Below are 54,443 nucleotides of genomic sequence, written 5' to 3'. Positions count from 1 at the left end.
TTTCCGTTCCGGTGCCAGCGGACAGTTGATTCCTCTGGAGTTCCAGCAGGCCGGGCAGGTGCGCCATGTGCCTCTGCCGGCAACCGTACGGGTATCCGGCGCAGATGCCTTCCTGGGGGCGGCACTGGCGGGGCTCGGCATCATCCAGGCGCCGCGCTACCGGCTGGATCCCTATATCGAACGTGGTCAGTTGCTGGAGTTGCTGGCGGAATCGCCGCCCACACCCAGCCCGTTGAGCCTGGTTCACCCGCGCAACCGCACGCCGTCGCCGCGGTTGCGGGTATTCATCGACTGGATTGCCGGCGTGTTTGCGCCGGACCGCTAGCGCCCGGCAGGGCCAGCTCGAACACGGTGCCCGATGCGTCGGAGACCACGCTCACCGATCCACCATGGGCCTGCACGATGGCGCGGGTGATCGCCAATCCCAGCCCGGCGCCCTCGTGCCGGCCGCGCTCGCCGCGGAAGAACCGGTCGAACAAGCGGGGCAGTGCCTGCATGGGAATCGGCGGACCGAGGTTGTGGACAGCAATCCGGCTCGTGGGCCCGGTGCCGTCCAGCCGCACCACGATCTCCGTACCCGGCGTGGCGTGCTGCAGGGCGTTGGAAAGCAGGTTGGCGACCGCCCGGTGCAGCATCAGGCGGTTGCCGTTGGCCTCTGCGCTGCCTTCCCGCCGCAGCGTGAGCTGGCGCTCCTCGGCCAGCAGATCGTAGAACTCCAGCAGCGCATCGACCATCGCATCCAGCGCCACCCCCTCGCGCGAGGGCAGGGCGCCGGGTGCTTCGGCCTGGGCCAGATAGAGCAGATCGCCCACGGTCTGTGCCAGCCGTTGCAGCTCTTCCGCGCAGGAGAGCAGCGTCTCGCGATAGGACTCGTTGCTGCGGGGGTGCGCGAGCACCACCTGCACCTGGGTCAGCATGTTGGTGATCGGCGTACGCAGTTCGTGGGCGAGGTCTCCGGAGAACCCGCTGAGGCGCTCGAAGTCCTGTTGCAGCCGCGCCAGCATCCCGTTCAGGCTCTGCGCCAGCTGTTCCAGTTCGACGGGCACGTGCTCGGCCGTGAGCCGGCGCTGCAGTCGTCCGGCGGTGATATGGCGGGCCTCGTCGGCCAGCGTGCGCAGTGGGCGCAGCGTCTGCCGCACGACGTAGCCCCCCAGCAGGCTGCTGGCCACCGCAGCAGTGACCAGAGCGACGGCCAGCAGGTGGCGGAAGCGCTGCAGGAAGTCGGCATGGCGCGCATCGTCGATCGCCAGCAGGGTGGCCAGGCGGCTGCCATCGGCCAGCGTCTGCCGCAGATTGAGGGCGTGCAGGCGGCTTCCGTCGGCCAGCGTCCAGTCATGGCGGCGCGGTTCAGTGTCGGCGGGTTGGGTCCGCGCATGCGCGCGCAAGGCCTCCGGCGCGGTGGAGAAGAGCACGCCGCCCTGCTCATCGACGATGTGGAAGGCGATATCGGGATGGTGGCGCAGCGCATCGCCCAGGCGCTGGGCGCGCTCATCGGACGTGCCGCTGCCGGCGAGGTCGGCGATCAACGCGGCCTTGTTCTCCAGTTCGGCGAAATCCTGTGCGACCAGATCATGGCGCGCGCTCAGATAGATCGCCACGCCCAGTGCAGCCAGCACCAGCGTACCGACCGTGGCGAACAGCACGGTGAGGCGGACGGCAATGGAGCGTGGCAGGCTCATTGCGGTTGCGCTGCTTCGGCCTCGGGTGCCTCCAGCACGTAGCCCATCCCGCGCACGGTGACCACCAGCTTTTCGGCGAAGCCATCGTCGATCTTGGCGCGCAGGCGGCGTATCGCCACATCGATGACATTGGTGTCGCTGTCGAAATTCATGTCCCACACCTGCGAGGCGATCAACGAGCGTGGCAGGACCTCGCCGCGCCGTCGTGCCAGCAGCTCCAGCAGCGCGTATTCCTTCGGGCTCAGTGTGATGCGCTGGCCACCGCGCTCCACGCGCCGGCGCAGCGTATCCACCACCAGATCGGCGACGACGATGCGGTCAGGCTGAGACTGGCCCTGGCCGCGTCGCAGCAGGGTACGCACGCGTGCCAGCAGCTCGGCGAAGGCGAAAGGTTTGGCCAGGTAATCATCGGCACCCAGTTCCAGCCCCTGCACGCGGTCGGCAATGCTGCTGCGCGCCGACAGGAACAGCACCGGCACCTGCCACCCCGCATCGCGCAGGCGCGACAGGACGTTCCAGCCATCGAGACCGGGCAGCATCACATCGAGGATGACCAGCTGGTACTCGCCGCTTGCCGCCAGATGCAGGCCGTCCACGCCGTCGCAGGCGAGATCGACCACGTAGCCCGCTTCGATCAGGCCCTGTCGCAGGTAATTGCCGGTCTTGGGCTCGTCTTCGACGATCAGCAGCTTCATCGTGTGCATGCCGGCCCGCGCAGCGCCGCCCTCATGCCAGCGGGTCCAGCGTGCCGAGCACGGCCACGCAGGCCAGTACCAGCAGCCCGAGTGCGGCCTCGAAGGTGAGGCTGTGACGCAGCGAGCGCAGCGGGCGGAACTGCCAGCCGCCACGGATGGCGGTGGCGAGTGCCGGCACCAGCCGCCAGCGGTGCAGCGCGGCCAGGCCGAGCATGCCCGCGACCAGGGCCAGCTTGAACAGCAGCCAGCGCCCGTGCGCGGTGTTGAACAGGGTCTGCAGCGAGCCCTGCAGATCCACGTAGGTATAGGTGCCGGTCATCGCCAGCAGGGCCACGATTACCGTACCGGGCAGGGCGAAACCATGCGCCACCTGCCAGAGTTCATGGGTGCGTTCACGCAGGGAAGGGCCCTGGGTGCGCAGGGCCAGATGCAGCACCGCGGCGATCGCGCCGACCCATGCGCCTGCGGCGAGCAGGTGGACGGTCCCGGCCGCCAGGCGCAGCGCACCGCGGATGCCGTCGCCGGCGGCGGCGTGGCCGTTCCAGGCCAGGCTTGCCAGGGCGACCGCCGAGAGCGGCAGCAGGATGACACGGCGTGCCCCGGCCACTTTCGCGCTTGCGGCAAGCAGCGGCAGCATTGCCAGCAGCGCCAGCGCACGCACCAGTGCCGCTTCGCCGACCGGTGTGGCGGTGGCGAACCATGCGACGGTCGCTTGATCGACCGCGGCAAGCGGAAGCCCCAGCACGCCTGTCACCCGCACCGCCGCGTCCAGCAGCACGACTGCCAGCGCGATCACGGCCAGTGGCAGGAAGATACGACGCGCAGGCGCAGGGCGGATGAACAGCATCCTGCCGAACAGCAGCATCAAGGCCAGGTACAACGCCAGCCGCAGGGCATAGGGAGACAGTTCGATCACCACCGCAGCTTACTTCACGCTGAAACGATAGTCGCCGGTGACGGGATGGCTGTCCTGGCCGACGGCGCGCCACTGCAGGCGATAGTCTCCGGCAGGCAGCGGCTTGGCGAAACTCACGACCAGCCGGTGACCATCGTCCGACACCTGCTGGGAAAGGGCAGGCATCGCCATCAGGGTGCGGCCATGGGCCATGCTCAGTTCGATGCGGGTGGCGCGCGGCATCACCCGCTCGCTGAAGGTCAGCTCGATGCGGTTGGCAGGCGCGACGCTGGCATCGGCGGCGGGCGTTGCCTTCACCAGGCTGGGGTGTGCAAGGGCCAGCGGAGCGGCGGCGACGCCCGGCAGCAGCAGGAGCAGAGCGGCGGAGCGGCGGAGCGAAGACGACATGGTGGGTGCCTGCAGGAATGGGGCGCTCAGGCTGACGGCGGGCACCTTTCGTGGCCCTGACCCGGACATTACCGATCTGTCAGGTTGGCCGGTGCCGGGCCGACCCGCCCTTCCCATCATCGGCGCGCGCGTGGGCAGGCACGCAGGGCGCGGCGGTTGCACAGGTGGGCCATCGCCAGCAGCGCACCGCCGCAGGCGGTGGCCATGCCGTGCCAGAGCAGCGATTCCTTCAGCGGTGGATACAGCGATGCGGACAACAGCAGGCCAGCCCCAGCCAGGGCCAGTCGCATCGGCAGCCAGTGGCGGTGCCGGCGCAGGCCCGCAGCGGTGCTGGCCAGCGCCAGCAGCGAGGCGAGCAACGCGAACGCCCACTCCCAGCGTGACATCAGCAGCAGGGTGGTCATCAGGGCATGGCCGGGGTGCTGGAACGAGCGCAACGCCATCATGGCCGCCGGGACGAAGGCCAGCAGCAGCGGCAGCGCGATGCAGTGCGCTGCGCAGGCCAATGACAGCCCTGCGCCGGCCAGATCGAAACGGGGATGCCAGCGTGCCGATGCTGGCGGCTGTGGCAGACCCCTTGCAGGAACGGTGGGGATGTGGTCCATAATGTTACATAGTAACACTAACGGTACCCTCATGAAGCTTCCCGCCACGTTTCTGCTGCTGCTTTCTGCGGCGTCCGCCCACGCCCATGAGGTGCGCCAGCAGGGCGCGCATGTGCATGGCCAGGCCACGGTCGATGTGGCGCTCGAACGGGGAACACTGGACCTGGCAATGCAGGCCCCCGGTATCGGCCTGCTCGATTTCGAGCGACCGCCCGCCACCCCGCAGGAGCGCGCCGCGCTCGCACGTGCGAAGGCACTGCTGAAGGAAGGCGCATGGGTCACCCTGCCGACTGCGGCCCAGTGCCGCCTTGCCGCCAGCAGCGTGGCCGCCGACGGATTCGCTGCAGACCCGATGCACGATGCCGGGCACCACGGCCACGCCGGCTTCAGTGCCGGACTGCGTTTCCAGTGCGCGCATCCGTCCGCGCTGCGGGTGCTGGTGGTCCGCCTGCCGGTGCTGTTCCCTGGCCTGCATGAGGTCATCGTCAACAGCACCACGCCCGCCGGACAGGCACGGCACGTGCTGACCGCCGAGACTCTGCGCGTGGTACTTGCGCCGTGAGTGCGGCGGTCATCGATGTGCAGGACCTGCGCTTCGCCTACGGCGATCGCCCGGTACTGGAGATTCCGGCATTGCGCGTCGATGCGGGCAGCAGCGTGCTGCTGCGCGGTGCCAGTGGCGGTGGCAAAAGCACCCTGCTGGGTGTGCTGGCCGGCGTGCTGCGCGCTCGCCAGGGCCGGGTCGACGTCGCCGGACACTCCCTGCATGCGATGAACGGTCCGGCCCGCGACCGCTTCCGTGCCGACCAGCTGGGCGTGATCTTCCAGCAGTTCAACCTGCTGCCGTTCCTCAGCGTGCGCGAGAACATCGCGCTGGGTCTGCGCTTCTCGCGGCTGCGCAGGCAGCGCGTCGGCGCAGCGCTGGACGAGGAGATCGCACGGCTGCTGCAGTCCCTGCAGATCGACCCGACGCTGATGGGCCGTCCGGCGGGCAGGCTCAGTGTCGGCCAGCAGCAGCGCGTGGCAGCAGCACGCGCACTGATCGGGCGGCCGCAGGTGCTGCTTGCCGACGAGCCCACCTCGGCACTGGACCGGCACGCGGCGGACGCGTTCGTGCGCTTGATGACGCGGCAATGCCAGGCCTGCGGCACCACCGCACTGGTGGTCAGCCACGATGAAAGCCTGCAGCCTCTGTTCGACCGGGTCATCGTCCTGGCCGAGATCAATCATGCCGGAGCTGCCCATGCTTGAACTTGCCTGGGCCAGCCTGCGCAGCCGCGCGCTCAGTGTTGCCCTCACGGTGCTGGTGATCGCCCTCAGCGTGGTTCTGCTGCTGGGCGTGGAGCGGGTCCGCACGCAGGCGCATGAAGGTTTTGCCAGCACAGTGTCCGGAACCGATCTGATCGTGGGTGCGCGCTCCGGACCGGTGAACCTGCTGCTCTATTCGGTGTTCCATATCGGTGATCCGACCAACAATGTCTCCTGGCAGTCCTATCAGGCGCTGTCGGCGCTGCCGCAGGTGAAGTGGTCGGTGCCCCTCTCGCTGGGCGATTCCTGGCGGGGCTACCGCGTGGTCGGCACCACCGGCGGCTACTTCGAGCATTACCGCTACGGTGCCGGTCATGAACTGGTCTTCGCACAGGGCGGGCCCTTCTCGGACCTGTACGATGCGGTGATCGGCGCGGAGGTGGCGCAGGCGCAGAACATCACGCCGGGCGACCCGATCGTGCTGGCGCATGGCACCGGGGCGGTGCCCCTGGCCACGCATGCCGACAAGCCGTTCCGCGTGGTGGGGATCCTGCATCGCACCGGAACACCGGTGGATGCGTCGGTACTGGTATCGCTGCCGGCGATCGAAGCCATCCACATCGACTGGCGTTCCGGCGTGCAGCTGCCCGGCCAGCATGTCAGCGCGGAGCAGGCGCGGCGGCTTGATCTGACCCCGACCAGCATCACCGCCTTCATGCTTGGCCTGAATACCCGCATCGCGACGTTCTCCGTGCAGCGCACGATCAATGACTATCCGGAGGAGGCGATGCTGGCGATCCTGCCGGGCGTCACCCTGCAGCAGTTGTGGCAATCGTTGGGCACGGCCGAGCGGGCACTGCGGTTGATCAGCGCGATGGTGGTGCTGCTGGGAATGGTCTCGCTGGTGGCGCTGCTGGTATCAACCCTGCAGGAGCGGCGCCGCGAGATGGCGGTGCTGCGCGCGGTCGGCGCGCGTCCGCGCTACATCGCCGGTCTACTGGTGGTGGAGGCGGTGGCGACCAGCGCGCTGGCGTGCGGGCTGGCACTGGCGGCGCTTGTGCTGGCCAGTGCCGTGGGACGCAGCTGGGCGCTGGCGCAGTATGGCCTGTCGATCACCCACGTCTGGCCGGATGCGCGCGAGCTGGGCTGGGTGGCGGGCCTGCTGCTGGTCAGCGCCGTGGCGGGCCTGCCGCCGGCCGCGCTGGCCTACCGGCGCACGCTCGCCGACGGTTTGGCGTCGCCGGGATGAGCATGCGCCGGCTGGGTGGCTTGCCAGTGTTGCTGATGCTGGTTGCCTGCGAGCGGCCGGTCGACACCGGCGTGCAGGCGCTGCCGCCATCGGTGGCGGATCAGGGCGCAGCGACCGTGGAAGAGCAGGAGCTGGACTGGCTGCAGATGATGCCCGCCGACGAGCTGGCGGCGCTGGAACGTGGCGAAGGCCCTGAGGTGGAACACAACGGCAGCCGACGCATGCCGCAGTTCGGCACGTTCCGCACCGTCGACGCCGTGCTGCAGCGGCCGGTGCGCCTGCCGGGCTACGTGGTGCCGCTGGCCAGCACTGCGGAAGGACGGCTCAGTGAATTCCTGTTCGTCCCGTACTACGGCGCCTGCATCCATGTGCCACCACCGCCGCCGAACCAGATCGTGCACGTGGTACTGGAACGGGCAATCGAGATGCCTGACATGTACGCTCCGTTCTTCCTGGCCGGAAACCTGCACGCCGAGCGCCTGGACGATGAGCTGGCAGGCTCTGCCTACAGCATGCGCGATGCACGGCTGAAACCCTATGCGCCGTGATTGCCTTGCATGGCTCGCTGGATGCGCGCTGCTGGCCGGATGCGCCCGCGTGCCCGACGGTGCCGGACAGCACCCTGCACCGTTGCCGGCGGCGGCGCCGTCTCCGTCGGCACGCCCGATCGACCGCTGGGACGCCCTGATGCCGGACGAGGACCGTTTCCAGCGACCGCCGCCGCAGATCGGCCTGTCACGCGACGGCATGGCCGGCGTCGGTGGCCTGATTGACGACAGCGGCGCCGGCACGCCGCCCGGTCAGGCGATCGACCACTCCCGTCTGGAGCGCGCCCGGCAGTTCGGCTCTTCGCGCGTGGTGGCATCGGTGGATGGACGTGCGGTGGACCTGGACGGTTACGTCGTGCCCCTGGGCACCACCGACGACGGACGCGTGGACGAGGTGCTGTTCGTCCCGTTCTATGGTGCCTGCATCCATGTACCCCCACCACCGCCGAACCAGATGATCCACGTGACGTTGGCCACGCCGATCACGCTGGGTGCGCTGTGGGACCCCTATCGACTCGCCGGGCGGGTGCAGGTCAAGCGCTTCGACGCCGACATCGCCAGCGCTTCCTACGATGTGGCGGCCGCCACACTGACGCCGATCCACAACTGATGCGCGGGCGTCCACTACTGGCGATGGCGCTGCTGGCGGTGACGGCCACGGCGGTCGGGTGGCTGTACCTGCGGACAGCGCAGCCGAAGCCGCCGCAGGCCACTTCCGTGGCGCCCACCGATGAGATGCGGCAGCGGATCGAGCGGCGGATGGGGGACGATGCGGCCTTCCGCAACGACGTGGCATTCCTGCTGGTGGCAACCCTGCGCGACCGCTGCCGGCCGGCAGAGGCAGGGCTGCTCGCGCGCATGGCCAACCGTGCCGCGCTGCCGGTACTGGCCGCGGTGAGTGCGGTGACTGCGGAGGATCCAGGCCTTGACCGTCCCATCTACCGTTACATCCAGCACCGGGCCGACAGTGCCCGCTGCACGGATCCGCTGCCCCTCGCAGCGGCCGGTGGCCGCGTGCTGCAGGTCGATATCGAGCAGTATGCACGCACCTTCCCGGACAGCTACTTCGATCCCACGCGCAGCAGGGCGCCGCGGGATTTCGGTGGGCATACGCTGCGCGAGCGGGCCTCCAACGCATGCAACAGCGTGGTTTATTCGGTACTGCCGCTCGGCGACGCGGACTGGCGCTGTGCGTCGCTGCGGGCGAACGCGCGGGCCCGGGTGCGTAGCCTGTGCGAGGACGAGCTGCGGCGCCAGCACGGTGACATCGCGGGCGAACTCGACATGGCCGTGGGGCAGGGCATGCAGGAACAGGTGGTCGCGGCGGTGGCGGCGTTGCCGGTGGACTGCAGGTAGCACCCGCGGCGCCTGCCAGGGCTGAACAGCGCCTGGGTCGAAACCTGAACGTGTCGCTGCAGGGCTATAACTATACAGGATATCCGGTATAGTTAATGGAACCTTCTTGCCCAGGTTTGTTCCCCATGGCCTTGTCCCAGTCCTTGGCCGATGCTCCGGCCCTGTCCCGTGCCCGGCGCTGGTCGCTGTTGTTCACGGTGGCCGCCGGCCTGCTGCTGGTGACGCTGGACAACTCGGTGCTGTACACGGCGCTGCCCACGCTGACGGCAGAACTTTCCGCCAGCGTGGGTCAGGCGCTGTGGATCATCAATGCCTATCCACTGGTGATGGCTGGCCTGCTGCTCGGTGCGGGCACGCTGGGCGACCGCATCGGTCACCGTCGCATGTTCCTGATCGGCCTGGTGGTCTTCGGCGTGGCTTCGCTGGCGGCAGCGTTCTCTGTCACCGCAGCGCAGTTGATCGCTGCCCGTGCGCTGCTCGCCGTGGGCGCCGCGGCGATGATGCCGGCCACGCTCGCGCTGATCGGCCTCAGCTTCCATGAAGAGCGTGAGCGCAACATCGCCATCGCGATCTGGGGCTCGGTGGCGATCGTCGGCGCCGCACTCGGACCGATCATCGGTGGCTGGCTGCTGCAGCATTTCTGGTGGGGATCGGTGTTCCTGGTCAACGTGCCGGTGGTGATCGTGGCCTTCGTCGCGACGCTGCTGCTGGCGCCGGAGGGGCAGCGCGACACGTCCCGGCCGTGGGATCTGCTGTCCTCGCTGCTGGCGCTGGCGGCGCTGTCGGGGCTGGTGCTGGCGATCAAATCGCTGATAGCCACGCCGCCTTCCTATGGCCTCGGCGCGGCGGCATCGGTGCTGGCGCTGGCGGCGGGCGCCGCGTTTGCCCGCCGCCAGCAGCGCCTGCCGCATCCACTGCTGGACTTCGCGATCTTCCGCAATCCGGCATTCCTGGCCGGTACGCTGTCTGCGGTGTTCACCCTGTTTGCGATGGCGGGCCTGCAACTGCTGACCACCCAGCGTTTCCAGCTGGTCGCCGGATTCACGCCATTGCAGGCGGGCCTGCTGGTATCGGTGGCGGCGCTGGGCAGCCTGCCCAGCGCGCTGCTCGGCGGCAGCATCCTGCACCGCGTCGGCCTGCGTCCGCTGATCTGCGGCGGACTGGCCGCGGGGGCACTGGGAGTGGGCGTGGTCGCGTTCGGTTTTCCGCACGGACTGGGCTGGGTCGTCGCCGGCATGGCGATCACCGGGTTCGGCATGGGCTCGGCAATCTCGGTCGCATCCACCGCCATCCTCAACAACGTGCCTGCGCACCGTGCGGGCATGGCGTCCTCCGTGGAGGAGGTCTCCTACGAATTCGGCGGCCTGCTGGCGGTGGCGATGCTGGGCAGCCTGGGCGCAGCGATGTACGGCGCCTTCCTGCCGGTATCGGCGGATGTTCCGGCACTGGCGCGGGAAGGATTCGCCCAGGCGCAGCAGGTCGCCCGCGAAGCCGGCCCGGGCGAGTGGTTCGCCGGCGCCACCGCCGCCTATGACCGCAGCTACCAGATCGTGCTGCTGGTCATCACCGCGGTGCTGGCCGTGGGTGCAGCGCTGATCGCGCGCCTGCTGCGCGGGCGGGCGGGGAGCCGCGAGGGAGCGGCCGATCGCGTAAAGTAGTGCGATGAGAACCAGCAAGCGCCAGCGCATCCTCGATGCCGCCGTCAACGTGATCAATCGAGACGGCGTGCGCGCGGTGACCTTCGAGTCGGTGGCGGCAGAAGCCGGCCTCACGCGCGGCGGCCTGCTGTATCACTTCCCGTCGCGCGAGGCACTGCTGCGCGGCATCGACGAGCACCTGGTGCACAACTGGGAGGCATCGATGGAAGCGCTGCTCGGCAAGCGTGCCAGCGAGGCCACGGCGCTCGAGCGCTATCAGACCTTCGTCCGCGTGTCGGCGCAGAGCGCGACGCGCGCCGAGCTGATGTTCATGCTCGAATCGGTGGACCCGGAGGCCGGTGAGCGGCCATGGAGCCCGGCCGTGCAGCGCTGGGCGCCATCGCCGCCGCCGGCCGGCGTGGTTGATCCTGCGGCGCTGGACAATTTCGTGGCACGGTTGGCGGCCGATGGGCTGTGGATCTACGAGGCCATGTACGAAGGACAGCTGGACGACGCGGTGCGCGCCCAGGTGGCCGAGCGCATCGCGGGCCTGTTGTCACCCGGCCGATGATGGGGGTTGCCCACTGACGATGGCGGGTCCCGCCATGGCCGCGTTCATGCCGTTGGCATGTCTTCCGGCCGCAACCGCTCTGGATGGGTGTACACATTGAATCCACTGCCGCGGGCGAAGCCGACCAGGCACAGCCCTGCGCTGCGCGCCAGATCGATCGCCAACGCCGTTGGCGCGGACACGGCGGCCAGTACGCTGGCACCGGCGCGCACTGCTTTGCTGACCATCTCGTAGCTGGCCCGGCTGGAAATCAGCAGCAGTCCACCGTCGATGGCGTGCTCGTTGTGATGCAGGGCGCCGATCAGCTTGTCCAGTGCATTGTGGCGGCCCACGTCCTCGCGCACCCAGCCGATGCGCCCGTTGGCGTCGGCCCAGGCGGCCGCGTGGGTGGAGCCGCTGGCCGCATTCATCGGCTGGTGCTGCGACAGCGTGGCCAGTGCCCGCTGCAGGGCCGCCGGCGCGTAGGTCCGTCGTTCGCGTACCGGGGGCAGGGGCCGCAGCACATCCTCGAGCTGCCGTGTTCCGCACAGGCCGCAGCCGCCACGGCCGGGCAGCAGGCGGCCATCGGCCGGATCCAGACCGGCGCCCGGTGCCTCGGCGGCAACCGTCATCCGCAGTTCGATGCCTTCCAGCTGCGGCGCCACATCGATCGAGAGCAGCTGCGTCGGCGTGGTGATCAAGCCCTCGCTGAGCGAGAAACCGAGCGCAAAGTCCTCCAGGTCACAGGGCGTGGCCATCATCACCGCGAACACGGTGCCGTTGTAGTGCAGCGCTACCGGCACCTCTTCGGCGACCACGTCGGCCTGCGCCTGCACCTGCAGCCCGCCCTCACGCCAGCGCTGCAGCGTGCGCTGCGCGGTGCCGGCAGGCGGAGAGGGCGGCGGGGGCGAGTCAGCCATGCAGAGTGTCCGGACAGAGTGAGCGTGTCATGGGCCGTTCGCCCACCCCCCGGAGGATAGCGCAGTGCGTCCGTGGCGATGCAGCAGCCACCGGCGCGCCGAAGAGGGCGCGCTGGGAGATGCGGGGCGGCTCTGGCGAAGTGGTCCCGGCCGTGCTTGACTCTGTCTGTCGTGCCCTTCGCAGTCTCGTCTCCTGGCGCCAGGTCTTCGAACATGTCCGAGCAGAAACCACCCCGTTACAAGCCCTACAACCAGCCCGCAGGCGGCTGGGGTGCGGCCGGCGCCACCGCCCGGGTTCTGCTGCAGCAGAGCGTGATCGGCAACGGCTCCAGGGCACTGCTGGCGATGAACCAGCCCGCTGGCTTCAAATGTCCCAGCTGCGCCTTCCCCGACGCCGACGAGCGCAGGAAACTGGAGTTCTGCGAGAACGGGGCCAAGGCACTGGCCTGGGAGGCGACCCGGTTCCGGGCGGATCGCGAGCTGTTCGCGCGTTATACCGTCAGCGAGCTGATGGAGCGGACCGACTACTGGCTGGAAATGCAGGGGCGGCTGACCGAGCCGATGCGTTACGACGCAGCCACCGACCACTATGTGCCATGCAGCTGGGACGAGGCGTTCGCACTCATCGGCCGTCACCTGCGGTCACTGGACAGCCCGCATCAGGCCGAGTTCTACACGTCGGGCCGCACGCCGAACGAGGCGGCGTTCCTGTATTCGATCTTCGTACGCGAGTTCGGCACCAACAACTTCCCCGATTGTTCGAACATGTGCCACGAGCCGACCAGCCGTGGCCTGCCACCTTCCATCGGTGTGGGCAAGGGCACCATCGTCCTGGAGGATTTCGAGCACGCCGAGGCGATCTTCGTGATCGGCCAGAACACCGGCACCAATTCGCCGCGGATGATGGGCAACCTGGTCGAGGCGCGCAGGCGCGGCGTGCCGATCGTGGCGGTCAACCCGATGCCCGAGCGCGCCCTGATCCGGTTTGCCGAGCCGCAGGATGTGGTGCAGATGGCGACCTTCGGCTCCACCGAGATCAGCAGCGAATTCGTGCATATCCGCATCGGCGGTGATCTGGCGCTGATCAAAGGCATGATGAAGGTGATGTTCGAGCGAGAGGCACAGGGCCAGCGCGTGCTCGACCATCGGTTCCTGGATGAACATACGGTCGGCCTGGACGCCTTGCGCGCGGACGTGATGGCGCAGGACTGGGACGACATCGTCAGGGTCTCCGGCATCTCGGAGGCGCAGATCCGGCGCTGCGCCGAGATCTACATCCGCTCCAATGCCACGGTGATCTGCTATGGCATGGGCCTGACCCAGCACCAGTATGGCTCGCGGCTGCTGCAGCAGGTCGCCAGTCTGCTGATGCTGCGCGGCAACTTCGGCAAGCCGGGGGCGGGGATCGGCCCGATCCGGGGTCATTCCAACGTGCAGGGCGATCGTACCGTCGGCATCGACGAGAAGCCGGCGGCAGCGTATCTGGATCGCCTGCAGGAGGTGTTCGGTTTCAATCCGCCGCGGGAGCACGGGCATCATGTGGTCGAGTCGATCGAGGCCATGCTCGATGGCAGCGCCAGGGTGTTCGTCGGGCTGGGCGGCAATTTCATCCATGCCGTGCCGGACACGCCCCGGGCCTACGAAGCCATGCGCAGCCTGCAGCTGACGGTGGGTATCGCCACCAAGCTCAACCGCGGGCACCTGGTGCATGGGCGCGATGCGCTGATCCTGCCGGTGGTGGCGCGCTCGGAACGTATCGTCACGCCCGCAGGCGAGCAGTTCGTGACGATCGAGGATGCGATGTCGAACGTGACCGCTTCGCGCGGTGTTCTTGAGCCGGCCAGCGACCAGCTGCTGCCGGAGGTCGAGATCGTCTGTCGCATGGCGATGGCGACGCTGCCGGACAGCAGGGTCGACTGGGCAGGTTGCAGGCATGACTATGCGCGGATCCGTGACCTGATCGCTGCCGTGTACCCGCAGATCTATGCAGGCTTCAATGAGCGCATCCGGCAGCCGCACGGCTTCCATCTGGACATTGCACCGCGCCGCCGGGTGTGGCCCACCGCCAACGGCAAGGCCAACATCCTTGTGATGCCGGGCCTGGATGTGGACGACCCGGTGGATGATCCTGACATGCTGCGACTGGCCACGGTGCGTTCGCATGACCAGTTCAACACCACCATCTACAGCTACAACGACCGCTATCGCGGCGTATACAACGATCGCAGGGTGGTGTTCATGAACATCGAAGACCGGCTGGCACGCGGTCTGGAGAAGGAGGCGCGGGTCAGCCTGGAGACGCTCAGCGCAGATGGCGTGCGGCGCCGCATCGACGGGCTGACCGTGCTCGACTACCCCATGCCACGGGGCGCGCTGGCGGGCTACTACCCTGAGTTGAATGCGCTGCTGCCGCTGGACTACTACGATCGCCTCAGCGGCACGCCTGCGGCGAAGTCGATTCCGGTACGCATGCGGGCAGACGCAGGCAGCGCGGACACCGCATAGGGTCGGGCGGCGGCCCAGCCTGCCACGCCCATCGGCTATGATGCCTGCGATGAATGCTGCTGCTCTCCTGCTGCGCTGGCTGTTGCTCGTTGCCCTGGTGCTGACCGCACCTGGGCTGGCGCGGGCTGCATCGGGCGACGGTGGACAGGGCGACACGGAATACTGCGCCGCGTCGCATGAGACGGCCGTGGATCGGGCCGGATGCTGCGGCGATCGATCATCGGGCGACTGCGCAGCCAGTGAGTGCCCGTGCCCTCCCGCGTGTACCGGCGTGCCGGCGACCTCCTCCGCCGTGGCGATCACACCCTGGCGCGAGGCGCCACGCGCTGCCCTTGCACGACGGCCTGTGCCGCCGCCCCTGACCGACGCGTTGCGACCTCCCATCGTGTGATGGCCTGCAGGCGCCAGCCGCCTGTTGTCCTGCCTGTCCCATTCCCGATTTTCCCGCGCCTTCGATGCGTGGGTCGCGGGCGTTTCGCCCGCATGCACAAAGGAACCAACACGATGAACCGTTCTCTCTCTCTCGGCCTGCTGCTGGCCAGCATTCTGTCCGGCGCCGGCTGCGCCCGTGCAGCCGAAGAGGTGGCCGCGGCGCCGGGCCATGCCCACGCAGCGGCCGATGCCGCCTCCGTCCCCGATGCGCAGCTGCCGACCGCCATCGTCCACAAGACCGCCAGCTGCGGTTGCTGTGGCGTCTGGGTCGAACACCTGCAGGCCGCGGGCTTCGCGGTGGACGTGCGGGATACCGATGACATGAACCCGATCAAGCGGCGCCTGGGTGTGCCGGTCGGCAAGGGGTCCTGCCATACCGCCGAGGTCGGCGGCTATGTGGTGGAGGGGCACGTTCCGGCCGAGGACATCAAGCGGCTGCTGAAGGAGCGTCCTGCGGCGCGTGGACTGGTGCTGCCGGGCATGCCGGCCGGTTCGCCCGGCATGGAGATGCCCGACGGTTATGTGCAGCCGTACACGGTGGAACTGGTGCGCGGTGACGGCAGCACCGAGCCGTTCGCCCACCACGGCCAGGGCGGCTGAGGGTCGCTGCTGCTGTGGCGGCTCACAGGCCGCCACGGCTTCAGTGCGCGTTGTCGCGTTCCCTGGCCAGCTGTGCCTCGAAACTGCGCTCGGCTGAATCCGCGTAGGCGCTGCAGCGCATCGCTGCAGCACTGGCCTTGGCGCCTGCGGCATAGTCCCAGCCGCTGGCGCCAGGATGCGGGGTCAACAGCACGTCGCAGGGCAGGCGGCGCACGGTCGCGAAGCTGCGGCGATAGTCCTCGACCAGGTGCGGATAGCGGGGATTGCCCTGCAACCGGTAGCCCGGCGCACTGAGGCTGTCCGCATAGGCAATGCGTACCGGCCTGCCATCGCGGGTGTCGTTCCAGGTCCAGGCGGTGCTGCCCGGTGTGTGACCCGGCATGAAATGCGCGGTGAAGTGCATTCCGCCCAGCGACACGACCTCGCCGTCCATCAGGATGCGGTCGGCATTGGTCGGAGGGAAGGTGATGCCATCGCCGAAGTGCAGATCGTTGCTGCCCCCGCGCGCCAGCAGGACGGCCGTTTCGGCGTTGCTGGCGATCTGCGCGCCGGTGCGGCGCTTGAGTTCGGCCACCGCACCGGCGTGGTCGGCATGGGCATGGCTGAGCAGGATCCAGCGCAGCTGCTGCGGTGCGACGCCGCGCTGCTGCAGGTTGGCCAGCAGGTGATCGGCCATCTGCGGCATGCCGCCATCGATCAGCACCGCGCCGTCGTCGGTCTGTACCAGCAGTGCGGTCAGGTTTTCGGTGCCGATCTGCCAGGTATGGTCGGCGATCTGCAGCGGCCTCATCGGCTGCAGCCATGAAGCATCCACCGTGTAGGCCCGCAGCTGGGGCAGGGGCGGCTCTGCTGCATGTAGCGGCGGGACCGCCACGGCAAGGACGAGGGCAGGCAGGAAAGAGCGCATCGTGAAGGTTCGCTGGGAGGAGGCGCAGAAACTAGCATGGGCCTCGTCGGCCGCGTTCCGCATAGATTTCATGGCTCCCATAAGGCTAGTCCAGCCCGGCCCGCAGCCGGTCGTACAGGCGGACCAGGTCGACCAGCGTGCGCGCGCCCATCTTGCGCATCACCTGGGCGCGGCGCACCTTCACCGTGATCTCGCTGACGCCCAGGTCCGCAGCGATCTGCTTGTTGAGCCGGCCCCGGACCACGCCATCCACCACGTCGCGCTCGCCGGCCGACAGCGACTCCCAGCGCTGCTGCAGGGCGCCCAGTTCGTCGCCTTCGCGGCGGCGCTGGCGATCGATGCCGATACCCTTGTGGATCGCATCCAGCAGTTCCTGGTCGCGGAAGGGCTTGGTCAGGAACTCGATCGCACCGTCCTTGATCGCGTTGACACCCATCGCGATGTCACCGTGGCCGGTGATGAACACCACCGGCAGGTGCAGGCCACGCTGGCGCATGCCGCGGTGGAATTCCAGGCCGCTCTGGCCCGGCATGCGCACATCCAGCACCAGGCAAGCGGGCGCATCCAGCAGCGGTTGTTCGAGGAACGCCTGGGTGGACGCGAAGCCCCGTACCTGCAGGCCCATCGAGGCCAGCAGATCCTCCAGCGCCGCGCGCACCGAGGGATCATCGTCGATCACGTACACGATGGGCGCCGGCTCGACGGCCGGTGCAGTGGGTCTACGCATGGCGGTCCCCGATGGCAACAGGCAGGTCGAACACGAAGCAGGCGCCACCGCCGGCAACGCGTTCCGCGCGGATGTGGCCGTCATTGGCCTCGATCATGGAGCGGCTCAAGCTCAGGCCCAGGCCGAGTCCGCTCGACTTCGTGGTCCAGAACGCCTCGAACACGCGCTCCGGCTGTTCCGCCGGCAGGCCGATGCCACGGTCGCGCACGCTCAGGGTGATCCGTTGCCCGTCGCGCCGGCTCAGCAGTGACAGCCGGCGTTCGGCCACCGCTACGCCTTCCATCGCATCGACGGCATTGAGAATCAGGTTGCCGATCACCTGCTGCACCTGCACGCGGTCGGCCTGCACCGGCGGCAGGTCCGGCTCCAGCAGCAGGGCCACGGTCACCCCATGCTGGTCGAGTTCGCTGCGCGAGAGCGCAAGCATTTCCTCCACGGCCTGATTCAGGTCGAAGGTGTCGCGCTGGGGTGCCGCACCCCGGGTCAGTCCGCGGATGCGGGCGATCACATCGCCGGCACGATGCGCGTCGGCGAGGATGCGTGACAGCGCCTGCCGTGCCTTGTCAACATTCGGCGGTTCCTGCGCCAGCCAGCGCTGGCAGGCGTCGGCGCTGCTGGCAATGGCCGCCAGCGGCTGGTTCACCTCATGCGCGATGGACGTGGTCAGCTCGCCGACGGTGGACGCGCGGGCGACCCGCAGCAGGCGTGCCTGCGCCTCCTGCACGGCGGCCTTGGCGGCTTCCATTTTCAGCGTCAGCCAGGTGGTGATGGCGATCACCAGCATGCCGATCACCGAATTGACCAGACCGATGCGGTAGGTGCCGAAACGCGTCAGCACGAAGCTCAGGCCGGTCAGGGCGACACAGGCTACGGCCAGGGCCAGCAATCCGCGCGGCGAAAGCACCCGCGAGGCTGCCAGGATCACCGCTGCATAGAAGCAGGCGGCTGCCACCGCGTAGTCGGTCAACGTGTCGAGCAGGAAGATCGCCACTACGGAGACGATCAAGGCCAGCAGCACCAGTGGACGGCGGGACGACAGCGAAGGCATCGGGACAGCTCCCTGGCGGGATGGAAAGGATAGCAAAGCTGGCTCTGCCTCCCGTGGCTGGGCGTGTGCACCTGGACGGCAGCGGCTGCCGCGCTGCACGTGCGCGCGATGATCTCGCGTCACTCCTCCAGGCTGGCATTCCAGAACCCCTGCAGGACGCCGGGCGTGGTGGATAACGCCGCCAGGACCGCATCCAGCTCGTCGCCATCGGCGGTGGTGGCATACAGCACCGCTTCGATCTCCACATCGCGCTCGCCGAAGGGATGGTGGTCCACCGCGCGCACGGGGTACTGGGCCTGTTCCAGCAACAGCAGCAGGCGATCCAGTACCTCGGCCTGCTGTTCGCGCTGGCAGACGACATTGATGGCATAGACAGCTTCGCTGAACGTCTCCGGCAAGGGCTGCCGCTGGATGCGGTTGACCACCGGCCGCAGCAGCGTGTTGGCGGCGAGCACGAACAGCGTGGCCATCACCGCCTCCGGCAACAGCTTGATGCCGGCACAGGCCCCCACTGCCGCCGAGCCCCACAGGGTGGCGGCGGTGTTCAGGCCCGAGACCTGCGCGCCCTCCTTCATGATCGCGCCCGCACCCAGGAAGCCGACACCGGAGATCACGTAGGCGACCACGTGCAGCGGCGACGGCGGCCCGCCGTACAGGTCGTGGAAACGGACAGCCAGGTCGACGAACACCGCCGCGCCGACGGCTACCAGCGTGTTGGTGCGCAGCCCTGCGGTACGTTGGCGCAGCTGGCGCTCCAGGCCGATGGCGGCACCGAGGACGAAGGCGGTGGACAGGCTCAGCAGCGAGCCGAGCGTGGCGCCGGCGTTGAACGCGGGCAGGTTCAGGTTGATGGCGGACATCAGGATCTCCCCAGGCACGGCCGGCAACGCCTACTGCCAGCCGTAGCGACGGATGTAGAGCTTCTTCAGTGCAGTGGTCAGTGCGGCATAGCCGAACAGGATCGCCACCAGGAACGGCCAGTACCCTGCCGGCAGTGCCTGCAGCCTGAAGTAGGCGGCCAGCGGGCTCATCGGCAGGATCACGCCCAGGGCCATGATCAGTCCCGTCATCAGCAGCAGCGGTGGCGCGGCGATGCTCTGCAGGAACGGCAGCTTCGGCGTGCGGATCATGTGCACGATCAGGGTCTGGGTCAGCAGGCCGACGACGAACCAGCCTGACTGGAACAGGCCCTGGTCGGCGGGTGTGCGAGCGTCGAACACGTACCACATCAGGGCGAAGCAGCTGAGGTCGAAGACCGAGCTGATCGGTCCGAAGAACACCATGAAGCGGCCGATGTCCGCCGGGTTCCATTTCAGCGGCTGCCGCACCAGGTCCTCGTCCACGTTGTCGAACGGAATGGCAATCTGCGAAACGTCGTACAGCAGGTTCTGCACCAGCAGCTGCAGCGGCAGCATCGGCAGGAACGGCAGGAAGGCGGACGCTACCAGCACCGAGAACACGTTGCCGAAGTTGGAGCTGGCGGTCATGCGGATGTACTTGAGCATGTTGCAGAAGGTGCGCCGGCCCTGGATCACGCCTTCCTCCAGCACCGTCAGGTTCTTTTCCAGCAGGATGATGTCGGCCGCTTCCTTGGCGATGTCCACGGCGCTGTCGACGCTGATGCCGATGTCGGCGGCGCGCAGCGCGGGCGCATCATTGATGCCGTCGCCGAGAAAGCCGACCACCTTGCCCTGCGCGCGCAGCTGGCGTACCAGTCGTTCCTTGTGCAGCGGCGTCAGGCGGGCAAACACGCGGTGGTGCTGCAGGGCGTGTGCCAGCGCTTCATCGCCCATGCGTTCGATCTGCGGGCCGGTCAGGATCGTGTCCGCGTCGAGTCCGACCTGGGCACAGACACGGGCGGTGACCAGTTCGTTGTCGCCGGTGAACACCTTGACCTCGACGCCATGCATCGCCAGTGCCTGCAGTGCCTGTGCAGCCGATTCCTTGGGCGGATCAAGAAAGGCCACGTAGCCGATCAGGGTCAGTCCACATTCGTCGGACTGGGTGTAGGTCGCCTGCTGCGCGCTGGTTTCCTTCATCGCCACCGCCACAACCCGCAGGCCCTGTTCGTTCAGTTCCTCGGTGGTCTGCCGGACCCGCGCCAGCCGCCGTTCGTCCAGTGGCATGTCGTGGCCGTTCTCGCGCACGGTGGAGCACACCGCGAGCATCTCCTCGACCGCGCCCTTGCAGATCAGCTCATGGTGATTCCCGCATTCGGATACCACGACCGACATGCGGCGGCGCTCGAAGTCGAACGGTATCTCGTCCACCTTCCGGTAGTCCTGGCTCAGGCGCAGCGAGCTCTGCAGTTCCACGTGCTCCAGCACGGCGCGGTCCAGCAGATTGATCAGGCCGGTCTGGAAGTGGCTGTTGAGATAGGCGAACTTCAGCACGTCTTCCGAGTCACGGCCGAACACGTCGGTATGCCGTTCCAGGGCGATCCGGTCCTGGGTGAGCGTGCCGGTCTTGTCGGTGCACAGCACGTCCATGGCACCGAAGTTCTGGATGGCGTCCAGGCGCTTGACGATCACCTTGCGGCGCGACAGCAGCACCGCCCCCTTGGCCAGGGTGGAGGTGACGATCATCGGCAGCATTTCCGGGGTCAGGCCGACCGCCACCGACAGGGCAAACAGGAAGGCTTCGGTCCAGTCACCCTTGGTCCAGCCATTGACCAGCAGCACGAACGGCACCATCACCAGGGCGAAGCGGATCAGCAGCCAGCTGACACTGTTGACCCCGGCCTGGAAGGCCGTGGATGCACGGTCGCTGGCGATGCTGCGCTCGGCCAGAGTGCCGAAATACGTGCGGTTGCCGGTAGCCAGTACCACCGCGGTGGCCGTGCCGGAGACCACGTTGGTACCCATGAACAGCAGGTTGTGCTGATCGAGCAGGCCGGCCTGCGCATCGCCCGGATGGGCGAACTTCTCCACCGGCAGTGATTCCCCGGTCATGGCCGCCTGGGCCACGAACAGATCCTTGGCCGACAGCACCCGGCAGTCGGCCGGAATCATGTCGCCGGCCGAGAGCACGAGGTGATCGCCGGGTACCAGCTCGCGGATCGGCAGGTCCAGCAGCCGTGAGGGCCGCCGGCTGTGCAGGTGCGCACCGAAGTACTGATCGGCCAGGTCTGCCGCTTCCGTTCCAGGGGTGCGCCGCAGTACACGCGCCGTGTTCCCCACCAGTGCCTTCAGCCGTTCAGCGGCGCGGTTGGAACGCCCTTCCTGGACGAAGCGGATCAGGGTGGACAACAGCACCATCGCGCCGATCACCACCATGGCCTTCGCATCCTCCGTCAGCCAGGAGACCGCTGCCAGCACGGTCAACAGCAGGTTGAACGGATTGCGGTAGCACTGCCACAGGTGGCGCCACCACGGCAGCGGCTTTTCGTGATCGACTTCGTTCGGGCCGAGGGCGGCCAGCCGTTCGTCCGCCTCGTGCTGGCCCAGGCCATCGGCGTGCGAGTCCAGCCTGCTCAGCAGGTGCGCTTCATCGAGCTGCGCCAAGGTGACCAGTCCGGCGGTGAGGTTGAACGGTACGCTCCCGCTGTTGCCGGGACCGAAGCCGGCTTCGGGCATCGCCCGGCGCCGGAACAGGTTGCCGGCGCGCCGGCTGCGCAGGAAAGCGTTGAACCAGGCATTGAGCAGGCTCATGGGGAACTCCTTGATGGGGCCGGCGCAGGACCGGCACGCAGGGGGCAGGGCGTCGCGTCGCCGTTCAGGCGGAGCGCAGGGCCAGTACGTCAGGCGACCAGGGCTGCATGCGAAGGCGCTGGCTGCCGCCGATGCACAGCGGCTTCATCGCGTCGCGGAGGGGGTAGGGCAGATGGCGCAGGACGCTGATGCGCTCGCTGATCGGCAGCAACGAAAGGACGTCGGCCACCACGCGTGGCGAGCCCAGCGCCAGCGAACGCGCAAACAGCACTGGGCCATGCACCCACAGCTGGCTGCGCAGGGCGGTGACATCGCGCGTACCCATCAGGCGGCGCAGGGTGATGTAGAGGGTCTTGCAGGACATGGGGGCACTCTCCAGGCAGGTGCGCCTGGCGGCCCCCCGCACTCACGCAGGCAGGGACCGGCCGCCAGGCGCCCGGTACGGGCGGAAACAGGCAGGCAGGGGCGCGTTGCGCCCGGCAGGGTCGGGATCCATCGGCGTCTCCGTGCAGGTGGGAAGGGGCTGCCGGGCGCGTTTCCCGGCGGTGGTGCCATTGTCGGCCGCTGGCCGGGCACGGCCTAGAGGCCCGTGGGTTAGCGTCGCTATACCTTGGTATAGCGGCCGCAGTCGAAGCTGACGGAATTGTCAGGCAGGCGACAGCATGGTGCCGGAGGTTGCCACCCAGGATGACGGCAGGCCTGCGCAGACCGGCGCGGGCACCGGATTGGACCCCCTGCCATGCGATTGCCTGATGTCACTGCGCTGCTGCGCCGCCGCCACCTCGCGCTGGGAGCGGCACTGCTGGTTGCCCTGTTGCTGGCGATGTTGTTCCACGGCGTTTCCCGCGGCGACGCACAGCCCAGCGCGGCACCACCACCGGTACCGGTGGTCACCACGCGCGTCGAGCAGCGTGATGTCCCGCACTGGCGAAGCGGCGTCGGCACGGTGCAGTCGCTGCAGAGCACCGTGCTGCGCCCGCAGGTGGATGGCGTGCTGACCGAAGTGCTGTTCGAGGAAGGGCAGAAGGTGCGCAAGGGGCAACTGCTCGCGCGTATCGATGATCGCGCCATCCGTGCCGGTCTGGGCGGTGCACAGGCGGCGCTGGTGCGCGACCGCGCCACGCTGGACGCGGCGCGCTCGGATCTGTCACGGCTGCAGCATCTGTCCAGCGACCAGCTGGTGTCGCGGCAGATGCTGGAGCAGCAGGCCGCCACCGTGCAGCAGTTGCAGGCCACCGGCCGCGGCAACCAGGCTGCGGTGGACGCAGCGCAGGTGCAGCTCTCGTATACGCGCATCGTGGCGCCGATGGACGGCCGCATCGGTCTGCGCCAGGTGGATCCGGGCAATCTGGTGCGCGCCAGTGACACGCAGGGGTTGGTGACCGTGCAGCAGACCGATCCGATCTCGGTGGTGTTCGCGCTGCCGCAGGACGCGCTGCCGCAGCTGCGACAGGCGCTCGCCGCAGGCGGCGCACAGGTGCAGGCACTGGACCGCGAGGGTGGCCAGCTGCTGGCTGAGGGCACGTTGCAGGTGATCGACAACCAGGTGGACGAGGCCTCCGGTACGGTGCGGCTGCGCGCGCGCTTCAGCAATGCGTCCGACCAGCTGTGGCCCGGACAGCTGGTCAGCGTGCGGGTGCGCACCGGCCAGAGCACGGGCGCGCTGGTGCTGGATGCCGCGGCGATCCAGCGTGGCGTGCAGGGCAGCTTCGTCTACCGCGTGGTCGCTGATGGCAGCGTGGAATCGCTGCCGGTCACGGTCGGTGAACAGGACGGCGGGCAGGTGGTCGTGCAGGGTGAGCTGCGGGTCGGCGATGTGGTGGTACGCGATGGACAGTCGCGGCTGCGGCCGGGCACGGTGGTGGCCGAGGCCAAACCCGCCGCGGCGCCTGCAGCGGTCCGGCGCGGGGCGGCACCGTGAGCGCGCGCACCTCGCTGTCCAGCTGGTTCGTTCATCACCCGGTCGCCACGACCCTGTTGACCCTGGCGGTGGTGCTGCTGGGCGTGGCAGCATTGCCGCGCCTGCCGGTGGCGCCGTTGCCGGAGGCTGAGTTCCCGACCATCCGGGTCAATGCCAATCTGCCCGGTGCCAGCGCCGAGACCATGGCCTCGGCGGTGGCCACGCCACTGGAAACCCAGCTGACGGGCGTGCCCGGCATCATCGAGATGACCTCGACCAGTGCACTGGGCAGCACTTCGATCACCCTGCAGTTCGATCTGGAAAAGAACATCGACACGGCCGCGCAGGAAGTGCAGGCGGCGATCAACGCCGCCGCCGGCCGCCTGCCCAGTGAACTGCCGAACATGCCGACGTGGCGCAAGGTGAATCCGGCCGACAGCCCCATCCTGGTGCTCAGCGTGGTGTCGACCCAGATGTCGATGACCGAACTGAGCGATCTGGCCGAGAGCCGACTTGCACGCTCGATCAGCCAGATCAGCGGCGTTTCGGAGGTCGGCATCGTCGGCCAGCAGCGTCCGGCGATCCGCATCCAGGCCCAGCCGGAGCGGCTGGCGGCGATGGGCCTGACCCTGTCCGACCTGCGTGGCGTGGCGCAGAACGCCAGCCTCAACCAGGCCAAGGGTGCACTGATGGGCGAGCAGCGCACGTCCACCTTCGAAGCCAACGACCAGCTGTTCAGTGCCCAGGACTACCGGCGCCTGGTCGTTGCCTATCGTGACGGCGCACCGGTGGTGCTGGGTGATGTCGCGCAGGTGATCGACGGCGCCGAGAATGCCTACGTGCAGGCGTGGCCGAACGGCCAGCCTGGGGTCGGCCTGATCATCAGCCGGCAGCCCGGCGCGAACATCGTGCGCACCACCGATGCGGTGCTGGCCGCCTTGCCGGAACTGAGCGCGAACCTGCCGGCCAGCGTCGATGTGGAGGTGCTCAACGACCGTACGCGCACCATCCGCGCGTCGCTGCACGAGGTGGAGCTCACCCTGGTACTGACCATCGTGCTGGTGGTGCTGGTGATGGGCCTGTTCCTGCGCCAGCTTTCCGCCACGCTGATCGTCGGCGCGGTACTGGTGGTCGCGCTGGTGGCGACCTTCGCCGCGATGTACGTGGCCGGCTTCAGCCTCAACAACCTGACCTTGGTGGCACTGGTGGTTGCGGTCGGCTTCGTGGTCGACGACGCGATCGTCGTGGTTGAGAACATCCACCGTCACCGCGAGGCCGGGCTCGGTCCGGTGGACGCCGCCCTGAAGGGCGCCGGCGAAATCGGCTTCACCGTGGTCTCGATCAGCCTGTCGTTGATTGCCGCCTTCATCCCGCTGCTGTTCATGGGCGGGGTGGTCGGGCGCCTGTTCGCCGAGTTCGCGCTGACCATCACCGTGGCGATCCTGATTTCCATCGTCGCCTCGCTGACTCTGGCACCGATGATGGCCGCGCACCTGATGAAGCGCATGCCGGCGCACCGGGACAGCGAGCGGACCCTGGCCGGGCGCCTGCTGGCCGGCTACGACCGCAGCCTGCAATGGGCCCTGCGCCGCCAGCGGCTGGTGCTGGCAGGCTTCGGCCTGACCGTGGCGGTGGCGGTGGCCTCTTACATAGTGATTCCCAAAGGCTTCTTTCCCCTGCAGGACACCGCCTTCGTGTTCGCCACCACCGAGGCGGCGCAGGACATCGGCTACGAGGACATGGTGGCCAAGCACCAGCAGCTCGCGCGCATCGTTGCGGATGATCCGGCCCTGCAGGCCTACAACCACGCGGTCGGCGCCACTGCCGGCAGCCAGACGCTGTCCAACGGCCGCTTCTGGTTCGTGCTGAAGGACCGCGGCGACCGCGATGTGGACGTGCACGGCTTCATTGACCGGGTGCGGGCGAAGATGGCCAGCGTGCCCGGCATCACCGTGTACATGCGCGCGGCGCAGGACATCAATCTCGGCGCCGGGCCGGCGCGGACGCAGTACCAGTACGCCCTGCGCGGACAGGACAGCCGCGAGCTGTCGCAGTGGGCCGAGCAGCTGACCGAGCGGCTGCGGGGCCTGCCGCAGCTGCGTGACGTGTCCAATGACCAACAGGTCGGCGCCAGCGTGACCCGGCTGGAGATCGACCGCACGGCAGCGGCGCGCTTCGGCCTGACCGCCAACGACATCGACCAGGTGCTCTACGATGCCTTCGGCCAGCGCCAGATCAACGAGTTCCAGACCGAAACCAACCAGTACCGGGTCATCCTGGAAATCGCGCCGGGCATGCTGGGGCAGGTCGATGCGCTGTCCTACTTCCACCTGCGTTCGCCATTGACCGGGCAGATGGTGCCGCTGTCGGCCGTGGCTCAGGTGCAGCCCCCGGGCAATGGTCCGCTGTCGATCAGCCATAACGGCATGCTGCCGGCGGTGAACCTGTCCTTCAATCTGGCCCCCGGCGTTTCACTGGGCGAAGCGGTCGGCCTGGTGGAGCAGGCGCAGGCGCAGATCGGCATGCCTGCCAGCATCAGCGGCCGCTTCCAGGGCACGGCACAGGCCTTCCAGGAGTCGCTGGCCAGCCAGCCGCTGCTGATCCTCGCGGCCCTGCTGGCGGTCTACATCATCCTCGGCGTGCTGTACGAGAGTTTCGTGCACCCGCTGACCATCCTGTCCACTCTGCCGTCGGCCGGTATCGGCGCGGTGCTGATGCTCTGGCTGTGGGGGCTGGACTTCTCGATCATGGCGCTGATCGGCATCGTGCTGCTGATCGGCATCGTTAAGAAGAACGGCATCCTGATGGTCGATTTCGCCCTCGACGCACAGCGCAACCGCGGGCTGGCGCCGCTGGAGGCGATCCACGAGGCCTGCCTGACCCGGTTCCGCCCGATCATGATGACCACGCTGGCCGCGTTGCTCGGTGCCATTCCGCTGATGATCGGTTTCGGTACGGGTTCGGAACTGCGCCAGCCGCTGGGCGTGGCGGTGGTCGGTGGCCTGCTGATCAGCCAGCTGTTGACCCTGTACAGTACCCCGGTGATCTACCTGGCCCTGGACCGCCTGTTCCTGCAGCGTCGCCGCGAGCGCAGGGAGGCGGCGGGCGCTGCCCTGGCGGACCCTGGATGAAACTGCTGATCGTGGAAGATGAAGGCAAGACCGCCCATTACCTGCGCACCGGCCTGGGCGAGCAGGGCTGGGCGGTGGATCTGGCTGCAGACGGTGTCACCGGCCTGCATCTGGCGCGCGAGTTCGACTACGACGTGATCGTGCTGGATGTGATGCTGCCGGGCATGGATGGCTTCAGCGTGCTGCGCGAGCTGCGCCGCAGCAAGCAGACACCGGTGATCATGCTGACCGCGCGGGACCGCGTGGATGATCGCGTGCACGGCCTGGGGCAGGGCGCCGACGACTACCTGGTCAAGCCGTTCTCGTTCATCGAACTGCTGGCGCGGCTGCAGGCCCTGGTGCGGCGTGGGCGCCAGCAGGAGCCGACCGAACTGCAGGTGGGCGATCTGCAGGTGAACCTGCTGGCCCGGCGGGCCTACCGCGATGGCTCGCGGCTGGACCTGACCGGCAAGGAGTTCGCGCTGCTGGCGCTGCTGGCACAGCGGCGGGGCCAGATCCTGTCCAAGACGGTGATCGCCGCCCAGGTCTGGGACATCAATTTCGACAGCAATACCAATGTGGTCGAAGTGGCGATCAAGCGCCTGCGCGGCAAGATCGACGGCCCTTACCCGAGCAAGCTGCTGCATACCGTGCGCGGCATGGGCTACGTGCTGGAAGTGCGCGAGGACGAGGGTGGGCGGGGATGAGGATGTCGATCGCCCAGCGCCTGTCGGCGATGTTCGCGCTGGCCGCATTGCTGGTGTTTGCGCTGCTGGGCGTGGGCGTCTATGGCGTGCTCGAGCGGCAGGTGGTGCGCTACCAGCATGCGGAACTGCAGACCAAGCTGCACGCGGTCAGTGGCAGCGTCGCGATGTGCGACAGCACCGAGCGCTGGAACAAGGTGCGCGAGAAGGTCGGCAACCTGATCTCAGGCGACCGCGACACCCTGGTCTGGGCATGGAGCGAGAACCCCACATTCCGCATCGGCCAGGCAGAGCCGCAGGTGCAGGCCCCCGGCAAGGGTGACAACGGCATGGGCACGCTGCCGCGTGAGGGCGGGCACCCGCTGCGCACGCTGTATGAGCGGGTGCCGGGCAAGGGCGCGCGACCGGATGTGGACCTGTGGATCGGCATCGACTCGGAGCCCTATACGCAGGCGCTGCAGCGCTTCGGCGTTGCGTTGTGGGTGGCCGGCGGGCTGGGCGTGCTGCTGGTGGCCGGGCTTGGCTACTGGATCGCCCGGCTGGGGCTGGCCCCGCTGCGGGCGCTGTCCAACGAGGCACGCTCGCTCAGCCCGCAGCGGCTGTCGCAGCGCCTGGCCGCGCAGGGACTGCCGGCCGAACTGGGCCACCTCACGCAGGCCTTCAACGGCGCGCTGGATCGGTTGGAAGCAGCGTACACGCGGCTGGACGGGTTCAACGCGGACGTCGCGCACGAGCTGCGCACCCCCCTGGCCAATCTGATGGGACAGACCCAGGTGGCCCTGTCCCGTCCGCGTGATGTGGCGGCGCTGCAGGAGGTCATGCAGTCCAACCTGGAGGAACTGGAGCGCCTGCGTGCGATCGTCAACGATATGTTGTTCCTGTCGCGGGCCGGCCAGGGCGATATCGCGGTGGAAACGCGTCAGGTCCAGCTGGCAGACGAGGTCGCCACCGCCGGTGAATTCATGGAATTCCTGTTCGAAGAGGCCCAGCTGACGTTGCATGTCGAAGGCGACGCCACCGCCCGCATCGATCCGTCGTTGTTCCGCCGCGCGCTGACCAACCTGTTGCACAACGCCGTGCAGCATGCGCGTCCAGGCAGCGACGTGCGTGTGCAGCTGCAGTCCGAAGGCGACGGCGTGCGGGTGGCCGTGCTGAATGAAGGCAACGGCATCGCCGCCGAGCATCTGCCCCTGCTGTTCGAGCGCTTCTACCGGGTCGACCAGGCCCGTGAGTATCGGGGCGAGCGCCATCACGGGCTGGGGTTGTCCATCGTCAAGGCCATCGCCGCACTGCATGGCGGCGAAGTGTTCGTGGCCAGTTCGGACGGTCTGACGACGGTCGGCTTCACCGTGGCACGGTGAAGGAACGATTCAGCCGGGCTGGCCGAAACGGTCGGCGAAGTCGTCGGTCGCGCGCACCAGCGCGTCGGTCGTGGCCGCTTCGTTCGCACTGTGGCCGGCAATCACCATCTCCAGCCTGGCTTCCGGCCACGCCTTGGCCAGTTCCCACGCGCTGCGTGGCGGACAGATGATGTCGTAGCGGCCCTGTACGATCACCGCCGGGAGGTGGCGGATCCGCTCCACATCGCGCAGCAGCTGGCCGGGCTCAAGGAAGGCCCCGTTGCGGAAGTAGTGCGCTTCTATCCGGGCCTTGGCCAGGGTATCCATCGGGTCGCTGCTGGATTCGGCGGTCACCTCGTGCTGCAGGGTCGCAGCATTGTCCTCCCAGCCCAGCCACGCCATTGCGGCAGCAATGCGGATGGCGGGGTCCGGGCTGTCCAGGCGTGTCCAGTACGCCTGCAGCAGGTTGCCGCGCTCGTCTTCGGGAATGTGCGCTTCATAGCGGTCCCAGCGCTCCGGAAATATCCAGCGCGCACCGCCCTGCGGCTCGGAAAACCATTGGTTCTCGATGTCCCGCCCCAGATACACGCCGCGCACAATGAGGCCGGTGGCGCGGGCGGGATAGGCCTGCGCGTACGCCAGCGACAACGTCGAGCCCCAGGAGCCGCCATACACCAGCCAGCGCTCGATACCGAGGTGCTCACGTACCTTCTCGATATCGGCCACCAGTTCCTGCGTGGTGTTGTCGCGCAGTTCGCCGAACGGGGTGGAACGGCCGCTGCCGCGCTGGTCGATCAGCACGATGCGGTACCGCGCCGGGTCGAAGAAGCGACGATGCGTGGGTGAGATGCCGGCACCGGGACCGCCATGCAGATACACCACCGGAATGCCGTCGGGCGTCCCGCACTCTTCGACATGCAGGGTGTGCAGCGTGCTCACGGGCAGAGTGTGCTCGCGATAGGGCGTGATCGGGGGATACAGCGTGCGCATGATGGACGTCAGTGGACCGGGGCCTGACAGCATACCCCCGGCGCGCGCCTACAATGGCGTCATGTCCAGGCAGCCCACTCTCGACGACCTGCGCCGCTACGCGGTGGCGCGCACCCTGTTCCCGCCAACAACGTTGATGGCCGCGATCCGGCGGCTGGGCTTCGTACAGGCCGATCCGATCCGCGCGCCGGCCCGGGCACAGGATCTGACACTGCGGCATCGGGTGAAGGACTATCGGGCCGGTGACCTCGAGCGGCGTTACCCTCGCCTGCCGGTAGAGGAGGACTGCCTGGTCAACTACGGCTTCCTGCCGCGCGAGTACCTGGCGTTGATGCATCCCCGCGTCGCCCGGCGCGCATGGGACGCGGACACCGAACGCCGTGCGGCGGATGTGCTGGCGTTCGTGCGCGAACGTGGCAGCGTGCATCCGCGCGAGGTCGACCAGGCGTTCGCGCACGGCCGGGTGACCAACTACTGGGGCGGCACCAGCAACGCCAGCACGCATCTGCTGGAGGGCATGCACTATCGCGGCCTGCTGCGGGTGCAGCGGCGCGACAGCGGAACGCGCATCTACAGCGTGGCCGAGCATGCGCCGGCGGAGAACAGCGAGGACGGGCGCGTGCGGCGCGCGGCGGCACTGGTCGCGCTGATCGTGCGCAAGTACGCGCCGCTTCCATCGGCCAGCCTGACCTACCTGGCCCGGCTGCTGGGCTACGGCGCACCGCATCTGGCCGAGCAGACCCGGCAGGCGCTGAAGCTGGCGAAAGAACAGCTGGCGAGCGCTACCGTGGAGGGCACCACGTGGTACTGGCCGGCGGACGAGAATCCGCGCTCACGACGGCATGCGCCGAACGAGCAGGTACGCCTGCTGGCGCCGTTCGATCCGGTGGTCTGGGACCGTCGGCGGTTCGAGCTGCTGTGGGGCTGGGTCTACAGGTTCGAGGCCTACACGCCGGCGCCCAAGCGCCAGTATGGCTACTACGCGCTGCCGATGTTGTGGCGCGAGCAGGTGGTGGGGTGGGCCAATGTGACTGTCCGCGACGGCCAGCTTGAGCCATCGCTCGGCTATGCGGGGCGCTCACTGGCGCGCGACCGGCTGTTCCGCAGTGCGCTGGAGGACGAGCTGCAGCGCATGGCGCTGTTTCTGGCAGGCGGGCGCGGGTAGCCGTCGCCGGAAGGACCATCCAGCCGAATGCCCGGCGCTACCCGATCGGCGCCCTGCCATCGCCGCGATGACGGGTGATCCGCTGGAAGAACGATGAGTTGGGGACGCGCACCAGGCAGCCGCGTGCGCCTTCGCCGTGATCGCTGAGCGTCGTGTAGATCAGGTTGATGTCCACCACCTGGCCGCACAACCCTGGCTTGTCCACGCTGTCCAGCACTTCGATGGTGTCGTTGATCCGGAATGGACGGGTCGCCACGATGAGGAAAGAGCAGAACAGGTTGGAGAGAACGCTCCACGCGGCGAAGAACGCCACCGCACCCACCGCCATGAAGCCGGTGAGCGCCGTCCACAGTACCGAGCGCGAGACCCCCAGCCGCTCCAGCACCAGCAGCGCCGCCGCCAGATAGAGCAGCAGCGCTCCACCCCGGCGCAGGCCGACATGCAGTTCCGGCGCCAGTCTGCCGCGTCTGCGCGCTGCAAGCAGAAGCCATGCCAGCGCCCGAACCAACAGCCACGCCACGCCCAGGATCGCCAGCACTTCCGCCATCGGTACCACGGTGGCAAGCCAATCATCGACCCAGGGCGGCCACCTGTTCATCTGTGTCACAGCGTGGCGGCGCCGCCGGAGATGGTGAGCAGCGCGCCAGAGGTGTAGCTCGCGCTGTCCGATGCCAGCATCACGTAGGCTGACGCCAGTTCAGCGGGTTGGCCAGGACGTCCGAAAGGCGTCTGCGAACCGAACTGCTCCACCTCATCGGCGGACATCCCTGCGGGGATGAACGGTGTCCAGATCGGGCCCGGCAGTACGGCGTTGACGCGGATCCTGTGCTCGGCCAGCAGGCCGGCCAGGCCCAGGGTGAGGTTGGCTACGGCACCCTTGGTGGCGGAGTACGGCAGGATGTTGGGCGTCGGCCGCTTGGAGTTCACCGAGGCGGTGTTGATGATCGCCCCACCGCCACGCAGGTGTGGCACGCACAGGCGCGTAAGGTTGAACACGGCGTGCACGTTGGTATCGAACGTGCGTTTCCAGTCGTCGAGCGTGATGTCTTCGAAGTTCTCGTAATAGCGTTGGTAGGCAGCATTGTTGACCAGGATGTCCAGGCCATCGAGTTCGCTGGCGACACGGTCCACCAGCGAGCGTGCCTGTGCGGGGTCGCTGATGTCGCAGGGTACCAGCACGGCCTTGCGACCGGCCTGCTCGATCTGTTGCTGCACGTGACGGGCATCGTCCTGTTCGCCGTCCAGGAAGGCTATGGCCACGTCGGCACCTTCGCGCGCGAAAGCGATGGCCACTGCCGCACCGATTCCGCTGTCGCCGCCGGTGATGAGCGCCTTTCGACCCTGCAGCAGGCCGTAGCCGCGATAGCTGTCCTCACCATGGTCCGGCCGCGGCGTCATCTTCGCGGTCTTGCCGGGGAAGGATTGCTGCTGGGGCGGGAAGGGGGGGCGCGGATAGTCGGGCAGGGTCATCTCGGGAGCTCCTCATCGGGAAACGGCCCCAGTCTGTGCCGCGGCCGGTAAACGATCAGGCGGCGCGCTGTGGTGAGGACGTGGACGCCGCCGGCGACAGATTCACAGCGGGTGGGCGATGGTGGTCATGATGCTGTTGGCGGATTGCCGCGAATCCAGCCGCGTGTGCTGCACCACCAGGGGTTGGTCCGAGGTGATGAGCGTGGCGAAGCCGGTACCGCGCGGCACCGGTTCGGGATCATCCAGGTCATTGAAGCGCAGGTGGCGGGTGCGTCGTGCCGGAATCAGCAGCTGATAGGGGCCTGCCGGCTCGCGGTCCTCGAAGTACAGGACCAGCGTGACATGCGCATCGGTGTCGCCGGCGTTGAGCATGCAGCACGTTTCGTGACTCTGCAGTTCCGGTGAGGGGCCGGTGCTCCAGGCCGGGATGTAGCCCTCGGCGATGGCCCAGCGTCGACGCCCGATGCAGGAGGAAGGCATTTTCATGACGTGGTTTTAGCCGTGAAGGTGTTGCCATGCTGTCCACTACCCGCGCGGAACACGTGATGACCATCGGCTACCACGCTTCCCATGAGCAGTTTGCTCCGGCCACGTTGCTGGGGCTGGCCCTGCGCGCGGAACAGGCCGGCTTCGAAGCGCTGATGTGCTCGGACCACTTCCATCCCTGGACCACCGCGCAGGGGCAGTCGGGCCACAGCTGGGTCTGGGCGGGTGCTCTGGCCGTGCAGAGCGGGTTGACGCTGGGCATGGTGACGTGCCCGATGCTGCGGCAGCATCCCGCACTGGTGGCCCAGGCGGCATCCACCCTGGAACAGCTGGCGCCCGGCCGGATCTGGCTGGCGCTCGGAACCGGTGAGGCGCTGAACGAGCGCGTCACCGGCCGGCCCTGGAATCCCAAGGGCGAACGACAGCAGGCACTGTACGAAGCGGCAGAGGTGATGCGGCGTCTCTGGGCCGGCGAACAGGTGGATCACCGTGGCGCCTTCGATGTGAGGCAGGCGCGTCTCTATAGCCGGCCGGCGTTACCGTTGCCGCTGCTGGGCGCGGCCGTCAGCGAGCAGACCGCGCGCTGGCTGGGCGGCTGGGCCGACGGCCTCATCACCATCAGCCAGCCGTTGCCGCAGCTGCGCCGCGTGGTGGCGGCCTTCGAGGAAGGCGGAGGCGCTGGCAAGCCGATGTACCTGCAGGCGAAGCTGTCCTATGCGCGCGCGGAACAAGCGGCGCTGGAGGGTGCAATGGAACAGTGGAGCGCCAACGTCCTGGCGCCGGAGCTGGCCGAAAACCTGGACCAGCCCGCGCAGTTCGAGGCACGTGCGCGATCGGTGGATGCCGGCACGCTGCGCCGTCACGTGCACGTCTCCGCGGATCCGCGCCGGCATCTGGGCTGGTTGCAGGACCTGCAGGGGCTGGGGTTTGACCGCATCTACCTGCACAACGTGAACCGGGAGCAGGACCGCTTCATCGACGATTTCGCGGCGCACGTGCTGCCGGGGCTGCGCACTCAGGACGCGTCGCCCGCCAGCCAGGCGTAGCCGTGCCCGCGCACCCGGCAACGGGTGCCATCGATGCGCGCGCCATGATTGACCACGGGTGGCAATGATGCCGTGTCCGCCAGGTCGATCTCGATCTCCTCCAATGCGAAGTTGATCAGCGCCAGCGCCTGCGCGGAACCGTCGTCGTAGGCGAGCACCAGCAGCGCAGGCGAGGGTGAGGGCTGCACATGCGGCCCCCGCTGCAGCACTGGATGGGCAGCCCGCTGCTGCAACAGTTCACGCACGCGCAGCAGCAGTGACCCCGGCGTGTCGCGCTGCGCCGCCACGCTGACCGAGCGGTAGCCGAATGGTCCGTCAGCAGGCGGAGCTCGCCACGCGTGGCGAGGATCGTCACAGAACCCTGCGCCGGGACCATCGTGCCAGTGCATCGGCATCCTGACCGCATTGCGCTCCGGCAGTTCCAGGCAGTCCCCCAGCCCGATCTCCTCGCCATAGCGGATGACCGGCACCTGGCCCAACGACAGCAGTGTAGCCCACGCCATGGCCTGCCAATCGACATCGCCGTCCAGCATCGGTGCCAGGCGGCGCCGGATGCCCCGCCGGTAGATGCGCATGCCCGGGTCAGGGGCGAAGCGCTGCATCACTTCCTCGCGCTCCTCCGGTTCCAACTGCTCAAGATCCAGCTCATCGTTGTTGCGCAGCCACGCGATGCGCGTACCGGGCGGCGCGTGTGGACCGTACTCGGCCATGACCCGGGCCACCTCGCTGGCATCACCGCGTGCCAGGGCAAGGAAGAAGTGATTGTTCAGGTGGAAGTCGAGCAGGTGCGACAGACGGCGTCCCTGGCAGATGAAGTCACCGTACTGACCGGCGCTGACATCGGCCTCGCCGATAAGCGGCAGGCCGGGTTGCTGCGCGTCAGCGGTGGCGCGCATGTCTTCCAGCAGCCACAGGCCATCGTCGCGGGGATCGGCCTGGCGTGCGCGTTCGACCATGTAGGGCACGGCGTCGACCCGGAAGCCTGCGACGCCGCGCCGCAGCCAGTGCGTCATCACCCGGTGCAGTTCGTCGCGGACCGGCGCGTGCGCCAGTTCCAGATCGGGTTCATGCCGGTAGAACATATGGCGGTTGAACGCACCGGCCTGGGCATCCCAGCTCCAGGTCGATGCTTCGATCGGCGGGAACATCGGCTGCAGCCCGTCGTCCGGCACCTCGTCACTCCACAGATACCACGGTCGCCAGTGCGGATCGCCCTGCTGCGCCGCGGCGAACCAGGGGTGCGCGCTGGCCGTGTGCTGCATGATCAGCTCGGCAATGATGCCGATGCCGCGCGCGTGCGCGGCATCGATCAGCCGCTGGAAGGCAGCATCGTCGCCCAGTCGAGGGTCGATGCGGTAGTGGTCGGTGACGTCATAGCCGCCGTCACGGCCGGCGTTGCGATAGAAGGGCAGCAGCCAGACATGGCTGACGCCGAGCCACTGAAGATAATCGAGCTTCTCGGTCACGCCGTCGAGCGTGCCCCAGCCGCGCCCTGTGCTGTCGCGGAACAGGTAGGGGTCGACCTGATAGATCGAATGCAGTGGGCGTACCGCCATGGACAGGTTCCTCCGGCGCGGCTGACGGTTGCCCAGCGTGGCGCCACAGGGGGCATGTGACTGTGAACCACATGCATCCGGAGCATGACGCGACCTCGACGGCGCCTGCATGACGGCGCAGGCACAGTGGTAGCTCTGCCCGCCGGCTTCAGGAGTTCTGCATGGCCCGCCGCAAGACGCTGCGCATCGCCACGTTCAACGTCAACGGTATCGGCACGCGCTTGCCCCATCTGCTTGCCTGGCTCGACAGGACATCGCCGGACGTGGTCGCATTGCAGGAGCTGAAGGCCACGGATGCTGCATTCCCGGCCGATGCGCTGGAACAGGCCGGCTACGGTGCACTGTGGCTGGGCGAAGCGCGATGGAATGGCGTGGCCCTGCTGGCAAGGGATGCGGTGCCGGTGGAAAGCCGGCGGCGGTTGCCGGGCGAACCGGCGGATGTGCAGAGCCGCTATCTGGAAGCGGCGGTGCACGGCATCGTCGTGGGTGGTCTCTACCTGCCCAACGGCAATCCCCAGCCGGGCCCCAGGTTCGACTACAAGCTGCGCTGGATGAAGCGCCTCATCAGTCACGCGCGCAGCCTCGTCGATCTCCCGCACCCTGCAGTGCTGCTGGGCGATTTCAACGTCATCCCCACCGAGGCCGATGTGTACGACCCGAAGGCATGGCGCCGCGACGCGCTGTTCCAGCCGGAGGTGCGCGAGCAGTTCGAGCATCTGCTCGCGCAGGGCTGGACCGACGCCCTGCGCAGCGTGCACGGTGACAGCACGATCTACACATTCTGGGACTACTTCCGCCAGCATGCCGAGCGCGACCGGGGACTGCGCATCGATCACCTGCTGCTGAACCCGGTCCTGGCGGCACGCGTGGTGGATGCAGGCGTGGATCGTTGGGTGCGCCTGCAGGACAAGGCCAGCGATCACGCGCCAACGTGGGTGACGGTGCGCACCTGATCCGGATCCGGCGTTGTCCGTCAGCACTGTGGTGGGGCGTCCGCTCAGCGCGTCTGCAACGATGCCTGCAGGGCGGCGGCCAGGGCAGCATCACCTGACATCAGGTCACGCCAGCGCAGGACCACACCCTTGCGCCGGCCTTTTTCCACCAGCTTCAGGCCCTGCGGATCAAGCGTCAGGGTGTAGTGCTGGCCGTCGATCTCCAGTTCACGCCGCAGTGGCCGGTCCAGCGGCGTCATCTGCGTGCTGCCGATGCAGGCCGGGGGGCGCGTGCCGAGACGTGCCGATGGCCGCGGACATGCCAGCGCCACGGAAAGGCGACGGCGCGGCTGATGCCGATCCGCGGGCCGATGACCGGGTCCGTCGGCGGAGGTGTGCCGTCGCGGGCAATGACCACACCGTGGCTGCCCGTCACCAGATCGGCGCCGTCGAAGCTCTTGTCCAGGCCGAATGCCTGGGACAGCTTGCCTGGGCCGCTGGCAAGATCGCGGTCGTGCCGTGCGGCTGGCCTGAGTTCCCGCATCCTGTCGATGCCCTGCACGGGCTCCGCTGCGCGCAGCAGGACTGCCACGCCCTCGTGTTCCTGCCCGCACACCACGTTGCTTCCCCAGTGGATGCCGTAGCTGAAGTACACGTACAGATGCCCGGCCTCCCCGAACATGCTGGCTGTCCGCGGCGTCGGTCCTCGGTAGGAGTGCGCGGCCGGGTCCTGGCTGCCGCCGTAGGCCTCGACCTCGACGATACGGGCCGCCCGTCCATCGCTGCGTATCAGCAGCGCATTCAGGAGTTCGGGGGCGACCTCCTGCGGCGGACGCTGGTAGAAACGGCGCGGCAGGAGCGTCCAGTGATCGGGCAGCCAGTCAGGCACGGCGGTAGCGGGTCGGCGAACGGGGGATCAGTCTGGCGCTGGCAGGGTGAAGCGGATGCGGACGCGGCGTCAATCCGGTGAACGCGGCGCGCGAAGCGCCGCACGCCGGGCGGCGTAGACTTCCGGCGTCTGCGGTTTGACGAACAGCGCCACCAGTTCCGGGTACTCACGCTTGACGGCGTTTTCGATGCGGGTGATGCAGGCCTCGATCTGCGGCGTATGCCGATCATCCTCGAACTCCGCGCTGAGCATGGCCACCACCTGCTCCGGGCCCATCTGCATGGTGGTCACGCCATTGGCGCGGCGCAGATCGGCATCGGTTTCGGCGACGGCCAGGATGCGCTCGGCCACCGCTGGATGGGCAGGCTCGCCCACCAGCAGACCCTTGGTCTCGCGTGCCAGCAGGAACGCAGTCACCGCCAGAACTGCGGCGATGCACAGCGAGGCCACGCCGTCCAGGACCGGCATGTCCAGCAGTTGCGCCGCGACCAGCCCGGCCAGCGCGAATCCGAGACCGAGCAGGGCTGCACTGTCCTCCAGAAGCACGGTGAACGTGGACGGGTCCTTGCTGCGTCGGAACGCCTCGAAATAGCCGAGCCTGCCCTTGGTGCGGCGGAACTCGCGCAGCGCCACCCACCACGACGCGCCTTCGAAGAGGATGGAAATGCCCAGCACGCTGTAGCTCAGCACATGGTGGGTCGCCGGTTCCGGCTGGCGGATGTGCTGGATGCCCTCGTACGCCGACACGCCCGCGCCCGCCGCAAACACCAGCAAGGCCACGATGAAGCTCCAGAAATACAGCTCGCGCCCGTAGCCGAATGGATGCACGGCGTCCGGCGCCTTGCCGGCCCTGCGCAGCCCGTACAGCAACAGCACTTCGTTCAGGGTGTCGACCAGCGAGTGCACGCCTTCACTGAGCATCGCTGAACTGCCGGAGATGCCAGCGGCGATGAATTTGGCCACGGCAATGGCGAGGTTGCCGGCCAGGGCGGCATAGATGACGAGGCGGGGACCGGTGGGGGCGGACATCGCAGGGCGGTTCAAGGAAGGTTGCCTGATCTTCCTGATGCTGCCGTCCCCGGGGCGTGCAGGGCGTCCGTCAGCGACCCTTCGGATTCAGGTAGAGCCGCGCGCCGTCGGACTCGCGAAAGCCAGACCACCGTCCGCCACCCGATGCACGGAAACGGCCGTACACCGTGTTGCTGGTGTCGGTCAGCAGCAACTGGTTACCGGAAAGCAGCCAGCGGCTGGCCGGGAAGAATCCCTCTGGACAGCCCGCCGGCACATAGGCGCTGTAGCCGCCGAACCACTCCATGCTCTTCAGTTCGATCGTGCAGGTGTTCCCGTTCTCCTCGCCCAGCGTCCAAGTGCCGAACAGGTCGCTGTCGCGCAGATCGTGGGGATGGCGGCGTTCCTGGCCCCAGCGATCGGTGTCATCGGGGACGCCGATCTCCAGATCCACGCCGGTGCTCTCGCTGTTCGATTCGGAATGCGTCCGGGAATGGGTGCTGGACTGCGAGGTCATCGAGCCGCTGCTGCCGAAGGCCGTGTCATCGCTGCGCTGGCTTTGGCTCTGGGTGGTCGAGGTCTGGATGGTCTGCGAGGTTTCGGTGCTCTGCTGGCCAAAGCCGAAGGATGCATCCTGGGCCATGACGGGAAGGGACAGGCAGCACAGCGCAGCCAGGCTGGTGCGCGGGAGAAGGGCGGGCATGGCGGGAACCTCGGAAGGGCGACCCGGAAAGCATGCGACCGGCAGGGCGGGAGACCGCGTGATGGTGCCATGCCGCCGCGCAACGGTACGCGATGGCGGGCACCGTGGCGGTGCCCGTCGCCCCGGCCCGGCCCTCAGGGCCTGGGTTTCAGCCGCGCCACGCGTCGTCGGTACTGGTAGACGTTGTCGCCCTCGATGCGGGTGGCCTCGGTGCCGCGCACCTGGCCCACCTTCTGGTCCGAGCCGCTGACGGGCGCGGCCTGCACTTCGGTTTCATGCTCGAAGGCGTGTGATTTGTCGGTATTGCGGTAGTAGCGGTACAGCGCCCAGTACAGCGCGGTCGCGCCGGCCGGACCTGCCGCCAAGAGCCAGAGGCCACTGTCGTCGCTCATGCGGTCGCCATCAGAATGAGGATTGCCACTGCTTCGATGATCGTGCCGGCCGTAAGGGCTGCCAGCAGCATCTTCCACTGCTGCACGGGCACGCTTCCCATGGTTTCGCCGGTACGCCCGTTCACCGCGATGTAGTGCAGCATGCCGCCGTTGCGGCCGGGCTGATGATAGGAGTACAGCCAGACCGGCAGGTACATGGATACCCAGCGGGTGCCATGCACGTCCAGCTGTTCCTGCTCCCAGCGGACGCCCCGGTTGTAGCCGCGCACCGACGCTTCCACCTGTGCGCGCGCGATCGACAGCAGCTGGTCCTCCAGCCGCGGGCGCAGCGTTTCGACATCGAGATTGCGCTTCTCGGACGTGAAGCCGGCCAAGTAGGACGCGTTCCATTTCACCGCGTTCTTGGTGTCGAACGGCAGAATGGTGTTGATGATGTTGTTGGTGTTGGCACTGATGTCCAGATTGCCGCGCTCGGCAGAGGATTCCAGCGGCAGATCGTCGACGGTGAAGTTCACCTGGCGCTCGATCTGGTAGACATCGGCATCGTATACGGTGCGCTTGTTCTTCTCGCTGCCCACGGTGTATCGGCGGGTCTGGATCTCGCCCTTGCCCGCCACGGCGGCGCTGACATTGCTGTCCACGATCATGTACGGCAGGTACACGCCGACCACGTTCTCGGGCGTGAACTGATCCTTGAAGGCTTTCAGGGCGAACAGACGGCGCTTGTCGACGAACTGGCGGATGCGGGCAACCGCATCGTCCTTGCTGATGTGGAACGGCAGTACCGCATCCGGCACCGCGCCATTGGCGATCTGCTCGTTGACGCCGAACACATGCCGGCACCAGTGGCAGCGCGCCGTCATCGTGCTCTCGGTGTTGACCGTGACTTCGGCACCGCAGCCGGTGCATTTGAAGCTCATCAGCGCCGACGCATCGGCATCGATGTCGCGTGCACCGCTGGCAATGATGGTGCCACGCAGCTGGTCGATGTTCTCGCCCAGACCGAACGCCTCTTCCACCCGGGCGCCATGCCATTCGTGACGGCAGTACAGGCAGACCAGGATGTCCGTGCCGAGCTTGGGCCGGATATCGGTGGCGCCGCATTTCGGGCACCGGTTCAGGCCGTCCTTCAACTCGGTGGCGGAGGTGTCAATGGCCAGCGGGTCCGGGGCGTCCACTTCGTCGCGGATCGCCTGCGGCAGCTGCAAGGTGTCCAGCGGGAAGCTGCCGGGTGGGGGAGGGACGTCCCGCGGAGAGCCCGGACCGTCCAACACCGCCTCCGGCAACGGCGGCGGTGTCACAGGGCCGGAAGCGGGCAGCGGAGGCGGTCCGTTGCGTGGATCTGACATGTGCGGTTCGCGTCCTGCGGGTTACAGGCCCAGCGCCTTTGCCTTCAACGCATCATAGTCATCCTGGGTGATCAGGCCCAGGTCCAGCATCTCCTTGGCCTTTTTCAGCTTGGCCACCGGGTCATCCGCAGCCGGGGTGGCCGGCTGCTGCATGCCGCCGACACCGAACATGCCCGATGCCATGCCGACCCCCACCAGGCCTGCCGCGCCGCCGTTCTCGCCGGCGGACTGGATGCCCTGGGCGACACTGGCCTGCAGGTTGGAGTTGCCGCGCGATCCGGCCAGCGCGTCGGCGCGCTGCACAGTCTTGAGCAGTTCACGGGTAGTGGCGTCGTATTCGATGGAGACGATCGCCGTCTTGACGATGGCCAGGCCGCGATCGCTCTGCCACTGGTAGGCCTGCTCGACGGCGGCCGACAGGCTCTGCGCGAAGCCGATCGAATCCTGCTGCAGCCGGGTGATGCGGTTGCCCTTGCCCGGATCGTTGGTGTACAGGCTGAAGGCCGGCGCCAGCGAGCCCACCACCTCATTGAACAGCTGGGTGGCGGCAGCGTTGTCCAGGTCGGTGAAGTCGAACACCTTGCCCGGCTGCAGGTAGGCTGCGGGTACGAAGTTCTTCACGAACAGGATCGGATCAACGATCTTCAACGTGTACGAACCGCGGGTGACCGCGCCGACCTGGGTGTTGAGGAAACCGTCATCCCAGTAGATCTCCGACTGGGTGCCGAAACGGTTGTCCGGCAGTTCCTTCAGCGAGACGAAGAAGGCGGCCTGCTGGCTTCCCGGCTGGCCACCGAACTTGAAGCGCTCCCAGCTCTGCTTGATGAAGGTGCTGACCAGGCCATCGCCGGCGAAGAGGGACTGCGAGTTCAGGTCGTCAGAGCGCCATTCGTATCCGCCCGGTTCGGCGACGAAGGCGGTGATCGCACCGTCCTGGAACAGCAGCAGGCCGTAGCCCTCGGGCACGACGATCTTCGAGCCGTTGCTGATGATGTTGGACGACCCGTGGGTATTGGAGCCGCGCCCGGCATTGGTGCCCTGCGGGACCGCAGCGAACAGGGCTGCGGTGGCCGGTAGGCCGGTGGGCACGGTGTAGAAGTCCTTCCACTGGTCGGCCAGCACACCACCGACCGCACCCTTCACCGCCTGTACCAGACCCATGGCCAACTCCCTGTTGTTGCGTGGACAGGCACCATGCCTGTCGAGCCCGCCTGAATATAGCAGCGGGCGGGGGCGGGCGTGGCATCCCTTGCTGAATCAGGCGGCGGGCGGTCCTCGCAGCGCCTGCAGCACGGCCGCCATGTCCAGCCCGCCCAGGCCGAGCCGTTGGGCGCGAGCGAAGAGAGCATCGCTGGCCTCGATCAGCGGTGCCGTGATGCCGGCGTCGCGCGCCGCCGCAGCCACCAGCTGGCTGTTCTTCAGCACGTCGGTGATCGACGCCTGCACCGCATAGTCGCCGCGCACCATCTTGTCGAGCTTGATCCGCGAAACGTCACTGGCCATCGGGCCGGCATCGAGCACCTGCGCGAAGCGCCCCAGCGGAATGCCGTGCGCCTCCGCGAAATGCACGGCCTCGGCCAGGCCGGTCACCAGCGTGATCAGGTACAGGTTCACGGCGAGCTTCATGCGCAATGCCGCGGGAACATTGCCGCAGGGAACGCATTGCCTGCCCAGCGGCGCCACCAGCGCGGAGGCCTGTGTGACGTCCTCGTCTTCACCTGCCAGCAGGATGACCAGCTGCGCGGCTTCGGCCTGCACCCGCGAGCCGGACACCGGGGCTTCCACATAGCGCCCGCCGGCTGCGCGCACCTGTTGTGCCAATGCCTGCGAATAGGACGCGGAGCTGGTCCCCATGTTGATCAGCAGGCGACCGGCAGCACGCGCTGCGAATTCGGGGCTGTCGCCTGCCAGCACGCTGTCGATCGCCGCGTCGTTGGCGAGCATGAGGATGATCGTGCCGCAGGCAGCGAACACGTCTTCAACGCCATCGGCCACTTCGACACCGGCGGCGACCGCCTCGGCGTCGTTGCGGCCCGAGCGCGACCATCCCAGTACCTGGCTTCCCGTCCGCGCCAGGTGCGACGCCATCGGCGTTCCCATCACTCCGAGCCCGATGAATCCGACAGGCATGACTGCTTCCGCTGGGGACAAGGCGCCCATCATGCCGCAGGGCGCCGGCGACCGGCAGGGATTGACCGCACGCAGTCGGGGACGCAGGCTGGGCCGGCTCATGGCCGCCCGACACCCATCGCCCCTGTCCGCATCCCCGCACGCCATTGAAGGGGTGGCGTGCGCGGAGGATGCGTGGCCCTGCCTCGTGCATGCGGGGAGGCCATGAACCAGAGCCCGGAACTGCTGCGCCGGTTGCTGCGTGCCCGCGACTGCATGGACCGCGCCAGCCACGAACCGTGGCCGGTCGCCCGTCTGGCCGAGGTCAGCGCAGTGTCCGTGGCGCACTTCGCACGCTCCTTCAAGCAGGCGTTTGGCATACCGCCCCATCGCTACCTGCTCAGCCGGCGCATCGAGCGGGCGGTTGCCCTGCTGCGCGAGACCGAACTGCCCATCACCGAGATCGCGCTGGCGACCGGCTGGGTCAGCCTGGGCACCTTTGGCCGCATCTTCCGTGACATCACCGGCGCCAGCCCGGGTGCCATCCGCGAGCGCGAGCAAACGAAGGGGGCAGCGCAGGGTCTGGTGCCGGAGTGCCACGCCCGCGCGGCGCGACGCCCTGACCTGAAGACCGCAGTTCTGGAGAAGCGGCGTCGCGACAGCGCTGCTAACGTCGCCCCTGACTGAGGGAGGTTCCATGACGAACAGCGTGAATGTGGTCGGCCTGTACGTGCGCGACCAGGATGAAGCACTCGACTTCTACGTCGGCAAGCTAGGCTTCGAGGTGCACACCGATGTGCGCAACGGTGACTACCGCTGGCTGACGGTCCGCAGCCCCGGGCAGGACGGCGTCCAGCTTGGCCTGTTCCGGCCCGGCCCACCGGTCCACGACGCCGCCACCACGGCGAGCCTGCAGCAGCTGCTGGCCAAGGGGGCGATGCCGCCCCTGGTGCTCGCGGTGGACGATTGCAGGGCCACCTACGAAGCTTGGCGACAGCGCGGGGTCGAGTTCAGCCAGGAACCGGTCGAGCGCTACGGCGCGGTCGATGCCGGATTCCGTGATCCTTCCGGCAATGGCTGGAAGATGATCGAGGCCCGGTCCGATGCGAGGCGGCGGCCATGAGCCGCGGGCGCGGGGCCGGCCCCACGCTGCATCCGGTTGACCGGATCACGCCACGGCGCCGGCCGCGTGGGCGGCCAGCAGGGCCGGCAGCTCATCCATGCGCGCGAACACCCGATGGACACCTGCGGCGCGCAGTGCCTCCGGGGTGCTGTGGTGCGGCCCGCCCTCGCTGAAGCCGAACACGGTGGCACCCGCGGCCACGCCGGCCGCAGCGCCGGTCACGGTGTCCTCGATCACCGCACAGCGTTGCGGCTCGACGCCCAGCGAAGCGGCAGCGGCCAGGTAGACATCCGGATGTGGCTTGCTGCGCGGCATGTCCTGGCCGCTGAAGACATGGCCCTCGAAGGCGTCGAACATCCCGACCTTGCGCAGTTGCAGTTCCACCTTGTGCAGGTCCGCGCCGGACGCGCAGGCGATGCGGCCGCCGGTGGCGGCGTGGATGGCCCGCACGGCTTCAGGGGCACCTTCGATGGCGGTCAGGTCCCGCTCCAGGGCACGATTGCGCTGCTGGCGGAACTCCTCCAGCCATTCGGCGGTGAAGGGTTTTCCCGTGCGCTCCTCGATCAGGCCGGCCAATCCGGCAACGGACTTGCCGAGAAAGACCTCGCCTGCCTGGGCGGGGGTCAGCAGCCAGCCGCGCGCACTCAGCATCTCGGAGAGCACGCGGGCCACCAGCGGCTCGGAATCCACCAGTACGCCATCGCAGTCGAACAGCACCGCATCGAATGGGTAGGGGGACATCGACAACTCCTGCCAGTGAAAAGCCCATCATTATCGCCGGTTCGCGCAGCGCCGGGTTGCCGGGCTGCGCATGGGATGCCGAGGGCGCGCCGACTACAGGCCCGGCTCCCGTCCCATGCGATGCGCCAACGCGAAGATCGCATCGGCCCCGGCCTGGGCAGCGTCCCTGTCTTCCGGCTGCAGGTCGCTGGTGAACAGGTCCTCGACCGACTCCGGCCCGCACATGCCCGACTGGCCGCACAGGCGGTTGAGCAGCGGAGAGTCGATTCCGCAGGGGATGCCGAGCCGGCATCCGGCGAGCATCCAGGCCGCTGTGGCGACCTCACTGCCGGCGGGAACGCCCTGCAGCTGCTCGCGCCTGCCGGCCGCCGTCGAACCCATCAGGTTGGAAAGAGCCACGTACGCCTCGCCATCCTCCTGCAGGAGGACGGCTTCAATCAGTGTCCTGTGATCGGCCAGGGACAGATCAGAACGTGCATGCAGGATCTGCTCTTCTATCTGCGCCACCAGACTGCCCTGCCGGGCGGCCAGGCTTCGGTAGTGCCGGACGTTCCTGATGCTCTCGAGAATGCGCAGCGACACCCCGGCACAGCGCCTCTGCAACCAGGCATGGCTGCGTATCAGGGCCGCACGGCGCGCAGTCGGGATGTCGCTCGTCGCGAGTGCCGTAGGGTCGATGGACATCATGCACTCGTCGTAGATCCGGCTCAGGGCCAGGCTGGCGTCGGCGTCGCCGCTGCGCGAGCGCTGCTCCAGGTCGGCGATGAGCAGATCCAGGCGGGCCGCCTCGCGGTAGCGCGCCATGGGTGAAAGCACGGGCTTGGCCTGTCCGGTACCCGCGGCGGCTGCCGACGCCGGCGCACCGTGCAGCGCAGCCTCGGCTCCGGTAGTGGCCGTGGGTGATTGCGTGCTGTCCGCAGACCGCCGCGAGGCGACGACAAGCGTCATCGCCAGGAGGACCAGCAGGGCGGCCACGCATGCGGCCATCCGGAACGGGAACTTCGCCATTGACCTCTTCTCGGCAATTGAATCTGCCGGCACCGGCCGGGAGCTGTCTGTGTGCCTGCATCGGCACGCTCGAGCCTAGCACGCCGCATTCATGTTCAGGCCTGGCGACAGGGGCGTTCCCGCCATGTTGCGTCGCAAGGTGTCTCCCACCATTCGCACTGGTACGGTCCGGCTCGTCGCACTGCAGCGACGGGGAGAAACGACGATGCGCAAGATGCTGCTGCTGTTGATCCTGTTGACCGGCCTGTCACCTGCCGCCTGGGCGGTGACCGTCACCACCACCCATCAGACGATACCCAGCTGGGACGGAACACCGCTCGGGGTATTCGTCATCCAGCCGCAGGGGCAGGGCGAGGGACGCCTTCCGCTGCTGGTCATGCCCAGCAGTTGGGCCGTTCCCAGCGTGGAATATGTCGGCGTCGCGCAGGCGTTGGCCCAGCGTGGCTATATCGTGCTCAGCTACAGTTCGCGCGGATTCTGGGAGTCGGGTGGGGCGATCGACATCGCCGGACCCGCCACCGTGGAGGATGTCAGCGCGCTGATCGACTGGGCGCTGGACAACACCCGGGCCGATCCCGCCCGCATCGGTGTGTCCGGCATCTCCTACGGCGCCGGCACCAGTCTGCTGGCGGCGGCGCGTGATCCGCGCATCAAGGCGGTGGCCGCACTGAGCGGCTGGGCCGACCTGCAGGCGGCGCTGTACAGCAACAACACGCCCAGCGCGCAGGGCATTGCCCTGCTGGTGGCCGCCGGCCTGGCCACCGGCCGTCCCGGTGAGGAGCTGGCCACGATCAACCGCAGGGTGGTGACCGGCAACTTCCAGGGCGCGGTCGAATCGCTGCTGCCGGTTGCGGCACTGCGCAGCCCATCGGCCAGCGTGGCGGAGATCAACGCCAACCGCCCCGCCATCTTCCTGGCCAATGCCTTCAACGACAGCCTGTTCCCGCCCGGCCAGCTGGTGGACTTCTTCAATGCGTTGACTGGCCCCAAGCAGCTGCAGCTGCGTCATGGCGATCATGCCCTCAACGAGGCGCTGGGTGCGCTGGGAGTGCCGAATGAGGTCTACGCCTCGGTGGGGGACTGGTTCGATCACTACCTCAAGGGCGTGGCGAACGGCATCGACCGTGCCCCGGCCGTGCAGCTGAAGTCGCAGAAGGGCAGCTGGAACACCTATGCAGACTGGCAGGCGACCCGTGCCGGGGCGACCCAGTACGCGCTGACCGCGCCGGGCGGACTGCTGCTTCCCACGGGCGGCCTGGTCGAGAACGGGCGCAGCAGCGGCTGGAGCTACCGCATCGGCAGTGGCCTGCCGACCGCTGCCAACTCCGGTGTCGCGATGGTGTCCGGCTCCCTGCAGATGATCAACGTTGCGCCTGGCGCCTACGTGCCCTTCATCGGCCGCAATGCCGCCGGCGTCTGGCAGAGCCCGGTCTACTGGAGCGCCCGTCGCCTGGACGGCATGCCGGAAGTGCGCGTCACCGTCACCCCAAGCCGGGCCGATACCACGCTCTATGCGTATCTGTTCGTCGAGGACGTCCTCGGCAACGGGCAGCTGATCAGCCACAAGCCGTACACCCTGCACAGCGCGACCCCAGGGCAGGCCAGCACGCTCGATCTGCGTCTTGAAGCGAGCAGCTGGAACATCCCGGCCGGAAGCCGGCTGACCCTGGTGATCGACACCGTGGACCTGCGCTATGCCGGCGTCAGCCAGCTGGGCGGAACGGTCACCTTCAGTTCCCCGGCCAACGCACCTTCAGTCCTGCGGGTGCCCTTGCACTGAGGCGATGCCGCGTTCCTCGACGGGGACGCGGCCGCGTGCGGCGGAGGAAGCGCACGGCGCCGCTGCCAGCGGCGCCTGCTGCATCCGCGTGCCATGCGCCGCATACCATCGCAGGTCTTCGATGAGGCGGGCGATGTCGCTGGCCGACGCCGGGTCTGCCGTGCGTTGGCGCAGTGCCGGCATCAGGGCCCGCGCGATGGCTTCGATGCCACGCTCGCCAGCGATGGCCGCGCTGCCGCAGATGCGGTGGGCCATGTCGCCTGCCTTGCCCCAGACGCCCGCCTCGACCGCGACCTGGAGAGCCTGCAGGTCGCTGTCATACGATTCCCAGAAGATCTCCAGCATTCCGCGTGCGATCTCGTCCCCCGGTCCGCGGCCCAGCCAGGCCCTGAACTGGAAGGTGGAGAGAGGTTTGGTCACGACGTGATCGAACCCCGCCTCGGCGCACTCCTTCGCATGTTCAACGCCCTCCATCGCTGAGATCGCCAGGATGCTGGCACGTCCTTGCTGCCGCGAGTGCTCAATCGCGCGGATCCGCCGGCACAGTGCGTAGCCATCCATGTCGGGCAGGTTGCAGTCCAGCAGGATCGAGCCGAACTGAGGAGCCGTCCGGATCACGCGCAGGGCATGCGCAGCATCCGTCGCCAAGGTCACCGACAGCCCCATCGCCTCGATCTGCGCCTTGAACATCCGTGCACTGTAGATATGGTCCTCCACGATCAGTACCGATGGATTCCCGTGCGTGGCGGTCGCCTGCTGTTGGAGTGCGAGCGTGGGAGCGGAAGGTTCGCAGGCTCGCGCGTGACGTGCGGGAAGCACGACGTGGAAGCGACTGCCTTTTCCGGGGCTGCTCTCCACCTGGATGGAACCCCCCAGCCGCTGCGTGATGCGCGAGCAGATGGACAGGCCCAGGCCAGCACCGCCCAGGGCGCGTCCCTGCTGGCTCTGCCAGTAGTCGGAGAACAATGCGTCGCGCTCCTCGGCACTCATGCCGATACCGCTGTCGATGACCTCGATGTTCAGCGTGCAGTGCCCGGACGTGCCGGCCTCCACCCACAGGCGTACACGTACGTCACCGTTGCGTGTGAACTTGATCGCGTTGGACAACAGGTTGACGACCACCTGCCGCACCACGATGGGATCGATCCACAGATCGCCCGGCTCGCCACAGGGCAGTTCCACATGGCAGGTTACGTTGCGCTCGCGCGCCTGCGGGCGGAACGCGCGCACCGACTCCTCGAGCAGGGGGCGCAGCGCGACGCGCGTTGGCTCCGCTGCGCGGCTGCCTCCTTCAAATCGCGAGTACTCCAATGCGTTGTTCAGCAGAAGACTGAGGCTGGAGGCACTGGCCAGGGCTGCATCGAGGGCCTCTTCCTGCTCCGGAAGCACGGGTCCCTTGCCGAGCAGGTCGGTTGCCGAAAGCAGCGCATTGGCCGAATTGCGGATTTCATGGCTGACCACGGCCAGCATCCTTGCCTTCTCCTGCGCGGCGCGTTTGGCCAGATCCCGTGATCGCTTCATCTGGTAGGCCGCGAACGCCAGCGCCAGCAGGACGAGGGCGGCGGAAATCGCTTCCGTCCGGTAGTACCGCAGGATTGCGCCGATCGAGGGCGGCGTGCGGTACACCGTTTCCAGCCAGCCATCGATCACATCCCGGTGATGGGCGACCGAAAGCGCGCGGAGTCCGCTGTCGATGGTGTCCAGCAGCGCCTTGTCCTCGCGCCTGACCACCGCACGCACCACGATCGGCAGTTCCGCGACCGCACCGGACGCGACCAGGGTATGCTGGAAGTATCGGCGGATCACCGGGTTGTACAGCGCATCGGTTCCCAGCGCCGCATCCGCCGTTCCCGACTCGACCGCACCGAGGATCTGCGGCACTCCCGTGAACTCCAGCACCTTGATATCCGGATGATGGCGCCGGATCCAGTCGACGTACTGGCTGCCCTCGCGTACGGCGACCACGTGGCCGGCCAGCGCGCCAAGCGTAGCGAAACCGGGCCCCGCCGCGCGCGAGAACAGCAGTGTCCTGCCCTCGAAGTAGGGTGGCGACACCAGGAAGCGGTCATCCTGCGGAAGATCCAGGTCCATGACCGAAGGCACCAGATCCACCTTGCCCGACTGAAGCTGACGGTAGGCCTCCGTGGGCGATCCGGTGGGTACGAACTGGAAGCGGACGCCCGCGAGCCCGGCGATGTGCATCATGTAGCGATAGGCGGAAGCACCTTTCCCGGTGGCGAAGCCAACCGCACGCCCTCCGTCCAACTGCGGATCGGCGGCCACACGGATGATGCGCGCCTGCGTGACGTCGTCGTTGCGGGAGGAGTGATGGACTCGCGTGGCAAGCGCGCAGAGCAGAAGCGCGGCTGCAGCCAGCAGCCAGGCCATTCCTGTTGATCGTTTCATCGGCCTTCCAGAGGCGGGCAAAGCACGTGAGCGGATCTCACGGGACGTTGTGCTGAAGAAGCCGTGGCGACGCGGTGCTGTCACCCCGCGGTGCTCCTCCATTTCGGTGCTGGAAGGCTAGCAAAGAGTGCCCGATGCGTCTTTGCAACTAATTGTATTGGAGAACCTGAACGAGCCGTACATCATTCCTGCCCCGGCCCGCTGCCGCCTTCCCACTACACGAGGTGCCAACGCGACCCTGGGCGCGCCCGTCGGCAGACGCGCTCATTCCAGTCCCAACTCCGATGCGAACCTGAAAAGTTCGGCATTGCTGCTCACGCCGAGCTTGCGCATTGCCGCACGCTTCTGGGTGCTGACCGTCTGCTTGGTGACCGCCAGCTCAAGCGCAATCTCATTCACGCCCTTGCCCGCCAGGAGCAGATGTACCACCTGTGCTTCGCGAGGCGAGAGCAGTTCGCCGGCGGAATTGAATCCGTTCACATCGCGGCTGGCCAGGATGGCGGGTGAGAAATACCGGCGTCCCTGCGATGCGGCCAGCAACGCTCTGACGACATGCCGCAGGTCATCCGACTTGCTGACCACCGCGGCCACCCCGCGCGTGAGCAGAACCTGGATGATCGGCCACTGGTCCAGCGCGGTGAGAACCACGATGCGCAGTGCCGGGTACCTGCTGCACAACGTATCCACCAACGCCAGGCCATCGCAGCCGTCGCCAGCGGGCATGGAGTAGTCGACGACGGCAACATCGGCAGGCTGGACAGCGAGGAGGTCCAGCAGTTCGACGCCGTTTGCAACGCTGGCCAGGCATTGGAATCCTGCCTGCTCATCGACGATCGCCTCAACCGCAAAGCGTGTAATCGGATGATCGTCGGCAATGACAACATCCTCGACTCGGTCTTTCATAGTGTTTTCCTTCGCATTGCGATTTCGCGAACAGGAAACTTCACGGCCAACCTGACAAGCGTCAACAGAAGGAGGCGCGAAACATGCCTGTCGAATTCATCATCGCCGATGATCACCCCGTGGTCACCATCGGCGTTGCCCGGCTCATCGCCGCACACCCGGACCTGTCCCTGCGGGGGTGTGCCAGGAATTCGAGCGAGCTCGTCAACCTGCTGGCCACCACCAGCGTGCAGGTCGCGGTGATCGACTACTCGATGCCGGGTGGCGAGTACGGAGACGGTCTGTCATTGATCCGCTTCCTCCTGCGACGCTTTCCTCGCACGGCGCTCGTCCTGCTCACCGGGAACGACAGCAGCCACATCATCGAGCATGCGCAGCGGGCCGGCGTGAAATGCATCGTTGCCAAGTCCGATCCGCTGGAGTACCTGCCACCGGCCATTCTCGCCGCGGCGGTCGGCAGGAACCACCTGTCGCCGCGGATGCTCGAACTCGCTTCGCTGCATGAGCAGTTGCCGGGCGTGGTGCTGTCCGGGCGCGAGCTGGAGGTCCTGCGCCTTCTGGTCGAAGGTTACAGCCAGCGCGAGGTGGCCCGCCAGTTGTGCCGCAGCGTACAGACCATCAGTGCACAGAAGCGCTCGGCGATGAAGAAGCTCGGCCTCAACAGCACCATCGATGTCCATCGCTATGCTGCTGCCAATGGCTGGGTGACCTGTGCCGATGGCGGATAGGCCTGCGGCATTTGCAAACTAGTTCGATTGTGGAAGTGAACTGCCATCCATACAGTGACTGCAACTTAACTCGTAGTCCGGGGGAGCGGAATGACCATTGAACTGGATGCCTGCGTAGCCGGAGTGCTTGCACGGTTCGCTGCACTGGATGTCGAGCAGCAGCGGTGGTTCCTTGATTCGTTGAACGGCTACATGTACGCGTCCGCGCCGCAGCGGAGGCAGCTGCGCAGCACGTGGGAGAACCATCGTCACGACGAGGTGGGCGGTCGCAGCGCCGTGCCGCGGCAGGCCTAGGCGGCCACGCGTGTGGAGTGGGGCGCCCGCACACATCATCGCTGTTCCGTGACGCCCACGATCTGCACCGATTCCCGATACAGTGCAGCAACGCCGGACCTCGCCGCGCTTGCCTGCTCCAGTAGTGTCTCTTCCACGGGCAGAAGCCCGGAGCGACATGCCTGCACCACGTCCTTGCACTCCATCATCATCCACTTCGTCTGACTGTCGTCCATCACGATTCTCGACAGCACGCGCGAGGCTTTGCGCAATGCGATCTCCCGCGATGTCGCATGGGCACAGACGTAGGCGTAGAGCGGGGGCGCGAGGCCATGGCGATCACGCCGCAGGTCGAACTTCATCAGAAAGCACACACGCATCCGAACACCGCATCTTCGGCCGGGTCAAACGGCGCGCCATCGCGCCGACAGTGCAGCTCCAGCGGGTTTCGCTGCAGTGCAATATGGCAACAGTGCAATCAAGTCCGCGTTCTTTCCATAGAACTTTTATCAATCATTCGTTGCCGAGCTGGCCGGACAGGGCGATCCGCGCTGAACTTCGGAGTTGTTCGATTGAGTGCTCCAGCCGGCGGACATAGCATGGACGGCGCGCCGGCGCAGGAAGCGGCGAGGGGGCTGTTACCTACATGGACCATGTCGAGGGGGTCAAGACGATGTTCGCAGCGGGAGCCGGAGTACTGTCGGATCTGCGTCACTGCCTGTGCCGGGACTCCGCAACGATGCCCCATGATGAAGGTGCCATCCTGGGGCCGTCATCTGCATCGGAAGAGGCAGGCGTGCGCAGCCACATTGCCTTCCTGTGCCGATTCCCCGATCGCGATGTGCCGGTGATCACCAGCCGGTTCATGGGCCGGTCACTGACGGTAAGCATCGGGCTGGAGCCCCGTGGCGTCGGTCACGCAGGAAGGCAGGCCACCGGGGCAGAGCAGCGTGCGCTGCGCAGCGCGTGCGGCCGCGGTCGCATCCATACCGTTGCCATATCCACACGCACCGCCGCTCCGATCACCCTGCACGGCATGTTCCGTTCGGTGCCCGATGGCGAAGGCGTGATGATCCTGTGCGCCGACGATGCGGTCCGCCAGCATGTGATCGCTCTGATGGGCCTGTCGAACCACTGTTCCAATTGCGGCGCGACCCGCTGATTCCCTGTTAAAGCGTGCGCAGTACACGAAGCTGAGCCGTTCATCCGCGCGGCCCGGGATTTCGAATTATTCGGAATAGTTGCATACCCAGGCAGAGTATCCGTCCCTATCGTAGCGCCCTTCGATGAAGAGGGTGTCGGCAACGCCGCACCCCGACCTCAAGGAAGCTCCGATGAAACGCCTCATTCTGCTGGGCGCAGCACTGCTGTTGCCCACGTTCGCCAGCGCCGAAATGCCGTCGATCCACGTCGGCGCCATGTACGAGTACCTGTTGCCCGACCAGGGCGCATTGCTGAAGCGCGTCCGCAACAGCGGTGACGCCACGGCATTCGTGCGTGTGCAGGTCACCGAGGTGCGCTACACGGAGGACAACACGCCTTACGAGGTCGATGTGGAGCCGGGTGTGTATGGCGGTGGTGGCAATGCCCTGATTGCCAGCCCTTCGCGCCTCATCGTTCCGCGTCAAGGGCAGCAGGCCACGCGGCTGCTCTTCCACGGCAATCGTGACAAGGAGCGCTATTACCGTGTCCGCTTCGTGCCTGTGCTGCCGAAGAAGGAGGACGAGTTCGCACTGACCGAGGCGCAGTCCGAGGACTATCGCCGTTCCATCGCGGCCGGCGTCAACGTGCTCACCGGCTATGGCGTCTTCGTCATCGTGCATCCGGAAGCGCCGTTGTCTGATCTGCGCACTGATCGACAGGCCGACCGCACCGTGGTGCACAACGCGGGCAACAGCACCGTGGTGCTCGACAACGTGCGCCAGTGCAGCACCGGCACCCAGCCCGGGCAATGCGGAGCGTCGCGCAGGGTGCATCTGTTGCCCGGACGCAGCGAGGCATTCGCACATCTGCCTGGCCAAGACCATCGCTTTGAAATCGTCGAGGGGAAATCCCGCAAATCCGTCCTGCTCGACTAGCAGCTTCCTCTGAAGCTGCGTCCACCGCCGCACACGTCGGCATTTTCCAACCCTGGAGCAATTGCAATGAACCTGAAGTCCATCACCATGGCCGCCCTGGCCACCCTGACCCTGTCGCCGGCCGTCGCCTTCGCCGATCCGGAGCAGTTCCCGCTGCAGATCAACGTCACGGCCACCGTGCCGTCGCCGACCGGCCTGCAGATTTCCCCCGTGGGTGACTGGGCCGGCGAAACCCAGGACCTGCCGTGGAACATGACCACGCAGCGTCTGGAGCCGGTGCAGAAGCAGATCGACATGAAGAGCGGCCTGGGTGCGATCACTGCGCACCTTGCCTACGACGCCAAGCTGGCGGCAGACGCCGGTGAAATGCCGATGACGGTTTCCGTGGCCGGCAAGACCCTGGACGTGGGCCCGGCCGCCGCCGTTGAAGTCGCGACTGAAGTCGAGGCTGCGGCTGGCAAGCGTGCCCTCGTGTCCATCGCAGCGGCGCCGGCCGGCGGCGACTACCTGCAGGGCAACTACAGCGGCACCGTTTCGATGATGTTCGAAAGCCGTTCGCCGTAAGCACAGTCCTGTGCAGACGGGGCGCGCCCCC

56 protein-coding genes (1 of these 56 running past the window's edge) are annotated in these 54,443 nt (G+C 67.6%); 26 read left to right on the top strand and 30 right to left on the bottom strand.

What is annotated here, in order from left to right; all coding sequences use genetic code 11:
* Window positions 1–325, top strand: the end of a protein-coding gene (locus QMZ25_RS13660; protein ID WP_283219790.1) for a LysR family transcriptional regulator. The gene continues 569 nt to the left of window position 1, outside the view; only the last 325 of its 894 coding nucleotides appear in the window; the start codon falls outside the window, past its left edge; the stop codon is at window positions 323–325.
* Here QMZ25_RS13660 and QMZ25_RS13655 read toward each other — a convergent pair.
* The 5 genes from QMZ25_RS13655 to QMZ25_RS13635 form a co-directional block, all read right to left on the bottom strand.
* Window positions 285–1,679, bottom strand: a complete 1,395-nt coding sequence (locus tag QMZ25_RS13655; protein WP_283219789.1) for a heavy metal sensor histidine kinase — start codon at window positions 1,677–1,679, stop codon at window positions 285–287. The genes QMZ25_RS13660 and QMZ25_RS13655 overlap by 41 nt on opposite strands.
* Entirely contained in the window at window positions 1,676–2,374 is a 699-nt protein-coding gene (locus QMZ25_RS13650; RefSeq protein ID WP_283219788.1) for a heavy metal response regulator transcription factor, read from the bottom strand. The genes QMZ25_RS13655 and QMZ25_RS13650 overlap by 4 nt, the downstream gene beginning before the upstream one ends.
* A gap of 31 nt (window positions 2,375–2,405) precedes the next feature.
* Window positions 2,406–3,290 (bottom strand): copper homeostasis membrane protein CopD, encoded by an 885-nt coding sequence (copD, locus tag QMZ25_RS13645; protein ID WP_283219787.1) that lies wholly within the window; start codon window positions 3,288–3,290, stop codon window positions 2,406–2,408.
* Between the two features lie 9 nt (window positions 3,291–3,299).
* Window positions 3,300–3,677 (bottom strand): copper homeostasis periplasmic binding protein CopC, encoded by a 378-nt coding sequence (gene copC / locus QMZ25_RS13640; protein WP_053516266.1) that lies wholly within the window; start codon window positions 3,675–3,677, stop codon window positions 3,300–3,302.
* Between the two features lie 116 nt (window positions 3,678–3,793).
* Window positions 3,794–4,282, bottom strand: coding sequence for a MerC domain-containing protein (locus tag QMZ25_RS13635; RefSeq protein ID WP_283219786.1), 489 nt, complete (start codon window positions 4,280–4,282; stop codon window positions 3,794–3,796).
* 31 nt (window positions 4,283–4,313) lie between these two features.
* Here QMZ25_RS13635 and QMZ25_RS13630 point away from each other — a divergent pair, with 31 nt between their 5' ends.
* The 8 genes from QMZ25_RS13630 (at window position 4,314) to QMZ25_RS13595 (ending at window position 10,891) form a co-directional block, all read left to right on the top strand.
* On the top strand, window positions 4,314–4,844 hold the full coding sequence (locus QMZ25_RS13630; RefSeq protein WP_065182333.1) for a DUF2796 domain-containing protein: 531 nt from the start codon (window positions 4,314–4,316) through the stop codon (window positions 4,842–4,844).
* Window positions 4,841–5,533: an ATP-binding cassette domain-containing protein gene (locus tag QMZ25_RS13625; protein ID WP_065182332.1), complete on the top strand. Its 693-nt coding sequence runs from the start codon at window positions 4,841–4,843 to the stop codon at window positions 5,531–5,533. Before QMZ25_RS13630 ends, QMZ25_RS13625 begins: the two co-directional genes overlap by 4 nt.
* Window positions 5,526–6,779: an ABC transporter permease gene (locus QMZ25_RS13620; RefSeq protein WP_283219785.1), complete on the top strand. Its 1,254-nt coding sequence runs from the start codon at window positions 5,526–5,528 to the stop codon at window positions 6,777–6,779. The genes QMZ25_RS13625 and QMZ25_RS13620 overlap by 8 nt, the downstream gene beginning before the upstream one ends.
* 2 nt (window positions 6,780–6,781) lie before the next feature.
* A complete protein-coding gene (locus QMZ25_RS13615) occupies window positions 6,782–7,327 on the top strand; it encodes a DUF3299 domain-containing protein (RefSeq protein WP_283219795.1) in 546 nt (181 codons plus the stop codon).
* Entirely contained in the window at window positions 7,317–7,937 is a 621-nt protein-coding gene (locus QMZ25_RS13610; RefSeq protein ID WP_283219784.1) for a DUF3299 domain-containing protein, read from the top strand. The genes QMZ25_RS13615 and QMZ25_RS13610 overlap by 11 nt, the downstream gene beginning before the upstream one ends.
* Window positions 7,937–8,683 (top strand): hypothetical protein, encoded by a 747-nt coding sequence (locus QMZ25_RS13605; RefSeq protein ID WP_283219783.1) that lies wholly within the window; start codon window positions 7,937–7,939, stop codon window positions 8,681–8,683. The genes QMZ25_RS13610 and QMZ25_RS13605 overlap by 1 nt, the downstream gene beginning before the upstream one ends.
* Before the next feature lie 125 nt (window positions 8,684–8,808).
* Entirely contained in the window at window positions 8,809–10,341 is a 1,533-nt protein-coding gene (locus tag QMZ25_RS13600; RefSeq protein ID WP_283219782.1) for an MFS transporter, read from the top strand.
* 4 nt (window positions 10,342–10,345) lie between these two features.
* Window positions 10,346–10,891, top strand: a complete 546-nt coding sequence (locus QMZ25_RS13595) for a TetR/AcrR family transcriptional regulator (protein WP_065182328.1) — start codon at window positions 10,346–10,348, stop codon at window positions 10,889–10,891.
* A 44-nt stretch (window positions 10,892–10,935) separates the two neighbouring features.
* On the opposite strand, the gene fdhD is transcribed toward QMZ25_RS13595, so the two are convergent.
* Window positions 10,936–11,790: a formate dehydrogenase accessory sulfurtransferase FdhD gene (gene fdhD, locus QMZ25_RS13590; RefSeq protein ID WP_065182327.1), complete on the bottom strand. Its 855-nt coding sequence runs from the start codon at window positions 11,788–11,790 to the stop codon at window positions 10,936–10,938.
* A gap of 213 nt (window positions 11,791–12,003) precedes the next feature.
* Between fdhD and QMZ25_RS13585 the strand changes: the two genes are divergently transcribed.
* Together QMZ25_RS13585 and QMZ25_RS13580 are read left to right on the top strand one after the other, a co-directional pair.
* Entirely contained in the window at window positions 12,004–14,295 is a 2,292-nt protein-coding gene (locus QMZ25_RS13585; protein WP_283219781.1) for an FdhF/YdeP family oxidoreductase, read from the top strand.
* A 504-nt stretch (window positions 14,296–14,799) separates the two neighbouring features.
* The gene (locus tag QMZ25_RS13580) at window positions 14,800–15,327 is read left to right on the top strand and encodes a DUF411 domain-containing protein (RefSeq protein ID WP_128989681.1); all 528 of its coding nucleotides are present in this window, start codon (window positions 14,800–14,802) and stop codon (window positions 15,325–15,327) included.
* Between the two features lie 40 nt (window positions 15,328–15,367).
* Here the strand turns inward: QMZ25_RS13580 and blaL1 are convergent, their stop codons facing one another.
* The 6 genes from blaL1 to QMZ25_RS13550 form a co-directional block, all read right to left on the bottom strand.
* Window positions 15,368–16,234, bottom strand: coding sequence for a L1 family subclass B3 metallo-beta-lactamase (blaL1, locus tag QMZ25_RS13575; protein WP_197600034.1), 867 nt, complete (start codon window positions 16,232–16,234; stop codon window positions 15,368–15,370).
* Between the two features lie 85 nt (window positions 16,235–16,319).
* Window positions 16,320–16,961 carry a response regulator transcription factor gene (locus tag QMZ25_RS13570; RefSeq protein ID WP_283219780.1) on the bottom strand — a complete coding sequence of 214 codons (642 nt, stop codon included), beginning with the start codon at window positions 16,959–16,961 and terminating at the stop codon, window positions 16,320–16,322.
* On the bottom strand, window positions 16,954–18,009 hold the full coding sequence (locus tag QMZ25_RS13565; protein WP_128989685.1) for an ATP-binding protein: 1,056 nt from the start codon (window positions 18,007–18,009) through the stop codon (window positions 16,954–16,956). The genes QMZ25_RS13570 and QMZ25_RS13565 overlap by 8 nt, the downstream gene beginning before the upstream one ends.
* 119 nt (window positions 18,010–18,128) lie before the next feature.
* Window positions 18,129–18,869 (bottom strand): MgtC/SapB family protein, encoded by a 741-nt coding sequence (locus QMZ25_RS13560; RefSeq protein ID WP_065176105.1) that lies wholly within the window; start codon window positions 18,867–18,869, stop codon window positions 18,129–18,131.
* A 30-nt stretch (window positions 18,870–18,899) separates the two neighbouring features.
* Window positions 18,900–21,659, bottom strand: a complete 2,760-nt coding sequence (gene mgtA, locus QMZ25_RS13555; RefSeq protein WP_283219779.1) for a magnesium-translocating P-type ATPase — start codon at window positions 21,657–21,659, stop codon at window positions 18,900–18,902.
* Window positions 21,660–21,723: 64 nt separating this feature from the next.
* Entirely contained in the window at window positions 21,724–22,023 is a 300-nt protein-coding gene (locus tag QMZ25_RS13550) for a hypothetical protein (RefSeq protein ID WP_065182320.1), read from the bottom strand.
* A gap of 375 nt (window positions 22,024–22,398) precedes the next feature.
* On the opposite strand from QMZ25_RS13550, the gene QMZ25_RS13545 reads away from it, so the two are divergent.
* From QMZ25_RS13545 to QMZ25_RS13530, 4 genes are read left to right on the top strand one after another with little or no spacing between them, the layout of a single operon-like run.
* Window positions 22,399–23,580: an efflux RND transporter periplasmic adaptor subunit gene (locus QMZ25_RS13545; RefSeq protein ID WP_053515919.1), complete on the top strand. Its 1,182-nt coding sequence runs from the start codon at window positions 22,399–22,401 to the stop codon at window positions 23,578–23,580.
* Complete coding sequence (locus QMZ25_RS13540) at window positions 23,577–26,690, top strand: multidrug efflux RND transporter permease subunit (protein WP_111186906.1); 3,114 nt, start codon at window positions 23,577–23,579, stop codon at window positions 26,688–26,690. The genes QMZ25_RS13545 and QMZ25_RS13540 overlap by 4 nt, the downstream gene beginning before the upstream one ends.
* Window positions 26,687–27,376 carry a heavy metal response regulator transcription factor gene (locus QMZ25_RS13535; RefSeq protein ID WP_053515914.1) on the top strand — a complete coding sequence of 230 codons (690 nt, stop codon included), beginning with the start codon at window positions 26,687–26,689 and terminating at the stop codon, window positions 27,374–27,376. The genes QMZ25_RS13540 and QMZ25_RS13535 overlap by 4 nt, the downstream gene beginning before the upstream one ends.
* Complete coding sequence (locus QMZ25_RS13530) at window positions 27,373–28,734, top strand: heavy metal sensor histidine kinase (protein ID WP_065176097.1); 1,362 nt, start codon at window positions 27,373–27,375, stop codon at window positions 28,732–28,734. The genes QMZ25_RS13535 and QMZ25_RS13530 overlap by 4 nt, the downstream gene beginning before the upstream one ends.
* A 9-nt stretch (window positions 28,735–28,743) precedes the next feature.
* On the opposite strand, the gene pip is transcribed toward QMZ25_RS13530, so the two are convergent.
* Window positions 28,744–29,703, bottom strand: coding sequence for a prolyl aminopeptidase (gene pip / locus QMZ25_RS13525; protein ID WP_065182358.1), 960 nt, complete (start codon window positions 29,701–29,703; stop codon window positions 28,744–28,746).
* A gap of 61 nt (window positions 29,704–29,764) precedes the next feature.
* On the opposite strand from pip, the gene QMZ25_RS13520 reads away from it, so the two are divergent.
* Complete coding sequence (locus tag QMZ25_RS13520) at window positions 29,765–30,868, top strand: crosslink repair DNA glycosylase YcaQ family protein (protein ID WP_283219778.1); 1,104 nt, start codon at window positions 29,765–29,767, stop codon at window positions 30,866–30,868.
* A gap of 37 nt (window positions 30,869–30,905) precedes the next feature.
* On the opposite strand, the gene QMZ25_RS13515 is transcribed toward QMZ25_RS13520, so the two are convergent.
* The 3 genes from QMZ25_RS13515 to QMZ25_RS13505 form a co-directional block, all read right to left on the bottom strand.
* Window positions 30,906–31,466 (bottom strand): mechanosensitive ion channel domain-containing protein, encoded by a 561-nt coding sequence (locus tag QMZ25_RS13515; RefSeq protein WP_283219777.1) that lies wholly within the window; start codon window positions 31,464–31,466, stop codon window positions 30,906–30,908.
* A 5-nt stretch (window positions 31,467–31,471) separates the two neighbouring features.
* Window positions 31,472–32,338 (bottom strand): glucose 1-dehydrogenase, encoded by an 867-nt coding sequence (locus QMZ25_RS13510; RefSeq protein ID WP_065182316.1) that lies wholly within the window; start codon window positions 32,336–32,338, stop codon window positions 31,472–31,474.
* Window positions 32,339–32,440: 102 nt separating this feature from the next.
* Window positions 32,441–32,824, bottom strand: coding sequence for a sensory rhodopsin transducer (locus QMZ25_RS13505; RefSeq protein ID WP_065176094.1), 384 nt, complete (start codon window positions 32,822–32,824; stop codon window positions 32,441–32,443).
* 29 nt (window positions 32,825–32,853) lie between these two features.
* Between QMZ25_RS13505 and QMZ25_RS13500 the strand changes: the two genes are divergently transcribed.
* Window positions 32,854–33,870, top strand: a complete 1,017-nt coding sequence (locus tag QMZ25_RS13500; protein ID WP_229765776.1) for a TIGR03885 family FMN-dependent LLM class oxidoreductase — start codon at window positions 32,854–32,856, stop codon at window positions 33,868–33,870.
* Here QMZ25_RS13500 and QMZ25_RS13495 read toward each other — a convergent pair.
* Entirely contained in the window at window positions 33,840–35,426 is a 1,587-nt protein-coding gene (locus QMZ25_RS13495; RefSeq protein ID WP_065182314.1) for an alpha-amylase family glycosyl hydrolase, read from the bottom strand. The two genes, QMZ25_RS13500 and QMZ25_RS13495, sit on opposite strands and share 31 nt — an antisense overlap.
* Window positions 35,427–35,587: 161 nt before the next feature.
* On the opposite strand from QMZ25_RS13495, the gene QMZ25_RS13490 reads away from it, so the two are divergent.
* Window positions 35,588–36,379, top strand: coding sequence for an exodeoxyribonuclease III (locus tag QMZ25_RS13490; protein ID WP_283219776.1), 792 nt, complete (start codon window positions 35,588–35,590; stop codon window positions 36,377–36,379).
* Window positions 36,380–36,423: 44 nt separating this feature from the next.
* On the opposite strand, the gene QMZ25_RS13485 is transcribed toward QMZ25_RS13490, so the two are convergent.
* The 8 genes from QMZ25_RS13485 to QMZ25_RS13450 form a co-directional block, all read right to left on the bottom strand.
* Window positions 36,424–36,618 (bottom strand): hypothetical protein, encoded by a 195-nt coding sequence (locus QMZ25_RS13485; protein WP_065176092.1) that lies wholly within the window; start codon window positions 36,616–36,618, stop codon window positions 36,424–36,426.
* The gene (locus QMZ25_RS13480) at window positions 36,615–37,247 is read right to left on the bottom strand and encodes a DNA-3-methyladenine glycosylase (protein ID WP_283219775.1); all 633 of its coding nucleotides are present in this window, start codon (window positions 37,245–37,247) and stop codon (window positions 36,615–36,617) included. The genes QMZ25_RS13485 and QMZ25_RS13480 overlap by 4 nt, the downstream gene beginning before the upstream one ends.
* Window positions 37,248–37,316: 69 nt before the next feature.
* Entirely contained in the window at window positions 37,317–38,276 is a 960-nt protein-coding gene (locus tag QMZ25_RS13475; protein WP_053515898.1) for a cation diffusion facilitator family transporter, read from the bottom strand.
* A gap of 70 nt (window positions 38,277–38,346) precedes the next feature.
* Window positions 38,347–38,958: an AprI/Inh family metalloprotease inhibitor gene (locus tag QMZ25_RS13470; protein ID WP_283219774.1), complete on the bottom strand. Its 612-nt coding sequence runs from the start codon at window positions 38,956–38,958 to the stop codon at window positions 38,347–38,349.
* A 134-nt stretch (window positions 38,959–39,092) separates the two neighbouring features.
* Complete coding sequence (locus QMZ25_RS13465) at window positions 39,093–39,350, bottom strand: hypothetical protein (RefSeq protein WP_053515893.1); 258 nt, start codon at window positions 39,348–39,350, stop codon at window positions 39,093–39,095.
* A complete protein-coding gene (locus QMZ25_RS13460) occupies window positions 39,347–40,699 on the bottom strand; it encodes a TFIIB-type zinc ribbon-containing protein (RefSeq protein ID WP_283219773.1) in 1,353 nt (450 codons plus the stop codon). The genes QMZ25_RS13465 and QMZ25_RS13460 overlap by 4 nt, the downstream gene beginning before the upstream one ends.
* A 21-nt stretch (window positions 40,700–40,720) precedes the next feature.
* On the bottom strand, window positions 40,721–41,860 hold the full coding sequence (locus tag QMZ25_RS13455; protein ID WP_065182307.1) for an SPFH domain-containing protein: 1,140 nt from the start codon (window positions 41,858–41,860) through the stop codon (window positions 40,721–40,723).
* A gap of 96 nt (window positions 41,861–41,956) precedes the next feature.
* The gene (locus tag QMZ25_RS13450; protein ID WP_283219772.1) at window positions 41,957–42,829 is read right to left on the bottom strand and encodes an NAD(P)-dependent oxidoreductase; all 873 of its coding nucleotides are present in this window, start codon (window positions 42,827–42,829) and stop codon (window positions 41,957–41,959) included.
* A 204-nt stretch (window positions 42,830–43,033) separates the two neighbouring features.
* Between QMZ25_RS13450 and QMZ25_RS13445 the strand changes: the two genes are divergently transcribed.
* Window positions 43,034–43,495, top strand: coding sequence for a helix-turn-helix transcriptional regulator (locus QMZ25_RS13445; protein ID WP_283219771.1), 462 nt, complete (start codon window positions 43,034–43,036; stop codon window positions 43,493–43,495).
* A gap of 10 nt (window positions 43,496–43,505) precedes the next feature.
* Entirely contained in the window at window positions 43,506–43,931 is a 426-nt protein-coding gene (locus tag QMZ25_RS13440; protein ID WP_283219770.1) for a VOC family protein, read from the top strand.
* Between the two features lie 45 nt (window positions 43,932–43,976).
* Here the strand turns inward: QMZ25_RS13440 and QMZ25_RS13435 are convergent, their stop codons facing one another.
* Both QMZ25_RS13435 and QMZ25_RS13430 read right to left on the bottom strand, forming a co-directional pair.
* Window positions 43,977–44,672, bottom strand: coding sequence for an HAD family phosphatase (locus tag QMZ25_RS13435; protein WP_283219769.1), 696 nt, complete (start codon window positions 44,670–44,672; stop codon window positions 43,977–43,979).
* Window positions 44,673–44,765: 93 nt separating this feature from the next.
* The gene (locus QMZ25_RS13430) at window positions 44,766–45,680 is read right to left on the bottom strand and encodes a hypothetical protein (protein WP_283219768.1); all 915 of its coding nucleotides are present in this window, start codon (window positions 45,678–45,680) and stop codon (window positions 44,766–44,768) included.
* 205 nt (window positions 45,681–45,885) lie between these two features.
* On the opposite strand from QMZ25_RS13430, the gene QMZ25_RS13425 reads away from it, so the two are divergent.
* The gene (locus QMZ25_RS13425) at window positions 45,886–47,460 is read left to right on the top strand and encodes an alpha/beta fold hydrolase (RefSeq protein WP_283219767.1); all 1,575 of its coding nucleotides are present in this window, start codon (window positions 45,886–45,888) and stop codon (window positions 47,458–47,460) included.
* On the opposite strand, the gene QMZ25_RS13420 is transcribed toward QMZ25_RS13425, so the two are convergent.
* Both QMZ25_RS13420 and QMZ25_RS13415 read right to left on the bottom strand, forming a co-directional pair.
* The gene (locus QMZ25_RS13420) at window positions 47,434–49,866 is read right to left on the bottom strand and encodes an ATP-binding protein (protein ID WP_283219766.1); all 2,433 of its coding nucleotides are present in this window, start codon (window positions 49,864–49,866) and stop codon (window positions 47,434–47,436) included. The genes QMZ25_RS13425 and QMZ25_RS13420 overlap by 27 nt on opposite strands.
* A 264-nt stretch (window positions 49,867–50,130) precedes the next feature.
* The gene (locus QMZ25_RS13415; RefSeq protein ID WP_283219765.1) at window positions 50,131–50,769 is read right to left on the bottom strand and encodes a response regulator transcription factor; all 639 of its coding nucleotides are present in this window, start codon (window positions 50,767–50,769) and stop codon (window positions 50,131–50,133) included.
* A gap of 83 nt (window positions 50,770–50,852) precedes the next feature.
* Here QMZ25_RS13415 and QMZ25_RS13410 point away from each other — a divergent pair, with 83 nt between their 5' ends.
* A complete protein-coding gene (locus QMZ25_RS13410; RefSeq protein ID WP_065182299.1) occupies window positions 50,853–51,497 on the top strand; it encodes a response regulator transcription factor in 645 nt (214 codons plus the stop codon).
* A gap of 90 nt (window positions 51,498–51,587) precedes the next feature.
* Window positions 51,588–51,791, top strand: a complete 204-nt coding sequence (locus QMZ25_RS13405) for a hypothetical protein (RefSeq protein WP_065176077.1) — start codon at window positions 51,588–51,590, stop codon at window positions 51,789–51,791.
* A gap of 35 nt (window positions 51,792–51,826) precedes the next feature.
* On the opposite strand, the gene QMZ25_RS13400 is transcribed toward QMZ25_RS13405, so the two are convergent.
* Window positions 51,827–52,132, bottom strand: coding sequence for a hypothetical protein (locus QMZ25_RS13400; RefSeq protein ID WP_154582308.1), 306 nt, complete (start codon window positions 52,130–52,132; stop codon window positions 51,827–51,829).
* Window positions 52,133–52,416: 284 nt separating this feature from the next.
* Between QMZ25_RS13400 and QMZ25_RS13395 the strand changes: the two genes are divergently transcribed.
* The 3 genes from QMZ25_RS13395 to QMZ25_RS13385 all read left to right on the top strand — a co-directional run bounded on the left by QMZ25_RS13395 (window position 52,417) and on the right by QMZ25_RS13385 (window position 54,412).
* Entirely contained in the window at window positions 52,417–52,932 is a 516-nt protein-coding gene (locus QMZ25_RS13395) for a hypothetical protein (RefSeq protein ID WP_283219764.1), read from the top strand.
* A 172-nt stretch (window positions 52,933–53,104) separates the two neighbouring features.
* Window positions 53,105–53,848, top strand: a complete 744-nt coding sequence (locus tag QMZ25_RS13390) for a CS1 fimbrial subunit B flags: Precursor (RefSeq protein WP_283219763.1) — start codon at window positions 53,105–53,107, stop codon at window positions 53,846–53,848.
* Window positions 53,849–53,914: 66 nt separating this feature from the next.
* Window positions 53,915–54,412, top strand: coding sequence for a CS1 type fimbrial major subunit (locus tag QMZ25_RS13385; protein ID WP_283219762.1), 498 nt, complete (start codon window positions 53,915–53,917; stop codon window positions 54,410–54,412).
* Window positions 54,413–54,443 lie beyond the last annotated feature (31 nt).

Source organism: Stenotrophomonas sp. RS-48 (assembly GCF_030053245.1).
Taxonomy (GTDB): Bacteria; Pseudomonadota; Gammaproteobacteria; order Xanthomonadales; family Xanthomonadaceae; genus Stenotrophomonas; species Stenotrophomonas maltophilia_P.
The sequence above is the reverse complement of the archived record's forward strand: the minus strand, read 5'-3'. Positions and strand labels throughout refer to the sequence as shown.

Excerpts from the sequence above, each read along its gene's own strand:
- QMZ25_RS13655 (WP_283219789.1), bottom strand. The coding sequence starts at position 1,679 with ATGAGCCTGCCACGCTCCATTGCCGTCCGCCTCACCGTGCTGTTCGCC.
- QMZ25_RS13650 (WP_283219788.1), bottom strand. The coding sequence starts at position 2,374 with ATGAAGCTGCTGATCGTCGAAGACGAGCCCAAGACCGGCAATTACCTG.
- copC (WP_053516266.1), bottom strand. The coding sequence starts at position 3,677 with ATGTCGTCTTCGCTCCGCCGCTCCGCCGCTCTGCTCCTGCTGCTGCCG.
- QMZ25_RS13635 (WP_283219786.1), bottom strand. The coding sequence starts at position 4,282 with ATGGACCACATCCCCACCGTTCCTGCAAGGGGTCTGCCACAGCCGCCA.
- QMZ25_RS13630 (WP_065182333.1), top strand. The coding sequence starts at position 4,314 with ATGAAGCTTCCCGCCACGTTTCTGCTGCTGCTTTCTGCGGCGTCCGCC.
- QMZ25_RS13620 (WP_283219785.1), top strand. The coding sequence starts at position 5,526 with ATGCTTGAACTTGCCTGGGCCAGCCTGCGCAGCCGCGCGCTCAGTGTT.
- QMZ25_RS13615 (WP_283219795.1), top strand. The coding sequence starts at position 6,782 with ATGCGCCGGCTGGGTGGCTTGCCAGTGTTGCTGATGCTGGTTGCCTGC.
- QMZ25_RS13610 (WP_283219784.1), top strand. The coding sequence starts at position 7,317 with ATGCGCCGTGATTGCCTTGCATGGCTCGCTGGATGCGCGCTGCTGGCC.
- QMZ25_RS13605 (WP_283219783.1), top strand. The coding sequence starts at position 7,937 with ATGCGCGGGCGTCCACTACTGGCGATGGCGCTGCTGGCGGTGACGGCC.
- QMZ25_RS13600 (WP_283219782.1), top strand. The coding sequence starts at position 8,809 with ATGGCCTTGTCCCAGTCCTTGGCCGATGCTCCGGCCCTGTCCCGTGCC.
- QMZ25_RS13595 (WP_065182328.1), top strand. The coding sequence starts at position 10,346 with ATGAGAACCAGCAAGCGCCAGCGCATCCTCGATGCCGCCGTCAACGTG.
- fdhD (WP_065182327.1), bottom strand. The coding sequence starts at position 11,790 with ATGGCTGACTCGCCCCCGCCGCCCTCTCCGCCTGCCGGCACCGCGCAG.
- QMZ25_RS13585 (WP_283219781.1), top strand. The coding sequence starts at position 12,004 with ATGTCCGAGCAGAAACCACCCCGTTACAAGCCCTACAACCAGCCCGCA.
- QMZ25_RS13580 (WP_128989681.1), top strand. The coding sequence starts at position 14,800 with ATGAACCGTTCTCTCTCTCTCGGCCTGCTGCTGGCCAGCATTCTGTCC.
- blaL1 (WP_197600034.1), bottom strand. The coding sequence starts at position 16,234 with ATGCGCTCTTTCCTGCCTGCCCTCGTCCTTGCCGTGGCGGTCCCGCCG.
- QMZ25_RS13570 (WP_283219780.1), bottom strand. The coding sequence starts at position 16,961 with ATGCGTAGACCCACTGCACCGGCCGTCGAGCCGGCGCCCATCGTGTAC.
- QMZ25_RS13565 (WP_128989685.1), bottom strand. The coding sequence starts at position 18,009 with ATGCCTTCGCTGTCGTCCCGCCGTCCACTGGTGCTGCTGGCCTTGATC.
- QMZ25_RS13560 (WP_065176105.1), bottom strand. The coding sequence starts at position 18,869 with ATGTCCGCCATCAACCTGAACCTGCCCGCGTTCAACGCCGGCGCCACG.
- mgtA (WP_283219779.1), bottom strand. The coding sequence starts at position 21,659 with ATGAGCCTGCTCAATGCCTGGTTCAACGCTTTCCTGCGCAGCCGGCGC.
- QMZ25_RS13550 (WP_065182320.1), bottom strand. The coding sequence starts at position 22,023 with ATGTCCTGCAAGACCCTCTACATCACCCTGCGCCGCCTGATGGGTACG.
- QMZ25_RS13545 (WP_053515919.1), top strand. The coding sequence starts at position 22,399 with ATGCGATTGCCTGATGTCACTGCGCTGCTGCGCCGCCGCCACCTCGCG.
- QMZ25_RS13535 (WP_053515914.1), top strand. The coding sequence starts at position 26,687 with ATGAAACTGCTGATCGTGGAAGATGAAGGCAAGACCGCCCATTACCTG.
- QMZ25_RS13530 (WP_065176097.1), top strand. The coding sequence starts at position 27,373 with ATGAGGATGTCGATCGCCCAGCGCCTGTCGGCGATGTTCGCGCTGGCC.
- pip (WP_065182358.1), bottom strand. The coding sequence starts at position 29,703 with ATGCGCACGCTGTATCCCCCGATCACGCCCTATCGCGAGCACACTCTG.
- QMZ25_RS13520 (WP_283219778.1), top strand. The coding sequence starts at position 29,765 with ATGTCCAGGCAGCCCACTCTCGACGACCTGCGCCGCTACGCGGTGGCG.
- QMZ25_RS13515 (WP_283219777.1), bottom strand. The coding sequence starts at position 31,466 with ATGAACAGGTGGCCGCCCTGGGTCGATGATTGGCTTGCCACCGTGGTA.
- QMZ25_RS13510 (WP_065182316.1), bottom strand. The coding sequence starts at position 32,338 with ATGACCCTGCCCGACTATCCGCGCCCCCCCTTCCCGCCCCAGCAGCAA.
- QMZ25_RS13505 (WP_065176094.1), bottom strand. The coding sequence starts at position 32,824 with ATGAAAATGCCTTCCTCCTGCATCGGGCGTCGACGCTGGGCCATCGCC.
- QMZ25_RS13500 (WP_229765776.1), top strand. The coding sequence starts at position 32,854 with ATGCTGTCCACTACCCGCGCGGAACACGTGATGACCATCGGCTACCAC.
- QMZ25_RS13495 (WP_065182314.1), bottom strand. The coding sequence starts at position 35,426 with ATGGCGGTACGCCCACTGCATTCGATCTATCAGGTCGACCCCTACCTG.
- QMZ25_RS13490 (WP_283219776.1), top strand. The coding sequence starts at position 35,588 with ATGGCCCGCCGCAAGACGCTGCGCATCGCCACGTTCAACGTCAACGGT.
- QMZ25_RS13485 (WP_065176092.1), bottom strand. The coding sequence starts at position 36,618 with ATGACGCCGCTGGACCGGCCACTGCGGCGTGAACTGGAGATCGACGGC.
- QMZ25_RS13475 (WP_053515898.1), bottom strand. The coding sequence starts at position 38,276 with ATGTCCGCCCCCACCGGTCCCCGCCTCGTCATCTATGCCGCCCTGGCC.
- QMZ25_RS13470 (WP_283219774.1), bottom strand. The coding sequence starts at position 38,958 with ATGCCCGCCCTTCTCCCGCGCACCAGCCTGGCTGCGCTGTGCTGCCTG.
- QMZ25_RS13465 (WP_053515893.1), bottom strand. The coding sequence starts at position 39,350 with ATGAGCGACGACAGTGGCCTCTGGCTCTTGGCGGCAGGTCCGGCCGGC.
- QMZ25_RS13460 (WP_283219773.1), bottom strand. The coding sequence starts at position 40,699 with ATGTCAGATCCACGCAACGGACCGCCTCCGCTGCCCGCTTCCGGCCCT.
- QMZ25_RS13455 (WP_065182307.1), bottom strand. The coding sequence starts at position 41,860 with ATGGGTCTGGTACAGGCGGTGAAGGGTGCGGTCGGTGGTGTGCTGGCC.
- QMZ25_RS13450 (WP_283219772.1), bottom strand. The coding sequence starts at position 42,829 with ATGCCTGTCGGATTCATCGGGCTCGGAGTGATGGGAACGCCGATGGCG.
- QMZ25_RS13445 (WP_283219771.1), top strand. The coding sequence starts at position 43,034 with ATGAACCAGAGCCCGGAACTGCTGCGCCGGTTGCTGCGTGCCCGCGAC.
- QMZ25_RS13440 (WP_283219770.1), top strand. The coding sequence starts at position 43,506 with ATGACGAACAGCGTGAATGTGGTCGGCCTGTACGTGCGCGACCAGGAT.
- QMZ25_RS13435 (WP_283219769.1), bottom strand. The coding sequence starts at position 44,672 with ATGTCCCCCTACCCATTCGATGCGGTGCTGTTCGACTGCGATGGCGTA.
- QMZ25_RS13430 (WP_283219768.1), bottom strand. The coding sequence starts at position 45,680 with ATGGCGAAGTTCCCGTTCCGGATGGCCGCATGCGTGGCCGCCCTGCTG.
- QMZ25_RS13425 (WP_283219767.1), top strand. The coding sequence starts at position 45,886 with ATGCGCAAGATGCTGCTGCTGTTGATCCTGTTGACCGGCCTGTCACCT.
- QMZ25_RS13420 (WP_283219766.1), bottom strand. The coding sequence starts at position 49,866 with ATGAAACGATCAACAGGAATGGCCTGGCTGCTGGCTGCAGCCGCGCTT.
- QMZ25_RS13415 (WP_283219765.1), bottom strand. The coding sequence starts at position 50,769 with ATGAAAGACCGAGTCGAGGATGTTGTCATTGCCGACGATCATCCGATT.
- QMZ25_RS13410 (WP_065182299.1), top strand. The coding sequence starts at position 50,853 with ATGCCTGTCGAATTCATCATCGCCGATGATCACCCCGTGGTCACCATC.
- QMZ25_RS13405 (WP_065176077.1), top strand. The coding sequence starts at position 51,588 with ATGACCATTGAACTGGATGCCTGCGTAGCCGGAGTGCTTGCACGGTTC.
- QMZ25_RS13400 (WP_154582308.1), bottom strand. The coding sequence starts at position 52,132 with ATGAAGTTCGACCTGCGGCGTGATCGCCATGGCCTCGCGCCCCCGCTC.
- QMZ25_RS13395 (WP_283219764.1), top strand. The coding sequence starts at position 52,417 with ATGGACCATGTCGAGGGGGTCAAGACGATGTTCGCAGCGGGAGCCGGA.
- QMZ25_RS13390 (WP_283219763.1), top strand. The coding sequence starts at position 53,105 with ATGAAACGCCTCATTCTGCTGGGCGCAGCACTGCTGTTGCCCACGTTC.
- QMZ25_RS13385 (WP_283219762.1), top strand. The coding sequence starts at position 53,915 with ATGAACCTGAAGTCCATCACCATGGCCGCCCTGGCCACCCTGACCCTG.